At 63.9% G+C, this 46,379-nt stretch carries 42 protein-coding genes, 1 tRNA gene and 1 riboswitch; of the genes, 13 read left to right on the top strand and 30 right to left on the bottom strand.

The features are described 5' to 3' along the window. From G3N59_RS14160 to flhD, 11 genes are all read right to left on the bottom strand, one after another. A partial coding sequence (locus G3N59_RS14160; RefSeq protein ID WP_205983242.1) for a response regulator occupies positions 1 to 392 on the bottom strand: 392 nt, incomplete at its 3' end. Between the two features lie 5 nt (positions 393 to 397). Next, positions 398 to 1,198 (bottom strand): chemoreceptor glutamine deamidase CheD, encoded by an 801-nt coding sequence (cheD, locus tag G3N59_RS14155; RefSeq protein ID WP_205983241.1) that lies wholly within the window; start codon positions 1,196 to 1,198, stop codon positions 398 to 400. Then, on the bottom strand, positions 1,195 to 2,169 hold the full coding sequence (locus G3N59_RS14150; protein WP_205983240.1) for a CheR family methyltransferase: 975 nt from the start codon (positions 2,167 to 2,169) through the stop codon (positions 1,195 to 1,197). The genes cheD and G3N59_RS14150 overlap by 4 nt, the downstream gene beginning before the upstream one ends. A 241-nt stretch (positions 2,170 to 2,410) precedes the next feature. Then, a complete protein-coding gene (locus G3N59_RS14145) occupies positions 2,411 to 4,240 on the bottom strand; it encodes a methyl-accepting chemotaxis protein (RefSeq protein ID WP_205983239.1) in 1,830 nt (609 codons plus the stop codon). A 189-nt stretch (positions 4,241 to 4,429) separates the two neighbouring features. Then, on the bottom strand, positions 4,430 to 4,969 hold the full coding sequence (locus G3N59_RS14140; protein ID WP_027816042.1) for a chemotaxis protein CheW: 540 nt from the start codon (positions 4,967 to 4,969) through the stop codon (positions 4,430 to 4,432). A gap of 60 nt (positions 4,970 to 5,029) precedes the next feature. Next, entirely contained in the window at positions 5,030 to 7,372 is a 2,343-nt protein-coding gene (gene cheA, locus G3N59_RS14135; protein ID WP_205983238.1) for a chemotaxis protein CheA, read from the bottom strand. 123 nt (positions 7,373 to 7,495) lie between these two features. Continuing rightward, complete coding sequence (locus G3N59_RS14130; protein WP_205983237.1) at positions 7,496 to 7,870, bottom strand: response regulator; 375 nt, start codon at positions 7,868 to 7,870, stop codon at positions 7,496 to 7,498. An 89-nt stretch (positions 7,871 to 7,959) separates the two neighbouring features. Continuing rightward, positions 7,960 to 9,054 (bottom strand): flagellar motor protein MotB, encoded by a 1,095-nt coding sequence (motB, locus tag G3N59_RS14125; RefSeq protein ID WP_205983236.1) that lies wholly within the window; start codon positions 9,052 to 9,054, stop codon positions 7,960 to 7,962. Positions 9,055 to 9,064: 10 nt separating this feature from the next. Further along, positions 9,065 to 9,925, bottom strand: a complete 861-nt coding sequence (gene motA, locus G3N59_RS14120; protein ID WP_205983235.1) for a flagellar motor stator protein MotA — start codon at positions 9,923 to 9,925, stop codon at positions 9,065 to 9,067. A gap of 280 nt (positions 9,926 to 10,205) precedes the next feature. Then, positions 10,206 to 10,796 (bottom strand): flagellar transcriptional regulator FlhC, encoded by a 591-nt coding sequence (flhC, locus tag G3N59_RS14115; protein ID WP_205983234.1) that lies wholly within the window; start codon positions 10,794 to 10,796, stop codon positions 10,206 to 10,208. A gap of 109 nt (positions 10,797 to 10,905) precedes the next feature. Next, positions 10,906 to 11,223: a flagellar transcriptional regulator FlhD gene (flhD, locus tag G3N59_RS14110; protein WP_205983233.1), complete on the bottom strand. Its 318-nt coding sequence runs from the start codon at positions 11,221 to 11,223 to the stop codon at positions 10,906 to 10,908. A gap of 614 nt (positions 11,224 to 11,837) precedes the next feature. On the opposite strand from flhD, the gene G3N59_RS14105 reads away from it, so the two are divergent. Beyond that, complete coding sequence (locus G3N59_RS14105) at positions 11,838 to 12,905, top strand: glycosyltransferase family 4 protein (protein WP_205983232.1); 1,068 nt, start codon at positions 11,838 to 11,840, stop codon at positions 12,903 to 12,905. Positions 12,906 to 13,088: 183 nt separating this feature from the next. Here G3N59_RS14105 and G3N59_RS14100 read toward each other — a convergent pair whose 3' ends face one another. Beyond that, a complete protein-coding gene (locus G3N59_RS14100) occupies positions 13,089 to 13,385 on the bottom strand; it encodes an H-NS histone family protein (RefSeq protein WP_205983231.1) in 297 nt (98 codons plus the stop codon). Between the two features lie 289 nt (positions 13,386 to 13,674). Between G3N59_RS14100 and aqpZ the strand changes: the two genes are divergently transcribed. Both aqpZ and G3N59_RS14090 read left to right on the top strand, forming a co-directional pair. Then, positions 13,675 to 14,421: an aquaporin Z gene (gene aqpZ / locus G3N59_RS14095; RefSeq protein WP_205983230.1), complete on the top strand. Its 747-nt coding sequence runs from the start codon at positions 13,675 to 13,677 to the stop codon at positions 14,419 to 14,421. A gap of 144 nt (positions 14,422 to 14,565) precedes the next feature. Next, the gene (locus G3N59_RS14090) at positions 14,566 to 15,273 is read left to right on the top strand and encodes a histidine phosphatase family protein (RefSeq protein ID WP_241023425.1); all 708 of its coding nucleotides are present in this window, start codon (positions 14,566 to 14,568) and stop codon (positions 15,271 to 15,273) included. Between the two features lie 36 nt (positions 15,274 to 15,309). On the opposite strand, the gene G3N59_RS14085 is transcribed toward G3N59_RS14090, so the two are convergent. Beyond that, positions 15,310 to 16,134 carry a Cof-type HAD-IIB family hydrolase gene (locus G3N59_RS14085; RefSeq protein WP_205983229.1) on the bottom strand — a complete coding sequence of 275 codons (825 nt, stop codon included), beginning with the start codon at positions 16,132 to 16,134 and terminating at the stop codon, positions 15,310 to 15,312. Positions 16,135 to 16,219: 85 nt separating this feature from the next. After that, positions 16,220 to 17,104 carry a BadF/BadG/BcrA/BcrD ATPase family protein gene (locus G3N59_RS14080; RefSeq protein WP_205983228.1) on the bottom strand — a complete coding sequence of 295 codons (885 nt, stop codon included), beginning with the start codon at positions 17,102 to 17,104 and terminating at the stop codon, positions 16,220 to 16,222. Between the two features lie 149 nt (positions 17,105 to 17,253). On the opposite strand from G3N59_RS14080, the gene G3N59_RS14075 reads away from it, so the two are divergent. Both G3N59_RS14075 and G3N59_RS14070 read left to right on the top strand, forming a co-directional pair. Then, positions 17,254 to 17,877 (top strand): DNA-3-methyladenine glycosylase I, encoded by a 624-nt coding sequence (locus G3N59_RS14075; protein ID WP_205983227.1) that lies wholly within the window; start codon positions 17,254 to 17,256, stop codon positions 17,875 to 17,877. Positions 17,878 to 18,183: 306 nt separating this feature from the next. Beyond that, positions 18,184 to 18,633, top strand: a complete 450-nt coding sequence (locus G3N59_RS14070; RefSeq protein ID WP_205983226.1) for a hypothetical protein — start codon at positions 18,184 to 18,186, stop codon at positions 18,631 to 18,633. Between the two features lie 121 nt (positions 18,634 to 18,754). Here G3N59_RS14070 and rpsU read toward each other — a convergent pair whose 3' ends face one another. After that, a complete protein-coding gene (gene rpsU, locus G3N59_RS14065) occupies positions 18,755 to 18,967 on the bottom strand; it encodes a 30S ribosomal protein S21 (protein WP_006401410.1) in 213 nt (70 codons plus the stop codon). Between the two features lie 439 nt (positions 18,968 to 19,406). Next, positions 19,407 to 20,348: an aldo/keto reductase gene (locus tag G3N59_RS14060; RefSeq protein ID WP_205983225.1), complete on the bottom strand. Its 942-nt coding sequence runs from the start codon at positions 20,346 to 20,348 to the stop codon at positions 19,407 to 19,409. A 341-nt stretch (positions 20,349 to 20,689) separates the two neighbouring features. Here G3N59_RS14060 and G3N59_RS14055 point away from each other — a divergent pair, with 341 nt between their 5' ends. The 4 genes from G3N59_RS14055 to G3N59_RS14040 all read left to right on the top strand — a co-directional run bounded on the left by G3N59_RS14055 (position 20,690) and on the right by G3N59_RS14040 (position 27,284). Next, positions 20,690 to 21,853, top strand: coding sequence for a flagellin (locus tag G3N59_RS14055; protein WP_205983224.1), 1,164 nt, complete (start codon positions 20,690 to 20,692; stop codon positions 21,851 to 21,853). Positions 21,854 to 21,995: 142 nt separating this feature from the next. Then, a complete protein-coding gene (fliD, locus tag G3N59_RS14050; RefSeq protein WP_205983223.1) occupies positions 21,996 to 23,567 on the top strand; it encodes a flagellar filament capping protein FliD in 1,572 nt (523 codons plus the stop codon). A gap of 33 nt (positions 23,568 to 23,600) precedes the next feature. Then, the gene (locus G3N59_RS14045; protein ID WP_205983222.1) at positions 23,601 to 23,900 is read left to right on the top strand and encodes a flagellar protein FliT; all 300 of its coding nucleotides are present in this window, start codon (positions 23,601 to 23,603) and stop codon (positions 23,898 to 23,900) included. 249 nt (positions 23,901 to 24,149) lie between these two features. Continuing rightward, positions 24,150 to 27,284: a tetratricopeptide repeat protein gene (locus G3N59_RS14040; protein WP_205983221.1), complete on the top strand. Its 3,135-nt coding sequence runs from the start codon at positions 24,150 to 24,152 to the stop codon at positions 27,282 to 27,284. 152 nt (positions 27,285 to 27,436) lie between these two features. Here the strand turns inward: G3N59_RS14040 and G3N59_RS14035 are convergent, their stop codons facing one another. Further along, positions 27,437 to 28,720, bottom strand: a complete 1,284-nt coding sequence (locus G3N59_RS14035) for a hypothetical protein (RefSeq protein ID WP_205983220.1) — start codon at positions 28,718 to 28,720, stop codon at positions 27,437 to 27,439. A gap of 361 nt (positions 28,721 to 29,081) precedes the next feature. Here G3N59_RS14035 and G3N59_RS14030 point away from each other — a divergent pair, with 361 nt between their 5' ends. Continuing rightward, on the top strand, positions 29,082 to 30,233 hold the full coding sequence (locus G3N59_RS14030) for a DegT/DnrJ/EryC1/StrS family aminotransferase (RefSeq protein WP_205983219.1): 1,152 nt from the start codon (positions 29,082 to 29,084) through the stop codon (positions 30,231 to 30,233). An 81-nt stretch (positions 30,234 to 30,314) separates the two neighbouring features. On the opposite strand, the gene G3N59_RS14025 is transcribed toward G3N59_RS14030, so the two are convergent. The 12 genes from G3N59_RS14025 to G3N59_RS13970 all read right to left on the bottom strand — a co-directional run bounded on the left by G3N59_RS14025 (position 30,315) and on the right by G3N59_RS13970 (position 40,544). Then, the gene (locus G3N59_RS14025) at positions 30,315 to 31,292 is read right to left on the bottom strand and encodes a transketolase C-terminal domain-containing protein (RefSeq protein WP_205983218.1); all 978 of its coding nucleotides are present in this window, start codon (positions 31,290 to 31,292) and stop codon (positions 30,315 to 30,317) included. A 13-nt stretch (positions 31,293 to 31,305) separates the two neighbouring features. Continuing rightward, the gene (locus tag G3N59_RS14020; protein WP_241023424.1) at positions 31,306 to 32,130 is read right to left on the bottom strand and encodes a transketolase; all 825 of its coding nucleotides are present in this window, start codon (positions 32,128 to 32,130) and stop codon (positions 31,306 to 31,308) included. Between the two features lie 14 nt (positions 32,131 to 32,144). Further along, on the bottom strand, positions 32,145 to 32,891 hold the full coding sequence (locus tag G3N59_RS14015) for a glucose 1-dehydrogenase (RefSeq protein ID WP_205983217.1): 747 nt from the start codon (positions 32,889 to 32,891) through the stop codon (positions 32,145 to 32,147). Further along, the gene (locus G3N59_RS14010; protein ID WP_205983216.1) at positions 32,878 to 33,348 is read right to left on the bottom strand and encodes a hypothetical protein; all 471 of its coding nucleotides are present in this window, start codon (positions 33,346 to 33,348) and stop codon (positions 32,878 to 32,880) included. Before G3N59_RS14010 ends, G3N59_RS14015 begins: the two co-directional genes overlap by 14 nt. Continuing rightward, a complete protein-coding gene (locus G3N59_RS14005) occupies positions 33,345 to 34,958 on the bottom strand; it encodes a GMC family oxidoreductase (RefSeq protein WP_205983215.1) in 1,614 nt (537 codons plus the stop codon). Before G3N59_RS14005 ends, G3N59_RS14010 begins: the two co-directional genes overlap by 4 nt. Beyond that, positions 34,955 to 35,428 carry a 3-hydroxyacyl-ACP dehydratase FabZ gene (gene fabZ, locus G3N59_RS14000; RefSeq protein WP_205983214.1) on the bottom strand — a complete coding sequence of 158 codons (474 nt, stop codon included), beginning with the start codon at positions 35,426 to 35,428 and terminating at the stop codon, positions 34,955 to 34,957. Before fabZ ends, G3N59_RS14005 begins: the two co-directional genes overlap by 4 nt. A 23-nt stretch (positions 35,429 to 35,451) precedes the next feature. Further along, positions 35,452 to 36,678, bottom strand: a complete 1,227-nt coding sequence (locus G3N59_RS13995; RefSeq protein ID WP_205983213.1) for an acyl-CoA reductase — start codon at positions 36,676 to 36,678, stop codon at positions 35,452 to 35,454. Continuing rightward, positions 36,659 to 37,741, bottom strand: a complete 1,083-nt coding sequence (locus G3N59_RS13990; protein WP_205983212.1) for an acyl-protein synthetase — start codon at positions 37,739 to 37,741, stop codon at positions 36,659 to 36,661. Before G3N59_RS13990 ends, G3N59_RS13995 begins: the two co-directional genes overlap by 20 nt. Beyond that, positions 37,720 to 39,138, bottom strand: coding sequence for an AMP-binding protein (locus tag G3N59_RS13985; RefSeq protein ID WP_205983211.1), 1,419 nt, complete (start codon positions 39,136 to 39,138; stop codon positions 37,720 to 37,722). The genes G3N59_RS13990 and G3N59_RS13985 overlap by 22 nt, the downstream gene beginning before the upstream one ends. After that, a complete protein-coding gene (locus G3N59_RS13980) occupies positions 39,135 to 39,374 on the bottom strand; it encodes an acyl carrier protein (protein WP_167063794.1) in 240 nt (79 codons plus the stop codon). Before G3N59_RS13980 ends, G3N59_RS13985 begins: the two co-directional genes overlap by 4 nt. A 14-nt stretch (positions 39,375 to 39,388) precedes the next feature. Beyond that, positions 39,389 to 40,045, bottom strand: coding sequence for an acetyltransferase (locus G3N59_RS13975; RefSeq protein WP_346777881.1), 657 nt, complete (start codon positions 40,043 to 40,045; stop codon positions 39,389 to 39,391). A gap of 423 nt (positions 40,046 to 40,468) precedes the next feature. After that, a tRNA-Arg gene (locus G3N59_RS13970) sits at positions 40,469 to 40,544 on the bottom strand. 374 nt (positions 40,545 to 40,918) lie between these two features. Here G3N59_RS13970 and G3N59_RS13965 point away from each other — a divergent pair. Beyond that, positions 40,919 to 41,824 carry a c-type cytochrome gene (locus tag G3N59_RS13965; protein ID WP_205983210.1) on the top strand — a complete coding sequence of 302 codons (906 nt, stop codon included), beginning with the start codon at positions 40,919 to 40,921 and terminating at the stop codon, positions 41,822 to 41,824. 105 nt (positions 41,825 to 41,929) lie between these two features. Here G3N59_RS13965 and G3N59_RS13960 read toward each other — a convergent pair whose 3' ends face one another. After that, the gene (locus G3N59_RS13960) at positions 41,930 to 44,020 is read right to left on the bottom strand and encodes a UvrD-helicase domain-containing protein (protein ID WP_205983209.1); all 2,091 of its coding nucleotides are present in this window, start codon (positions 44,018 to 44,020) and stop codon (positions 41,930 to 41,932) included. A 389-nt stretch (positions 44,021 to 44,409) separates the two neighbouring features. Here G3N59_RS13960 and G3N59_RS13955 point away from each other — a divergent pair, with 389 nt between their 5' ends. Both G3N59_RS13955 and G3N59_RS13950 read left to right on the top strand, forming a co-directional pair. Next, a complete protein-coding gene (locus G3N59_RS13955; protein WP_205983208.1) occupies positions 44,410 to 45,459 on the top strand; it encodes an oxidoreductase in 1,050 nt (349 codons plus the stop codon). Positions 45,460 to 45,635: 176 nt separating this feature from the next. Then, positions 45,636 to 46,004 carry a hypothetical protein gene (locus G3N59_RS13950; RefSeq protein WP_205983207.1) on the top strand — a complete coding sequence of 123 codons (369 nt, stop codon included), beginning with the start codon at positions 45,636 to 45,638 and terminating at the stop codon, positions 46,002 to 46,004. 268 nt (positions 46,005 to 46,272) lie between these two features. Beyond that, positions 46,273 to 46,364, top strand: a riboswitch (glycine riboswitch). Positions 46,365 to 46,379 lie beyond the last annotated feature (15 nt).

Genomic DNA, 46,379 nt, shown 5'->3' with positions numbered 1-46,379 from the left:
GAAGCGGCGCGTACCTTATCGGCGAGCTTTTCGGCGTAGTCGAGCATGCCGTCGCGAATGCCGACCTTCGGCTTGGTCACGAAATCGACCGCGCCCAGTTCCAGCGCGCGCAGCGTGATTTCATTGCCGCGCTCGGTCAGCGACGACACCATCACGACCGGCATCGGGCGCAGGCGCATGAGCTTCTCGAGGAAATCGAGACCGTCCATGCGCGGCATTTCCACGTCGAGCGTAAGCACGTCGGGGTTGTGCTGCTTGATCAGCTCGCGCGCCACGAGCGGGTCGGGCGCGGTGGCGACGACGGTCATATCCGGCTGGCTGTTGATGATCTCCGTCATCAGGCTGCGGATCAGAGCCGAATCATCGACGCAGAGAACCTTGATTTTTTGCACAGCGTTCACGCCTCCTCTACTGTCCTGGCGTTGTCATGACCGAAACCAGGACCATGACTGGATGGCCGCGTGGCAGACGCACTCGCGCCGAACAACTCGATGCGCGGGCGCGCCGGCTGCGGCGCGGATGTTGGAAAGGGATTGCCGCCTGCGGTGCCGCCGGCACGCGAGCCGTTCAGGCCGAACAGCTCGACGCGGGCACGGGCGCGCGCAAGGCGCTCGGCACGCGCTTCGGCGCCTTGCTGCGCGAGTTGCTGCTCACGCTCGGCCACGCTCGTTTCCTGCGACAGACGCAGTTTCTTGACCATCACCTGGCCCGTGCGCGGCAGGAACGCCACCTTGCGCGGATGCGAGCCCTGCAGGTCTTCAGCGGTGATACGGATGCTTTCGGTCGCCAGATAACGGCGCACGAAGGCGGAATTGCGATCGCCGATATTCATCGTCGTCATGCCCGCCAGCACGGCCGCGCCGCCGAACACCTTGGCTTCGAAGCGCTCGCGGCGCCCGCCGGCCTTGATCAGTTCGTTGATCAGCATTTCCATCGCGTAGGCGCCGTAGCGCATCGCGTCGGAGGCGCCGTGCGGGGCGTGGGCGGCGTCGGCGCCGTCGTCGGGCAGCATGAAGTGGTTCATGCCGCCGATGCCGGCGGTGCGATCCTGGATGCAGGCGGCCACGCACGAACCGAGCACGGTGACGAGCACCATGTCTTCGTTCGTGGTGAAGAATTCGTTCGGCAGCAGCTTCACGCCGGGGCGTTTGAAGTGCGCGTCGAAGTAGCGGTTGGTCGCGATCGGCAAGCGGCTCATACGGTCGCTCCCAGCGGTTCGGTCTTCGCGCCCGGCTTCACCGCCGTGGCGGTGGACGTCGCGGCGGCGGCGCGGCCGCGCGTCAGCTCGTAGACGGTCTGACCGCGCAGACGGAAGGCCTGCGTCACATAGGTGAAGTTTTCCGAATGGCCCGCGAACAGCAGACCGTCCGGCTTCATCAGCGGTTCGAAGCGCGTGAGCACCTGCGCCTGGGTCGGCTTGTCGAAGTAGATCATCACGTTGCGGCAGAAGATCGCGTCGAAGGTCTGACGCAGGCCGTAATCGGCGTCGGTCAGGTTCAACTGCTCGAACTTGATCATCTGGCGCAGTTCCGGGCGCACCTTCACGAGGCCCGCGTGCGAGCCCGTGCCCTTCAGGAAGAAGCGCTTCAGACGCTCGGGCGAGAGATGCTTGACCTGGTCGTAGGCGTAGACGCCCGCATCGGCCTTGGCGAGCACCTGGGTGTCGAGGTCGGTGGCGAGCACGCGCGACTCGCGCGCGGCACGCTCGCCGAGCGATTCGATCAGCGTCATCGCGATCGAGTACGGCTCTTCGCCCGTCGATGCCGCCGAGCACCACACCGAAACCGGCTGCGTGCGGCGTTTGACGAAGTCGGCGAGGATCGGAAAGTGATGCGCTTCGCGAAAGAACGCCGTGAGGTTGGTGGTCAGCGCGTTGGTGAACGCTTCCCACTCGTTCGCGTCGTTGCGCTTTTCGAGTTCGTCGAGATAGTCGCGGAAGGTGTCGAGGCCGAGCGCGCGCAGACGCCGCGCAAGACGGCTGTACGCCATGTCGCGCTTGTGGTCCGAGAGCGAAATCCCGGCGCGGCGGTGGATCAGCGCGCGGATGCGCTCGAAGTCCGCCGAGGTGAACTCGAAGTCGCGCGCGGCGCCTTCGCCGCCGGCGCGCGGCACATCGGCGTGACGATCGCTGCGATCGCCACGATCGGGACGGGAACGCAGCGCGTTCATGATGCCGCTCCAGCGCGTCGGGCGCGCAAGCCTGCTGCGTTCATCGAATCTTCCTGGGCCGTTGCTGCGTGGCCGCCCGCCTGCAATGCGTGCGGCGCATGCGCGGCGCGTGTCGCGTCCGCCGCCTTGCGGGCAGCGGCGCGGTGCATCTCCGGCCGTCCTTGTGCGCTCATGTGCATTGCTGTGCTCGTCGCGATTTCAGTGGTTCAAGGGTTCCGCTCGACGCGGAGGATCAAAACGATCAAAACGTTTCCCAGTCGGAGTCGTCCGAAGCGGACGCTGCCGTGCTGGCAATCTGCGGTTCAACACGTGCAGCGGGCTTGGGCATCGGCTTCGCTGCGGCCGGTGCGCTGGCGTGCGCTGCGGGCTTTGCAGCCGGTGCCGGCGCGCGCTTCGCGGCGATGGCTTTCACGGCGGGCGCCGCTGCCTTCGCTGCGGGAGCTGCCGATACAGCGGATGCCGAAGCCGTTGCGCGCACTGCACGGCTTTCGCCGCCGTGGTTGCCACCGTGGTTTGCACCATCCGTGCGCCACGTCGCCAGCACGCTCTGCAAGTTGCGCGTCTGCTCTTCGAGCGACGCCGCCGCCGCCGCCGCCTCTTCCACCAGCGCCGCGTTCTGCTGCGTGACGGTGTCCATCTGCGTGACGGCGCGGTTGACCTGCTCGATGCCGCCCGACTGTTCTTCCGATGCCGCGCTGATCTCACCCATGATGTCGGTCACGCGACGCACGGCCTGAAGGATGTCGTCCATCGTCGTGCCCGCGCGGCCCACCAGTTGCGATCCGCTTTGCACCTTCTCGGCGGAATCGTTGATGAGTTCCTTGATTTCTCTTGCCGCACTCGCGCTGCGCTGCGCGAGGCTGCGCACTTCGCCCGCGACCACCGCGAAACCGCGGCCCTGCTCGCCCGCCCGCGCCGCTTCCACGGCCGCGTTGAGCGCCAGAATATTGGTCTGGAACGCGATCCCTTCGATCACGCTGATGATGTCCACGACCTTCGCCGAGCTGGTGGCGATGGCCTGCATCGTCGACACCACTTCGCCCACCACCGCGCCGCCGCGCGTGGCGATATCCGAGGCGTTCACGGCAAGCTGGCTTGCCTGGCGCGCGTTCTCGGCGTTCTGGCGCACGGTGCCGGTGAGCTGTTCCATGCTCGAGGCCGTTTCCTGCAGCGACGCCGCCTGCTGTTCGGTGCGCTGCGAGAGATCGGTGTTGCCCATGGCGATTTCGCGCGCGCCCACGTCGATCGAACCCGCGCCGTTATGCACGGCCGACACGAGCGACACGAGGCTTTCCTGCATGCGCTTGACGCCCGCAAAGAGACGGCCGATTTCGTTCTTGCTGTAGACGTCGATACGCTCGGTCAGATCGCCCTGCGCAATGCGCTCGAACGACTTCACCGCATCTTCGAGCGGCTGCACGATCAGGCCGCGCATCGCGAAACGGATCGCCACCACCAGCACCAGCGCCACCGCGATCACCACGCCGATCAGCGTGCGCATCAGCGAAATCTGCGAGCGCGCGCTTTCTTCGCGTGCCTGCGCGCCGTCCTGAAGCTGCTGCGCAACCGGTGCAGCCGAGTTGTCGTAATCGACGAACATCGGGCTGATCTTCGTATCGGCGATGGCGTGATAGGCCGCCTGGTCGTTCGCACGCAGCGCGGCGAATTCCGGCTGCACGCCGTCCTGCAGCAGCGCCGCGCGCTTCGTGTTGAGCGCGTCGAGCGTGGCCGCGTCGATCCCGGTTTTCGGGGCGGCGACGAACGCCTTCCAGGCATCGTTCGACTTGCCGAGCAGGAAGTCGGCGCGGTCGATGACTTTCTTCGCTTCGTCGTTCTGGCCGGCCACGTAAAGCGCATTCACCCGGTCGAGCGAGACGCGCGAGCGCAGCAGATACGACGAGGCGTCGTTGAGCGAATGCATCGCGACGAGATCGCCGCGCGCAATGGTGGCGAGCGAATCGCTCGCGTTGCCGAGCGCGATAAGCCCGAGCGCGCCGACCAGACCGGTCAGCGCCAGGAGAATGACCCCAACGCCCGTGAGCGTCGTGCGGATCGACCACTTGTGCAGCATCTCGTTTGCTCCTGTCCTGTGCGGCGTCGGGTATCGCGGGTTGATCGCGCAAGGTCGAGGCAGACCGGTATGGCATGGCGGTTGGGCCGCTCTTGCGCGGCGGCTTTCCGCTCTTCCTCTAGCGCGGGCCTTGCGGCCTCACCCCCGTAGCAACCTCGCCCCTTCCCTGATATCGGTATGCCTTGTCTCTCACACGCCCAGCGCTTCGATCAGGGCCATCTCGCGGCTCGTCATGAGCTTTTCGATGTCCATCAGGATCAGCATGCGGCCGTCCACGGTGCCGAGGCCCGTGAGGTATTCGGTCGTGAGCGTCGCGCCGAATTCCGGCGCGGGCATGATCTGGTCCATCTGCAGCGTCAGCACGTCGGACACGCCGTCCACCACCATGCCCACCACGCGATGCGCGACGTTCAGGATGATCACCACGGTCTGGTGGTCGTACTCCACGCGGCCGAGGTGGAACTTGATGCGCATGTCCACGATCGGCACGATGATGCCGCGCAGATTGATCACGCCCTTGATGAAATCGGGTGCATTGGCGATGCGCGTCACGCTTTCGTAGCCGCGGATTTCCTGCACCTTGAGAATGTCGATGCCGTACTCTTCCGCGCCCAGCGTAAAGACGAGGAATTCCTGACCGCCTGCGTCGGCCTGTTGCGCGTCGCGGCGGTGCGCGCCGGCGACTGCGCCCTGTGCGCCGCCGCCCTGGATGGAATGGACTTCTGCCACGTTAGCCCCTGAACGGTTGGGAAATGGTTGGTTGATGCGTGCTCATGCTGATGCGCCTGCTCAGGCGAATTCGGCGAACGAGCCGGAATTCGCGCCGCCGTGCGAGCCGACGGCAACACCGTGCGACGCGCGCGTTTCGCGGTTGAGCGCGGCCACGTCGACAATCAGCGCGACGCTGCCGTCGCCCAGGATCGTCGCCGCCGAAATGCCGTGCACCTTGCGGTAATTCGTTTCGAGGTTCTTCACCACGACCTGCTGCTGGCCCACCAGCTCGTCGATCAGCATGGCGAAGCGACGGCCTTCGGTTTCCATGATGGTGACGATGCCCTGGGTCGGGTCGGTGCGCGCGCCTTCGACATTGAAGACGTGATGCAGCGCGACGAGCGGCAGATATTCGCCGCGCACGCGCACCACGCGGTCGCCGTTGGTGACCGTGTAGATGTCTTCGTGGCGCGGCTGCAGCGACTCCATCACGAAGTTCAGCGGCAGGATGAAGATTTCGTTGCCGACCTTCACGGACATGCCGTCGAGAATCGCCAGCGTGAGCGGCAGCACGATGCGCGTGGTGCTGCCCTTGCCCGCGTGCGAGGTGATCTCGACGTGGCCGCCCATCGACTGGATGTTTCGCTTCACCACGTCCATGCCGACACCGCGGCCCGACACGTCGGTGACCTGCTCCGCCGTCGAGAAGCCCGGCAGGAAGATCAGGTTCCAGACTTCGTCGTCGGTCATCGTGTCGCTGACCTGCATGCCCTGCTTGGCCGCCTTGGCGAGAATCTTGTCGCGGCGCAGGCCTGCGCCGTCGTCGCTCACTTCGATCACGATGTTGCCGCCGTGATGCGCCGCGGAAAGCACGAGCTGGCCCGTGCCGTCCTTGCCGGCGGCGCGGCGCGCTTCCACGGTTTCGATGCCGTGGTCGAGCGAGTTGCGCACGAGGTGGGTCAGCGGGTCGATGATGCGCTCGATCAGGCTCTTGTCGAGTTCGGTCGCCTGACCGAACGTGACCAGTTCCACTTCCTTGCCGAGCTTCGAAGCCAGGTCGCGCACCAGACGCGGGAAGCGGCTGAACACGTAATCCATCGGCATCATGCGGATCGACATCACCGCTTCCTGCAGATCGCGCGCGTTGCGTTCGAGCTGCGCCATGCCGTTGAAGAGGCGGTCGTGCAGCGCCGGATCGAAGGTGCTGGTGGTTTCCGCCAGCATCGCCTGCGTGATGACGAGTTCGCCCACGAGGTTGATCAGCTGGTCGACCTTTTCCACGCCGACGCGAATCGAGCTGCCTTCCGCCGATGCGGCTGCAGCCGCGCGCGGCTTGCGTTCGTGGTCGGCGGCCGCCGACGCTGCGGGCGCGGCGACCGGCGCCGGTGCCGGCGCGGCGGCACCCGGCGGCGCGGGCGCAGCCACGGGCGCCGCAGCGGGTGCGGCGGAAACCGCCATCGCAGCGGGCGCGCCAACCGGTGCCGGCGCGGCCGGGATCGGCGGAATCGTCAGCGCGGGCAGCACTTCGTCCGCGAGTGCGGGCGCGGCGTCGCCTTGCGGCGCGGCGCCACGGCCGATCGAAATCTGGCTTTCGTCGATCACGAAGCAGCACACGGCGACGATGTCGTCCGAGGGCACATCGGTTTCGAGCCACAGCGTCAGGTCGTCGCCGGTCTTCACCTGGCCGAGGATGCGGCCCAGATTGCCGAGTTCTTCGGCGAGCAGTTCCTGGTCCTTGGCGTCCACGCGGCGCAGCGTGATGCGCAGATGCGGGCCTTCGGCGGCCGGTGCGGCAGCGGGTGCCGCCGCGCCTGCCACCGAAGTGGCCGCGATCGCTTCGTCGACCACATGCTCGGGCACGTGCGCCGCCACGGCTGCGCCTGCCGCCATCGCGGACGGACGGTTCGCTTCGAAGGCCGCTTCGAGGTCTTCTTCCGAATCCATCGCAGGCGCGGGTGCAGCCGCCATCACCGGCGCGGCCACGACGGGCGCCGGTGCCGGTGCTGCTGCGACCGGAGCGGGCACGCCCTGGCTTTCCGCGTTCAGGCGTTCGAGCTTGGCGCGCATGGCGGCCGCCGTCGCCGCGTCGGGCTCGGCGCTCGCGCGGTAGGCCGCGAGCTGGTCGGACAGCACGTCCTTGGTTTCGAGAAACACGTCGACCATGTCCGTGCGCAACACGATTTCATTGTTGCGCGCGCGGTCGAGCAGCGATTCGAGCACGTGGGTCGTTTCGGTGAGCGCCGTGAAGCCGAAGGTCGCCGCGCCGCCCTTGATCGAGTGGGCCGCGCGGAAAATCGCCGCCAGATCTTCGGGATCGGGCTGGCCGACGTTCAGGTTCAGAAGAAGCTGCTCCATCTGCGCGAGCAGCTCGTCCGCCTCGTCGAAAAACGTCTGGTAGAACTGAGTGATGTCGAGAGTCATTGCTCTTTCACCGCGATTAATGCGTGGGGGGCGTGCCGCCGGTCCGGTTCCGGGTCCTGGTCGCTGCACTGACGTCAGTGCAGAGGCAGGATCTGCGTGCGGACTACTGCAGCGCGCCTGATGTCATGGTTGCGTTTCGCCGAGCGCGCTCGCCAGATCGACGAGCAGTTCGGGGTCCACCGGTTTTTCGATCCAGCCAGTCGCGCCCGCTTCCCGCACGGCTGCCTTGAAGCCTTCGTCCGATTCCGTGGTCAGCACGAGGATGGGCGTGTCCTGGTAAGACGGGTTCGCGCGCAGGCGCTTGATCAGGTCGAGCCCGCTCATGCGCGGCATGTACAGATCGGTGAGCACGAGATCGAAGCGCTGCGCGAGCGCATGCTCGAGCCCGTCTTCGCCGTCGTTGGCCACCGTCACTTCGTAACCCGCCGAGCCGAGCGCCGCACACAGGATCTCCCGCATGGACGCCGAATCGTCGATCGCCAGAATATTTCTGATCATCCGTTCCTCGTTCGCGCTGCTGTTCCGTCGATTGTTTCGCCGCTCGTTGCGTTCACCGCTTGTGCTGCTTTCACCTGGACGCCCCCGCCTTACGGCGCGGGCTTGCCAGGCATCGCGGGCGCCACGTTCGCCGCCACCGGCGCGAGCGACACGCCCGCGGGAGCGACCGGCGCCACACCCGGCGGCGCCTTCGTCACGTCCGGCGCCGGTGCCGCACCGCCGCTGATCGCCGGCAGCAACGAGCCCTTGCCCGAGCCCGCTGCGTCGTCCGACAGCGTCGTCGCGGTGCTGTCGTCGTGCTCGAGTGCCTCTTCCGACTTCTTGTTGAGCACGATGATGCTGATGCGGCGGTTTTCCGGGTCGAGCGGATCAGCCTTGTTCAGGTTCTGCGTGGAAGCCAGGCCCAGCACACGCAGCACCTTCGATTCGTCCATGCCGCCTGCGACCAGCTCGCGGCGCGAGGCGTTCGCGCGGTCGGCGGACAGTTCCCAGTTGCTGTAGCCGCTCTCGCCGCCGGCATACGGCACGGCGTCGGTGTGGCCTTGCACGACGATGCGGTTGGGCACGTCGTTGAGCGTCTTGCCGATCGCCTGCAGGATGTCGTGCATGTACGGCTCGACCACATCGCGCGCCGTCGCGAACATCGGGCGCTTCTGCGAATCGACGATTTCGATGCGCAGACCCTGCAAGGTCGAATCGACGCGAATCTGCTGCTTGAACTGGCGCAGCACCGGGTTCGCTTCGATCGCGGCCATCAGCTTGACCTGCAGGTCGTGCAGGCGCACCTGTTCCTTGCGCTCGAGCGAGCCTTGCTGCTGCTTCGATGCTTCGTCGTCGTTGTGCTTGACCGTGCTGCGGTCCGTGCGCTCGGTCTGGCCGTCGCTGCGACGCGTGATGCCGTCTTCCTGCGAGGAGATATCGCGCCCGCCGCCCTTCACGATCGACGAATCTTCCGCGCTGCGGTCGCCGCCCCAGAGCGTGACCTTGAGCGGCTGGTTGAAGTAATCGGCGATGCCCTTCAACTGCACCGTGGACGCCGAACTGAGCAGCCACATCAGCAGGAAGAACGCCATCATCGCGGTCATGAAGTCCGCGTAGGCGAGCTTCCATGCGCCGCCGTGGTGGCCGCCCTTTTTCGGGGCGGCACGCTTGACGACGATCGCGCGGTCCTTGTTGTTGCTCATCGCGCGGTCCTTACTTCGCCTTCACGCGGCGCACGTGTTCTTCGAGTTCCGAGAACGACGGGCGCTCGGTCGAGAACAGCACCTTGCGGCCGAATTCGACGGCAATGGCCGGCGCGTAGCCGTTCAGGCTCGCGAGAATGGTCACCTTGATGCACTGGAACATCTTGGTCGATTCGGTCACGCGCTGCTCGGCGAGCGAGGCCAGCGGGCCGATCAGGCCGTACGACAGCAGAATGCCGAGGAACGTGCCCACCAGTGCCTGGGCGATCATCTCGCCGAGCACGGCAGGCGGCTTGTCGGCCGATGCCATCGTGTGCACCACGCCCATCACCGCGGCGACGATACCGAATGCCGGCATCGCGTCACCCACCTTCGACAGCGCATGCGCGGGCGCTTCGCCTTCGGCGTGATGGGTTTCGATTTCCTCGTCCATGAGGCTTTCGATTTCGAACGCGTTCATGTTGCCGCCCACCATCAGACGCAGGTAGTCGGTGAGGAATTCGACGATGTGATGGTCGGCCAGGATCTTCGGGTATTGCGTGAAGATCGGGCTTTTCTGCGGGTCGTCGATATCGGCTTCGAGCGTCAGCGTGCCTTCCTTGCGCGCTTTCGCCAGCAGGACGTAGAGCAGCGCGAGCAGCTCCATGTACACGTCCTTGCTGTACTTCGAGCCCTTGAACAAGGCGGGCAGCACGCGCAGCGTCGCCTTGATCGTCTTCATGCCGTTGCCGAGGATGAACGCGCCGAGTCCCGCCCCGGCGATCATCAGCACTTCGACCGGCTGCATAAGAGCGCCAAGGTGGCCACCCTCCATGGCATAGCCGCCGAAGACGCAAACGAGCGTCACGAGAGTTCCAACGATAATCAGCACAGACGGGTCCTCACTGGAGAAGATTGCGCTGCGAGCCGCCATTGGCCCGCGCCCTTAGAAGGGTTTACGGCACGGACGCGGAAAACTTTGAGCCTGGATGGGTGCTGGCCTGCTGTGGCGCGACGAATCGGCGCCGGCCCGCGAAGCCGCGCCGCGCGGACGCGCTCACGCGGCGGCGGGCGATGTTTCATCGATGAATTCGTCGGCGGAATGAAGTGGCAATCTGTCGCCAATTTGCGGCTGCATTTCATTGCCTTACCTGCTGGAAACGGCGCCGCGCTCACGCGCCGCCTGTGCCCGGCAGCATGGGCGCCGGGTGGGCGCTGGCCGAAACGCTGGCAGCAACGCCGGCCGGCGCGCGCCGCGTGCGTCCCGCGCGCGATGGCGGCTGGCACAGCCCGCACACGTAGTAGCGCTGCGGTTCGTGCGCATGCGCGACAAAACGCCCGCCACAGCGCGTGCAGCGCGTCATCTGCAGCAGCCCTGAGGCGAAGTAACGCACCAGTGTCCAGGCGCGCGTGAGACTCAAGGCGGGTTCGTCTTCCTGGATGCGCACGTGTTCGAGATAGAGCCGGTAGCTCTTGACGATCGCGCGCACCGGATCACAACGGCCGTGGCCGTTCATGAACAGATAGGTGTTGTAGAACAGCGAGGAATGCACGTTGGGCTGCCACGTCATGAACCAGTCGGTCGAGAACGGCAGCATGCCCTTGGGCGGCGATTCGCCCTTCACTTCCTTGTAAAGGCGGATCAGGCGATCGCGCGACAGCGAGGTTTCCGCTTCGAGCAGTTGCAGCCGCGCGCCCAGTTCGATCAGCTCGATCGCCAGTGCGATCTCCTTGACCTCGAGTACCACACTTTTTGTCGCCATTCGGCTCCCGCATCGACCCGCAAACCGGCGGTCCGCATGCGGACCCCGCGCTTTTCTGCGCCTGCGCCGCGCCGGGCTCCGTCAGAGCCGTGCAGCGAAGCCGGTCGACTCAGCCGACCTGTTCGACGCTCTGGCCGGCCATCAGGATGGCGGAATGGGTCTGTGCGGATTTGCCCTTGTCGGCGAGCGCGCCCAGGATGGCGTGATCGTCGAAACGGAAACGGCAAAGCAGCTGGTTGGACGATGCGAGGCGCGCAGTCTGCGCGAACGTCAGATTGGCGAGCACCTCGGCAAGCTGCGCCGAAATGCCCATACGGAACATCCCCGTCGGACGGTCCTCGCGCAGCAGGCGCTGGGCGAGCAACAGATACGACAGATTGACTTCCTTGATCTCGCTGAGCATGTCGCTTGGCGTCGTCGCGCTCATGGATTCCCCCGAATTCGAAACGTAGCGGCTGGTCAGGCCTGATACGGAAACGTTTGCCCGTGAAATGCAGTGCGCAATGGCGCACGACAAAGCAAACGGCCCGTTTAGTGGTCGTCCTCGCATTGTGGCGACGCCACACGCAAAAGAAAATCGGAAGGATGCCGCGACGCGTTGCGAGAAAAACTTCCCTTTTTATGTAGGAATTTTTCTGACAATCGGTAGAAAAGTAAGATGGGAGGCTGTGTGACTCATGCCGAAGGCATATCAGCCTAATCCTCTGGAGATTATAAAAGGCTTTTCATAGCCACGTAACAATCCTCAGGGTACCCAATTCGAATTATTAACGGGGGTCGAAACCATTGTCTGTGCGCAGGCACACCAATTGCGTATTGGCCCCGCCGGCATCGCCGTGCAGACCGGCGTCACGTCTTGCAACCGCCGCTTACAGCCCATGTATCCCGCTGTAACAACATTAAGCGTTTGCAAAACAACTCGTAACGTGAATTCAAATGCCCATAATCGGAATCAGGGATAACCCGATACCGCAGTGCCCCCGTTAATTTTCGATGGGTCGTCGTCGTAGACATGCGGTTTTTGCCAAGGAGATCAAGCCAATGCGAATCGCACAAATTGCGCCACTTTACGAAGCCGTCCCGCCGAAGCTTTACGGCGGCACCGAGCGCGTCGTGTCCTATCTGACCGAAGCGCTGGTCGAACAAGGCCACGAGGTGACGCTGTTCGCCAGCGGCGATTCGGTCACCTCGGCAAAGCTCCAAGCGGCCTGGCCGCGCGCCCTGCGCCTCGACCAGACCGTGCGCGACGCGCTGGCGCCGCACATCGTCCTGCTTGAACGCGTTCGCCGCATGGCGCACGAATTCGACGTGCTGCATTTCCACCTCGATTACCTGCCGTTCCCGCTGTTCTCGACGCTCGACACGCCGTTCGTCACCACGCTGCACGGCCGTCTCGATCTGCCGGAACTGCAGCCGGTGTTCGATTCGTTCCCGCAGGCGCCGGTGATTTCGATTTCGGATTCGCAGCGCCAGCCGCTGCATCAGGCCAACTGGCTCAACACGATCTATCACGGCCTGCCGAAGAATCTGCTCACGCCGCAGACGAGCAAGAAGCCCGAATATCTCGCGTTTCTTGGCCGCATCTGCCCGGAAAAGCGTGTGGATACGGCCATCAAGATCGCCGCGCTTTCGGGTCTGCCGCTGAAGATCGCCGCCAAGGTGGACAAGGTCGACCAGGATTACTTCAAGAACGAGATCGAGCCGCTGCTGTCGCAGGCGCACGTGGAATTTGTCGGCGAGATCAACGAAGCCCAGAAGCCGGAATTCCTCTCGGGCGCCAAGGCGCTGCTGTTCCCGATCGACTGGTCCGAGCCGTTCGGCCTCGTGATGATCGAGTCGATGGCGTGCGGCACGCCGGTGATCGCGTTCAACCGCGGTTCGGTGCCTGAAGTGATCGATCCGGGCGTGACCGGTTTCATCTGCGAAGACGTTCAGGGCGCCGTGGCGGCGCTGCAGAATATCGACTCGCTTTCGCGCGATGCGATTCGTGCGCAATTCGAGCGTCGTTTCACTTCGCACACGATGGCGAGTAATTATGTCGAAAGCTATTCGACGCTGATCGAAGCCGCCCAGCGTCCGGTGCTGCGTCGAGTTGCAGCGGGCGCTTGAGTTTGATCGGGCGTTTCGCTATTTCGCAGAAAACGCTATCGATGCGATAAAAGCACCACAAATGGGCAATGTGAATCGTTTGCGTACGCCGAATTAGCGTAATTCCCGATCACATATAAAAAGAGCCGCATGTTTCATGCGGCTCTTTTTTATTGCGTGCCGGATTGCGCTTAAGCGGGCCGGTCAGGCGATCAGATAGCGTTCGCGGTTCTTGCCGGCGATCCATTTGGGCGGCTTGCCGCGCCCGCTCCAGGTCGCGCCGGACTTGGGGTCCTGATAGCGCGCCGGCAGCGGCGCCTTCTTGGGCGGGCGTCCGCGCCGGGCGGCGACGGCGAAACCGAGGTCCTGCGCCGACAATCCATACTCCGCGATTTTCTCCCGGATCATGTTGATGACATCCGCGATTTCGGTGCGCCGGGCTTCGTCAGCCTGGGCCTGAAGCCGGGCGATCTGCGCCTTCAGTTCTGAGTATTGCGACATTTTTTCCTCTCCCCCTTCATTGTCAATCTAAGTGACTCGATCGGAGATTAGACGTAAATAAGAGAATAAGCAATCGCTGCTAATACTGTTTTATCGCTTAATTTCTTCAATTAAGAACGTTATGCAGTTGGCGGAATTCGGAACGCATCCAGCGCAATAATGAGAACAATTACATCGGAATTGACAATCCTTGACACCCGTGCTTTTCGCGACTCCCTAGAATCTGGCATTTCCCGGTGCCGGTGCTTTATTCGGCTCCCCGTCAAATGACTTTTCGAGGCGTCTAACAATGCACTTATCCAAACGACTTCTGGCCGAAATGTTCGGCACTTTCTGGCTGGTTCTCGGCGGCTGCGGCAGCGCCGTTCTCGCCGCCAATTTCGCCGGGCCGGTTCACGGTCTCGGCATCGGTTTCGTGGGCGTGTCGCTCGCCTTCGGCCTGACCGTGCTGACCATGGCGTTCGCCATCGGCCATATTTCGGGCTGCCATCTGAATCCGGCGGTGAGCGTCGGCCTGACCGTCGCGGGCCGCTTCCCGGCGCGCGACCTGCTGCCGTACATCGTCGCGCAGGTGATTGGCGCGGTGATCGGCGCGGCCGTGCTGGCCTGCATCGCCACCGGCAAGCCGGGCTTCGACCTCGTCGCCAGCGGTTTCGCCACCAACGGTTACGGCGATCAATCGCCGGGCCACTACACGCTCGCCGCCGCCTTCGTCTGCGAAGTCGTGATGACGGCGTTCTTCCTGTTCGTGATTCTCGGCGCGACCGATGTGCGCGCGCCGGCCGGTTTCGCCCCGATCGCCATCGGCCTGTGTCTCACGCTGATCCATCTGATCTCGATTCCGGTCACCAATACCTCGGTGAATCCGGCGCGCTCGACCGGCCCGGCGCTGTTCGTCGGCGGCGAAGCGATCTCGCAACTGTGGCTGTTCTGGGTCGCGCCGATCATCGGTGCGGTGATTGCGGGCGTGGTGTATCCGCTGATCGCGGGCCGCCGCGAAGCCGTGGCAGAACTGGCCGCGCGCGTGAAGGCGTAAAGTCGCGCAAATATCGTAGCTGTGTGAAAACGGGCGCTGCGGCGCCCGTTTTTTATGCGCGTGAGCCTGCGAGGCTCGCGCCGGGTGCGTTGGCGCCACTGCTAGAATCGGCGCACCCTCCAACTTCCAGGCAAGGCGCGCGGCATGAAGCATTCACGATATTCGCTGGGGCGTCTCGCTGGATCGATGGCGCTGCAATGGTTCGCCGCGACTGGCGGTCTGCTCGCCAGCGCGGGCATGGCCTACGCCGCCAGCACGCCCGATGCGGCCAACACCACGACGCTGATCTTCGTGCGCCACGGCGAAAAGCCCGCAGAAGGGCTCGGCCAGCTCAACTGCAAAGGCCTGAACCGCGCGCTGGCGTTGCCTGCTGTGATCGCCGCGAAATACGGCAAACCGGACGCGGTCTACGCGCCGGACCCGGGCGAGCAGAAAGACGATCGCGGCCACGCTTATTACTATGTGCGCCCGCTTGCGACGGTCGAGCCCACCGCAATTCAGTTCGGACTGCCGATCCAGACGCCCTACGGCCATTCGCACACGCATGCGCTGGAGAAAACCCTGCTCGATCCATCGATGCGCAATCGCACGGTGCTGATCGGCTGGGAACATCGCGAGATCGAAACGCTGGTGCGCAAGATGGTCGCCGAACACGGCGGTTCGGCGTCCGACGTGCCTAAATGGAAGAGCGCGGATTTCGACAGTATCTATGTCGTGCGCGTGGACTGGACGAATGGCTCGCCGCGCCTGCGCTTCAGCCACGATCGCGAGGATCTGGATGGTGTCGCCGACGATTGCCCGTGCGCAGGCTTGCCCGCGCCGCAGCCGGCATCGCAGACGCCCGCGCAATAAAACGCGGGCTTTTAACGAAGCGCTTTAACTCGGGATCTAGCCCGCGATTTCGTCGTCGATCGCGAACAGCTTGCGCAGATGATGCGCAACGCCCGCCTCGAAGTTGTTGCCGATGCGCGGCACCTTCGGCAGACGCTCCATCAGCAGCGGATTCGCGTTATTCATCATGAACGGATGGCCTGCCGTTTCGAGCAGGTCGATATCGTTCATGTTGTCGCCGAACGCGACGCAGCGCGCGGCATCCACATTGAGTTGTTCCAGCACGACACGCAGCGCGCGTCCCTTCGACACGCCCGCAACCATCACTTCGAGGCAATCGGGCAGCGAATAGGTGATATAGAGCGCGTCGCCGAATTCGCGCGTGAGGCTGGCTTCCACATGCGCGAGATCGGCCGGCTCGCCGATATACAGCGCCTTGGCAATACCCGCGCCGCCGAGCGTGGCCAGATCTTCGGTCACGCGGTACGTGAAGCCGGAATCCTGATGGAACGCGAGCAGTTCGGGCGCGTCGCGGTCGATGAACCACTCCGTATCCGTGTAGAGGCTCACGATGACGCGGCCATGCGCGCCCACCGTATCCGGCGCGACGAGGCGGCGCACCATCGGCTCGGGCAGATTGCTCGCGTGCAGCAGCGCGTTGTCGGGGCCATGCACGCGCGCGCCATTCGACGTGATCAGATACGCCGGAATCCCGAGGATGTCGCGAATACCGGCCACATCGCTGTAATGACGGCCCGTGGCGATGATGAACGTCAGCCCCTGTGCGTCGAGCTTGTTCAGCGTGGCGACCGTGAACGGGTCCAGTTGATGGTCGGCGTTGAGCAGCGTTCCGTCGAGATCGGTGGCGATAACCTTGTACATGGCAATTCAGGCGGCTAGCGGGAAACCGTCAATGCTAGCACCCGAACACGACGGGCGCGTTTTTGGGACAGACCCGCGCAGCGCTTCACGCTGCACTCATGCGCCCGGTTTCGCGCAACGCCAGCCGCAAGGCCCCGCTGGCCGAATCCGCGAGCGGCGCGCGCAGACGCTCGCGCATGGCTTGCGGCACCCACTCGCTCAGCGGCGCACCCAGACCGCCCGCCAGCGCCACGGGCAGCGCGGCCGCCGGGTCCAGCGCCGTGATCATGCGCGCGACGGCCTCGCCGGCTTCGGCCAGCAGCTTCGCCACAAACGGATGGCCGCGATGGGCGAGCACCACGGGCGCAAGGCTCGCATAGGCGGTCTGATTCGCGGCGCAGAGCCAGACGATCAGGCTGTCGCGATCGGCCGCGCCGGTGTGCGCGAGCAGGGCCTGCGAGAGCGCATCAGGCGCGACCCGGCCGTCGAGCGACTGCTGCGCCCACGTGATGGCGCGCAGGCCGAACCACGCGCCGCTCGCCTCGTCGCCGGACGGAAAGCCGAAACCGCCCGCAATGCGGCAAGCGCCCGACGCATCGAGCGCCGCCGCGATGCTGCCGGTGCCCAGCGCCACGACCACGCCCGCTTCTCCGCCGTGCGCGCCGAGCAGCGTGGTGTAGGCATCGCTTTCCACGGCGAGGCCCGCAACCGGCGGTGCGGCGGTGCGAAACGCTGCAAGCCAGTCAGGATTGTTCACGCCCGCCAGCCCGCAACCGAGCACGCATTGCGACCAGTCGAACGCGATCTGCGCCTGCGCGAACGCGGCGCGCGCGCCTTCCTCGATCGACTGCCAGGCGCGCCCGATGCCGAGCCCCAGCCCCGAGGGCCCCGCGCTCGCACGGGCGAGTTCCTTGCCATGCGCGTCGCCCAGGACGACCCGCGTGCCCGTACCGCCACCATCGACGCCGATCAACCAGGAAGATGTCTGCATGATTTGAAGGACTCCAGGAATCATTGAGTAACTAACGTGCCGCAGAGACTAACGGCTTGGCGTGATTCGCACAATTGGCCGGATGGCCAGGTGGCGGCGCGCAGGCGATCCGCTATTCTTGCGAAGCGCCACCGCCAGGAGAAACGACCGTGACACACCGCTGTAGCTGGGCCTCGAGCGAAGCCCTCGCGCAATACCACGACGAAGAGTGGGGCGTGCCCTCGCGCGACGACCGGCATCTCTATGAAATGCTCATCCTCGAAGGCGCGCAGGCCGGACTGTCGTGGTCGACGATACTCAACAAGCGCGAAGGATATCGGCGCGTTTTCGCGAATTTCGACGCCGCCAAAGTCGCGCGCTTCACGCCGAAACACGTCGAAGCCCTGATGGCTGATGCCTCGATCGTGCGTAACCGCGCCAAGATCGAATCGACCATTCTCAACGCGCGCGCGGTGCTGCAGATCCAGGCGGAGCACGGCTCGCTGGCCGCGTTTATCTGGTCCTTCGTCAACGACACGCCGTTGCAGAACGATCTGGCTTCCTATCGCGACGCGCCCACCTCCACGGAAGTCTCGGATGCGCTCAGCAAGGCGCTGAAGAAGTACGGCTGCAAGTTCGTCGGCACGACGATCTGCTACGCGTTCATGCAGGCGGTGGGCATGGTCAACGACCACGAGAAAACCTGCATGTGCCGCAAGACGTGCGCGGCGCTCGGCGGCGTAAAGGCGAAGAACAAAAGCCGGAGTAAGCCCGCCGCAACGCAAGACGCCTGACGGCGCGGGAAAGTCCCAGGTCAGCCCGCGCGTGGACCGCGCGCCCTTGTGTATCAAGGCAGCGCGCACTGCCGCCGGGCACGCGGAGGCGCAAAAACACGCCGATTTTTAACCGTCAGGGTACGCCGCCCAACGGTTTTTCTGTGGCGCGCCGTTATAAGTGGAATCGGATGCGTCCGGGGCACTTCGTCTTGACGGGGCCAGTACACGATTCGAATCGGGACACAAGACGAAGAAAGCGCGCCGAAGGGCGTGCGCAGACGCATCCGGCAGACCTAACCGCTGTGCGACGCGCAGGGGGCCGACATGAAAAACCTGCACTTCCTGACTCATCAGGACATCTTCGACCGCGCCGTGGCGCATCTCTACGGCCAGGGCAGCGCAGCCTTGCTGCCGTGCGGCGGCGGCGCTTATCGCGGCGGCTATAGCGGCGGCGGTTTGCATAACTACGGCGGCTGCCCGGTCGGCAGTTTTATTCGGCCGCGCGACTATATGAGCGCGATGGAAGGCATCCCCGTGCGCTTCATCTCGCGCGAGGCGAGCGAAGTGCCCGCCTATATGGATGTGGGCGTGGCCGCGCTCAAGAAAGCGCTCCTGCACGCGCACATCAACATCTACGATCCCAACACCGTCAGCCTGCTGAGTTGCCTGCAGAACGTGCACGATGTCTTCGGGGTGTGGGAATGGCGCGAGCGTCTGCTTTCGATTGCCGCGCAGTTCAGGCTCTCGCCGCAACGGCTGCTGGACGCCGCCTGAACGCGGCCTTTCCACGACATCGGCCGAATAAGCCGACCGAAAAATCCGACGCACAAATGCAAACGGCGGCGCAGCTTCTTTCGAAGCATGCGCCGCCGTCTGGCGGAAGCTGAATCGGCTCTTAGTGGAGCTTCTTCGGCAGCATCTGGCTACGCAGACGCTTGTGCAGACGCTTGACTGCAGCTGCCTTCTTACGCTTACGAACAGCCGTCGGCTTTTCGTACGATTGGCGCTCACGCAGTTCTGCGATCAGGCCGTTCTTTTCGATTGCGCGGCGGAAGCGGCGGATTGCCACTTCGAACGGCTCGTTTTCCTTCAGAAGAATCGTCGTCATGTATGTCCTAACTCAATCACTTGATACGGTACAAAGGCGCGAACACAAATGCATTCACGCACCGGCCCTCCGGTCGTTCACCAACGTGGGGGTGTAACGAGAGGCAAGGCGGCCACGGAGGCCGGAAAAGAGAAGTAGGGGGTTCACAGCGGAACGCGGCCAGGCTGACCTTGCTGCAACACGCCTGACCGCCGGTTTGCGGCCGCCAACAGTAACGAACACGGCAACAAAACAGGCAGAGATCTCAATTCACTCTCAATGATATCAGGAAAAAATCTGGCCGACCAGGGGTTTCTTGTGTCTCTTCAGTCACTTGCGACGCCGGCGCGGGCCGCGAGACGCACCGCGCACCGTCAGGAGTCCTGGGTTAGCCGACGTCCGAACGCCGGCAACCTTTTCCAGATAATCACCCGATAATCAGTTCCTTATCTGTCCCCGATCAGGCGCTCGCCTCGTTGAGCGCCTGAATATCGGCGGGATCGAGTTTCAGGCGCACGGCGGCCGCAAGACTGTCGAGTTGCTCGAGCGAGGTTGCGCTCGCGATCGGCGCCGTGATGCTCGGGCGCGCGATCAGCCAGGCGAGCGCCACCGCCGCCAGCGTGCTGCCGTGGCGCTGCGCCACGAAATCGAGCGCCGCGAGGATGCGGATGCCGCGGTGATCCAGATACTTCTCCACGCGCGAGCCGCGCGCGCTCTTCGCCAGATCTTCGCGCGAGCGATATTTGCCCGACAGGAACCCGCTCGCGAGGCTGTAATAGGGCACGACCGCAATCTGCTGCGCGAGCGCGACGGGCTCGATATCGGCTTCGTAACCGGCGCGATCGTAGAGGTTGTACTCAGGCTGCACGATCTGGTACGCGGGCAGCCCGGTCTTGTGCGCGAGCGCCAGCGCTTCTTCGGTGCGCGCGCCCGTGTAGTTCGACGCGCCCGCGACGCGCACCTTGCCCGCCTCGATCAGCTTCTGGTACGCGCCCAGCGTTTCTTCGAGCGGCACCTTCTGGTCGTCTTCGTGCGAGAAGTAGACGTCGATGTAATCGGTCTGCAGGCGGCGCAGCGAATCTTCCACCGCCGCCGCGATATTGGCCGCCGACAACCCCGGCCGATGCGCGCTCTTGGCGACCTTGGTGGCGATCACCAGCTTGTCGCGCTTGCCGCTCTTCGCCAGCCACTTGCCGATGATGGTTTCCGATTCGCCGCCCTGGTTGCCCGGCACCCAGGCGGAATAGACGTCGGCGGTATCGACGAAATTCAGGCCTGCGTCCACGAACGCGTCGAGGATCGAGAACGAGGTGGCTTCGTCGGCGGTCCAGCCGAACACGTTGCCGCCGAACATGAGCGGTGCGACCTGCAGCGAGGAATTGCCGATCCTGCGTAGTTCCATGATGTCTCCAAAGTAGGGCGAGAGCGGAACCAGTGAGGATACGCCCGCTCGGGCATCGCTGCAGCGCGCTGCGGAAATTGCACTAAATCGTTTGCAAGTGCTGCCGTAAACAAACTTGCACGCGGGAGAAAGCGCATGGCGACCGATAGTACGCAGGAAGCCGGCGACGAGCAAAGGCTGTTATGCGTGCTGCAAATCAGGTCTCGAATGTTTGCGCTTCTCCCTCAAGTTTTCTGCACCCACGCCGTCAACCTTTACTGAGGCGGCCAGCAATGAACCCAGGCTTCCGCCGAAGTCATTGTGGCTTGTAACGGGCTAATTGCCCGACTAGGAGAATTTCCATGCTCGGAATTAACAGCAACATCAACTCGCTGGTTGCACAACAAAACCTGACCAGCTCGGGCAGCGCACTGTCGCAAGCTATTACCCGTCTGTCGTCGGGTAAGCGCATCAACAGCGCAGCTGACGATGCAGCAGGTCTCGCGATCTCGAACATCATGCAGACCCAGATCAACGGTCTGAATCAAGGTGTGTCGAACTCGAACGACGGCGTGTCGATGGTGCAAACCGCATCGAGCGGCCTGTCGTCGCTGACCAGCAGCCTGCAACGTATCCGCCAGCTGGCTACGCAAGCGACCAACGGCTCGATGACCGACGACGACCGCGCAGCACTGCAGCAGGAAGTGACGCAGCAGGTTTCGGAAATTAACCGTATTGCTTCGCAAACGACGTACAACGGCATGAACGTCCTGAACGGCACGCTGGGTTCGGTGTCGTTCCAGGTTGGCGCGAACGTCGGTCAGACGATCACGCTGAACCTGTCGCAAAACATGTCGGCAGCATCGGTTGGCAGCGGCGTTCCGCAAGCTGGCCAGACGCTCGGCACGTTCACGGGCCTGAGCCTGGACGCAAGCGGCGGCGCAGTTTCGAGCGGCTCGGCAGCGATCACGTCGATCAACGTGGTTTCGGACGGCAGCGGCGGCTTCTCGTTCACCGACCAGAACAACAGCGCACTGTCGTCGACGGCAGTCTCGGCTCTGTTCACGGGCGGCACGGTCAGCGGCAACAGCATCGTCGGTTCGGGTACGGCTCTGACGCTGGGCGACTCGGCAATGAGCGGTCTGGGTACCGCCGGCGGTTCGGCTACCGACGCAGCAGTGGTTTCGCAAGTCAACTCGTACAACCAGCCGACCACGGTTGCTAACGTCGACATCAGCTCGCAAAGCGGCGCTTCGATGGCGATGGAATCGGTCGACAACGCACTGAACGTCCTGAACAACCTGCAGGCAACGCTCGGCGCGGCACAGAACCGCTTCACGGCAATCGGCACCACGCAGCAAGCTCAGTCGACCGACCTCTCGACGGCACAATCGTCGATCCAGGACGCTGACTTCGCTCAAGAAACGGCTAACCTGTCGAAGGCTCAAGTTCTGCAGCAAGCTGGTATCTCGGTTCTGGCGCAAGCGAACTCGCAGCCGCAACAGATCCTGAAGCTCCTCCAGTAAGCGCTTCTCGCAGCAAGCCTCGCACGCACCCGCGCCTTATCCGGTGCGTGCGGCGCAAACCGGTCGGGAGGCTCGCCTCCCGATTGGCATTTCCCCGATCTGAATCGAATCAAACGACATCGCCCAAGCAGGGAGCCTGTCCATGTCCACCGTAAATTCGGCCGCCAGCACGATCGCGAGCACCGTCGCCGCTACCACGGCGTCTTCGAATGCCGCACTGCAGGAAGCCGCACAGTCGATCATCAGCGGTTCGACCGGCAACTCGTCGATGGATGTGAGCTCGCTCGTTTCGGCGCTCGTCAATGCAAAGATCGCCGGCCAGGCCGCGACCATCGCGACCTCGCAGTCGACCGACAACACCCAGATTTCCGCCTACGGCACGCTTTCGGCGGCGCTTTCGGCGCTCCAGGCAAGCCTCGGCTCGCTTTCCGACGGCACCACCGTCAATGCTTTCTCGGCGACCACCAGCGGTACGGGCATCACGGCGACGGCTGCCACCGGCGCAGTCGCAGGCACGTATTCGCTCGACGTTGCACAGATCGCCAAGGCCCAGGTGCTGACCTCGAAGGGCTACGGCGCGACGACCGCGCTGGCCAGCGGGTCGGCGACCATGACGCTCTCCGTCAATGGCCAGAGCACCACGATCTCGCTGAATGGCACGAACAGCACGATTTCCGGCATCGCATCGGCGATCAATAGCGCGAGCAACAACCCCGGCGTGACCGCCTCGGTGGTGAATGGCGCCGACGGCGCCCACCTCGTGCTGCACGCGACCACCACCGGTTCGACGAACGGCATCAGCGTCGCGATCAGCGACTCGGCAACCGGTGACGCGCTGAATAATCTCGCCGTCAACACGACCTCGGGCACGTCGCTGACGGGCAACGCCAGCGCGACCTCGGCGAACCTCACGGCCAACCAGTCGAGCATCGATAACACGAGCTACTGGACCCAGTCGACGGCAGCGCAAGATGCCTATTTCACGATCGACGGCACCGGCGTCACCAGCTCCAGCAACACTAATACGTCCGCGCTGTCGGGCGTCACGCTGAGCCTGTCGGCGGCCTCGGTCGACACCACCGGCTCCTCGCCCCAGACGCTCACGATTGCGCAGAACACCAGCGCCCAGTCGAGCGCGATCAACAACTTCGTCACGCTGTACAACACGCTCGTCACGACGATGGGCACGCTGACGTCGTTCAGCTCGACTTCGAGCTCGCAAGGCGTGCTGCTCGGCGACTCGACGCTGAACATGATCCAGAACCAGCTCGCGACGATCGTGGCAACCGGTGTGAAGAACGGCAGCACGACGACCAGCCTGGCGTCGATCGGCGTCACGCTGGGCGCGGATGGCACGCTCTCGATCGACAACGACACGCTCAACACCGCGTTGCAGAACAATCAGTCGACCATCGCCACGCTGTTCAGCTCGACCAACGGCGTGGCCGAGCAGTTGAACACGAACATTGCGAGCTACCTGTCGAGCACAGGCGTAATCGCAACGCGCACCAACGCGCTCAATGCCGATCTGACGAGTCTGACGACAAAACAGAGCAATCTGACTGATTATCAGACGCAGCTCACGAGCATGTACACTTCGCAGTTCACGGCGCTGAACACGTTGATGGCGACGATGAACAACAACCAGCAGTACCTGACGCAGCTCTTCGGCGGCACCAACAGCGCAGGTGCGCTGGCCACCAACAAGAGCTAACGCGAGCTAACCTAAGGACCAAGGGGCGCAAGCATGGACGCACAGACCGGCATCGAACGCATCTGGCAATTCACGAAGGCAATCGAGCAGGCGGCGGCTGTAGGCGAGTGGGAGCAGGCGGCCATGCTTGTGGATGCCCGCTCGCCCCTTCTCATGGCGCTGGGCGCTCAGCAATCGCCCGCCGTTCTCGCGCAGCTGCGTGAAATTCACGCGATCAACGCCCGCGTTGCCGAAGCTGCACAAGTCGCGCAACGTGCGCTCGGCACCGAATATCAGGCGAACATGCGGGCAACCCGCAACGTCAGTCAATATCAACGGATCGCGCAGTTCTGAGCGCGCACGCCGTCCCCGGATAGCACGCGCTTGACGCCCTTCGTGGTGCAAAGCCCGACCCAAAGCCCGCTTCGCGCGGGCTTTTTGTTTTTGCGCCCTGTTTACCGTGCTCGCGCGGCTGCGTCGTGACCGGAAATTTACGCTTCAAAATAGCGGTCGTTTTGACTCCATCTCGGCGCATCGGCCGACAGGCGCTCCCCGCATAATTTCCACACTTCCCGCTCCTGGACGCGTTCGCGCGCCATCGTCATGACCGCTTTCCCCACTTTGACCAATTCAACTTCGCTCCTTCCCGAAGCGCAACGGGAACAGGATATCGATCTCGTGATGCAGGCCGCGATCGAACATCACCGCAAGCAGGAATACGCCGATGCCGCCGCGCTCTATGCCGCGGTGCTCGACGCGGACAGCGATCATGTGGACGCGAATTACCACATGGGCGTGCTGCGCATGCAGACGGGACTGCCCGCTGAAGCCGTGCAGCATTTCGAACTGGTGCTCGGCCATACGCCGAATTTCGCGCAGCTCTGGGTCTACTATTTCAACGCTCTTACCGGCAGCGGCCAGTTCGAAGCGGCGCGCGTCTCGCTGGACCTTGCGCTCCAGTGCGGCTTGCCGCAGGATGCCGTCGCCACTTTGCGCGCGCGCCTTGCCGAAGAAAGCAGCCAGGGGAAATCGACCTCGTCGACCGCCGCGCAGCCGGAGCAGCAGGCAGAGCAAAAGGCCACACTGCAAAGCCCGGCTCAGACACCACCTGCGAGCGACGCCGACCCGCGCCGCGCCACGGTGGCGGAAATGCAGGAATACGCCGACCTCTTCAACGCAGGCAAAATCGATGCTGCGCTAGACGTCGCGCGCCGCCTGAGCGAGTCGTATCCGGGACAAGGCGAATGTTGGCTTGCGCTCACGCACGCGCTACAACGCAACGGCCGCTTCGCGGAATCTGTGCATGCGGCCGAAGCAGCCGCGCGCCTGCTTCCCGGCCAGGTCATTGCACAAACGATGCTGGCCGATGCGCTATACATCGTGCGTCAGTTCGTGCGAGCCGAACAGCACTGCCGTCAGGCTCTCGAACGCCATCCCGACTGCGCCGCCCTGTACCGCACTCTCGGCTCGACCCTTCAGGTGACCGGCCGCAGCGCGGAAGGCATCGCCAATATTCGCCGAGCGGTCGAACTGGCCCCGCACGACGCGCTCGAACTCGACGCGCTGGGTAACGCGCTCGCACAGCACGGCGAGTATGACGAAGCCGAAGTCACCTTCCGTCGCGCGCTCGAAATGGCGCCGGGTCAGGCGCCGACGAACAGCAATCTGCTGTTCGGCTTGATGCACAAGCACGATCTCGACGCGCCCCGGGCGTTTGCGGAATTCCGCGCCTTTGCCGATCGCTACGAAGCGCCCCTGCGCGCGAAATGGCCGCAGCACACCAACGAGCGCGATCCGGCGAAACGTCTGAAGATCGGCTTCGTATCGGGCGATCTGTTCGATCATCCGGTCGCCTATTTCCTGCTTTCGGTGGTCGAGCATCTGGCGCTCGACCCGAACCTGTCGCTGCACTTCTATTCGAACTACGCCGCAAGCGACGGCTTCACTGAAAAAATCCGCGCGCACGCGGCAAGCTGGCGCGAAATCTTCGGCATGAGCGATGAAGTGGTTGCGCAAACGATCCGCAACGACGGCATCGACATCCTGATCGATCTCTCGGGTCACACCGGCCGCAACCGGCTGGTGGCGTTCGCGCACAAACCCGCACCGGTGCAGGTGAGCTGGATCGGCAATCCGTCGACGACGGGCCTCACGGCAATCGACTATTACCTGTCGGACCGTTTCGTCACGCCGCTCGAACAGTTCGCGAGCCAGTTCTCGGAGAAGCTCGTCTTTCTGCCCGCGCTCGCGCCGTTCAAGCCGCATCCGGAAGCGCCGGACGTCAACGAATTGCCTGCGCTGAAGAACGGTCATTTGACCTTCGGCAGCTTTAGCCGCATCGTGAAAATCGGGCCGGAAGTGGTTGCGCTGTGGGCGCGCGTGCTGCGCGAAGTACCCAATTCGCGCATGCTGGTCGGCGCGATCGCGTCGACGGAGCAAATGAGCAAGATTGCCGGCATGTTCGCGAACGAGCACATCGACGCGAGCCGCATCAGCTTCATGCAACGCAAGAGCGTGACCAACTACCTGCAGCAGCATCACATGGTGGATGTCTGCCTCGACGCGTTCCCGTTCGCCGGTTCGACCACGACCATGCATGCGCTGTGGATGGGCGTGCCGACCATGACGCTGCCAAGCTACTCGATGGCGAGCCGCGGCAGCACAGGCTGGCTCTCGCATCTCGGTCTGCAGGACGCGTTCGTGGCAACCGGCAAGGACGACTTCGTGCGCAAGTGCGCTGCGCTCGCAGCCGACCCGGAAGCGCTCGCGACCGTCCGGCGCGAGCTGCGCGGACACTGCATGCAGTCGCCGATCGTCAGCGCAAGCACGATTGCCAACGCCGCGTCGCGCGCGCTGCGCACCATGTGGCAACGCTGGTGCAATGGCCTCGCGCCCGAGCATTTCGAAGTGCAGGCCCAGGACACCTCCGTCGCGCAGATTGAAACGCAGGCGCGCGATCTGCAATCGCATCAGGCCAGCGATGCTGCATCGGTGCGCGCAACGGCTTCGGCGCCCATCACGTCGATCGGGTTGACAACGCCGATGCCTTCGGCGCGCAAGCCGATTCGACTCGTGTGCGGCACCCGTAGCAGCCGCGAGCGCTTCTCGAGCGACACCGCGCTGGGCCGTTCGCTAAAGCTCTACGCGCAATTGCCGGGCATCGAACTGCAACTGTTCGACAGCAACACCCGCGGATTGCCAAGCATCTACAACGCAGCAATCGAAGACGCAAAGCAAAACCCGGCCATCCTGGTTTTCGTCCACGACGATATCTGGCTGCAGGATCTCTTCTGGAACGAGCGCATCCGCGAATCGCTGGCCCGTTTCGACGTGGTGGGACTCGCCGGCAACCTGCGTCGCGTTGCGCGTCAGCCGTCGTGGGCTTTCACACCGGAGCTCAAGTGGGACGAGCGCCGCTACCTGAGCGGGACTGTCGGCCACGGCAAGGGCTTTCCATGCGACATCGCGTCGAACTTCGGCCCCTCGGGACAGGAATGCAAGCTCCTCGACGGCCTAATGCTGATCGCGGACAGCGACACGCTTTCACGTAGCGATCTGCGCTTCGATGAACAGTTCAAGTTCCACTTCTACGATCTGGACTTTTGTCGCGGCGCCGAACTCAAGGGCCTGAGAATGGGCACATGGCCGATCTCGGTCGTGCATGAGAGCGGCGGCGCATTCGGCACGCCAAGCTGGCGCGAAGGATACGCGCAGTATTTGAGCAAATACGGCGAATAATCAGGTCTTCAAACGGGCCTGCCCCGTTATGCAGGAAACCTCAGGCCGGGTCTCGTGGAATCACGAGGCCCGGCTTTCTCTCATGGAGCGGGCAAAAAGCGAAAGGCGCGCCGAAGCGCGCCTTTTCGTTCATCGCGGCTGCCAGAAAAAGCTCACGCCTGTATGACGCTCTGACTTTCAAAAAAACCGGCGAGCGACGTCCCGGCTTCGGCGATGGTCAGCCAATTGATCTCGGCGTGCGCTGAAACCGCCTCCACCACAGCCGGATATTCTCGCGTGGTCGCCTTCAGATAACGCAAACGTGGCGTCCACGCAGGAACCTCGGCATTCAACGTAGTCAGTACGACGACCAGCAGATCTTTCGCGCAATCGGCATCGATACTCTGCAAGGTTTGCTGGATTTTTTGCCCGTCGCCGGCGGGATCGAGAATCAGCACGCCGGCCGTAAGCGCGGTCTTTCCAGACGACGGCTTCGTGGTTGCGGCGTGGCCAGCTTCCCCGTCGCCGGCTTGCGGGCCGCTGCCCGGCGTCACCACGGCCGCCTGGGTGCGCGACTGCACCTTGCGCGACGCCTCCTGGGTGCTTTCGACGAACCAGGGGAGTTGCGCCGCAAACACGCCCATCTGGCTCAGAACAATGGGATGAACGACGCTCACCGTTGCAGCTGCGCGCTGCAAGCCATTTCTTTCGCTCGCCATAGCCGAGCCATTGGTGCCGAACATGAAACTATCCGGCGTCGCGCGCAAACCGCCCTCTTGCATGAAGATGACGGGACAACCGCACATCATGGCCTCGACGCAGACGGCCGACAGTTCATAGCTGTAAAGGACTTTGCCCGTTTGAAGCTTCGCCGCCAGTTCGGCCAGCGAGACGGGGTTTGCCATCGACAGGAGTTCAGTGCCGGGCGGGAATCGCGAAAAATCGATTTTCTCCAGCGGGTAGCGGTATTGAAAGACAAAACTCCTGTCCTTGACCTTTGCCGGATCAGGCTTGAACAGATTCGTATCGAGAACCGGCAAGTACAGGTAGTCGACCTCGTCTTTCTGCTTGTCCCCAATGAAATTCTCGGAGTAATAGAAGATCAGATCTTCCTCTCCTTCGTTCAAAGGTTGCCCCGTCAGACGACCCACGGTGTTCAGAATGTAACGGACACAGACCTGCGCGCCTAGCGGATTGCCGGACACGACCTCGGGGTACACGACGATCGGAACCCGTCCACGCTGTCGATGACTGTCAGCATGTTCAGCCGACAAAACGGGGGTCCGCAACGCAGGATTCACCACGGAAGTGCCGACGATATACGCTTCGTGACCGCGACTGTTCAGCTCATGGCAAAGCGTGTGCAGGACGACGATGCCGGCGGAGGTTTCCCGATACGCGGGCGCGTAGATGTAATAGGGATGCGGTGATGAATGTTGCGAAGCGCTAGTCGACATAATTCGCGAAATACGGTTTAGGGGCGGCGGCAAGTCGGGGCGGCGGGCCGGCGCCAGCGGATCGATTCACGGGCGCACGAAATAACGGCTTTTGCAGCTGCCTTCGTAGTTAACGGACTCCAGCACGCCGTTCTGAAGTGCTGGCTGCCCTCGCCCGCCACCACAGCGAGGTTCGCGCGAAAGCGCCGCAGTCAATGCGCTGAAATGGCATGGATTTGGGCCCTAACTCGGCCCTTGGTGCGACGGCAAGCAACGCGATAATCATTCAAATATCGCCCTGGTGCGCTGGCGTCGGCCTCCGGCCCGCGCAGGTGGCCAGCGAGCCCCAGCGCACAAGACCGCAAGATCCAGACCGCGAACCATGAATGCCAGCCTCCCCGCCGAGTCCCTTCCCGATCTCGCGCTTGAACGCATCTATGTTACCCAGCCGCATCTCGCGCCGCTGAGTGAGTTCATCCCGTATCTGGAGGAAATCTGGCAGAGCCGGGTACTCACCAATGGCGGGCCGTTTCATCAGGCATTCGAAGCGGCCCTGAGCGAATATCTCGGGGTCGAACATCTCGCGCTGTTCTCCAACGGCACGCTGGGTCTCGTGACCGCCTTGCAGGCGCTTCGCATTACCGGCGAAGTCATCACGACGCCCTATTCCTTCGTGGCGACGGCACATTCGCTGCTGTGGAACGGCGTCAAGCCGGTGTTCGTCGATGTCGATCCTGCCACGCTGAACATGGACCCGGCGAAGATCGAGGCGGCCATCACGCCGCAGACCACGGCCATCATGCCCGTGCATTGCTATGGTTATCCGTGCGACATCGAGGCGATCCAGCAGATTGCGGACAACTACAACCTCAAGGTCATCTACGACGCCGCGCATGCGTTCGGCGTGCGCAACGAAACGGGCAGCATCCTGCGTGCGGGCGATCTCTCGGTGTTGAGCTTTCACGCGACGAAGGTGTTCAACACCTTCGAAGGCGGCGCGATCATCTGCCCGGATGCGAAAACGAAGCAGCGTATCGACCATCTGAAAAACTTCGGCTTCGTCGATGAAACCACGGTCGTGGCGCCTGGCATCAACGGCAAGATGAGCGAGATCAACGCTGCGTTCGGACTGCTGCAACTCAAGCATATCGACGACGCGCTCGCGCGCCGCGCCGAAATCGCTCGCCGCTACTGCGAGCAGCTTGCTGACATGCCGGGGATTCGCTGCCTGCCGGCGTGCGAGCGCGGCATCGCGAATCACGCGTATTTCCCGATTCTCGTGGAAGACGACTATCCGCTCGATCGCGACGCACTGTACGAAGCATTCCGCCGGCAGGACGTGATCGTGCGCCGCTACTTCTACCCGCTGATCTCCGACTTCCCGATGTATCGCGGCCTGCCTTCCGCGCAGCGCGCGAACCTGCCGGTCGCCGCGCAAGCCGCGCGCAAGGTTTTGTGCCTGCCGATTTTCCCCGCCCTTACCGCCGCGCAGCAGGATCGCATCGTCGATATCATCGCAAGCCACGTGCGCTAGCCACCGCGCGCCGGTCCGCACGCGAACAAAGAAAAAGCCCGCATTGAACGATGCGGGCTTTTTCCTTTCGAGCGCGAAGTCTCAGTCGCTTTCCACCATCGCCGCGCGGATGCGCTCTGCGATCTTTGCCGCCACGAGACCGTGCTTCTCCAGCAGATAGCGGTATTCGCCCGCCTTGTCGAAGCGGTCCGGCAGGCCGATCAACAGCTGCGGGGGTGCGTTGCGTTTGGCCGCCTTGTACTCGGCAACCGCGCTGCCCAGCCCGCCAATGACCGAGTGCTCCTCGACTGTCACCAGCAGCTTCGAACGCGCCATTGCCGCGTCGATGGCGGCCGTATCGATCGGTTTGAGCGTATGCATGTTGACCACGCCCACGGAAAGCCCTTCGGCCTCCAGCAGCTTCGCTGCGGCGAGCGATTCGTAGACCATCGTGCCGTTCGCGACGATGGTCACGTCCGAGCCCTCGCTCAGCGTATGCGCGCGGCCAATCTGGAAATCGTAGTCTGCGGTGTAGACGGGAGGATTGTTGACCGCGCCGGTGAGGCGGATATACATCGGCCCTTCGAACGCCGCTGCGGCTTCGACCGTCTTGAAGATCTCGGCGCAATCCGCCGGGCACACCACCGTCATATTCGGAATGGCTCGCATGACCGCCGCGTCTTCGATGCCGTAGTGCGAGTTGCCGAGGAACGCCATCGACACGCCGCTGCCGATCGCCACGGCCTTCACGTTCATCTCCATGTAGCCGAGATTCATGCGGATCTGCTCGGCCGCCCGCATCGAGATGAATGGCGCAAACGAAGTCGCGAAAACGTTGTAGCCTTCTTTCGCGAGACCGGCGGCCACGCCGATCATGTTCTGCTCGGCAATACCGACGTTCAGGAAGCGCTCCGGAAAGGCCTTTTTGAAGCGATCGAGCCCCGACGAATTGCCGAGATCGGCCGACATCACCATCATGTCCGGATACTGATCGGCAACCGACAACACAGCCTGGCCGAACACGCCGCGCGAACCGAGCCGCGACCATTGGCGCGCATTGCTCGCGTTGATTTCCACCATCTTCAGATCTCCCTTACTCCACCAGCGCGCCGAGTTCGGCGAGCGCGAGATCGTAGTTCGCGCGCGTGAGCCGGTTATGGTGCCATTCGTTGTTGTTTTCCATGAAGGAAATGCCCTTGCCCTTGACCGTATGTGCGACGACTGCGAGCGGTCTGCCCTCTGCGGGCGCCGTCTCGAAGGCCGGCACGATCTGGTCGACGTCATGGCCGTCCACCTCGCGCACATCCCAGCCAAAGGCGCGCAGGCGCGCCGCGAGATCGCCGAAATCGATGATCTGCGTCGAGTCGCCATCGCTTTGCAGCTTGTTGTAGTCGATCACGACAGCAAGGTTGTCGAGCCGCAGCTGCGCCGCCGCCATGAAGGCCTCCCACACCGAACCTTCGTTGCATTCGCCATCGCCGAGCAGCACGAACGCGCGGTACGACTCGCGCTTTTTCTTCGCCGCGAGCGCAATGCCGACCGCCATCGAAAGACCCTGCCCGAGACTGCCGTTCGACGACTCGATGCCAAGATCGAGATTCATCACCGGGTGGGCGATCAGGTCGCTCTCGTTGGTCTTGAACGTGTTGAAGGTCGCCTCGTCGATGAGGCCGGCCGCCAGCAGCGCCGGGAAGTAACCGAGCACGCCGTGGCCCTTGCTCAGGATGAAGCGGTCGCGCTGCGCCCAGCGCGGGTCGTTGCGGTCGTAGCGCAGCACGCGCGCGTAGAGCGTCGCCATGATTTCGACCATCGACAGACCGCCGCCCAGGTGAGCGCTCTGGTTGCAATGATGGCTGATATCGAGAATCTTCTGGCGCATGACGCGCGCCATACGGTCGATTTCGGGGTAGGCACTCATGAGAAGTCCTTGAATCAAACGATGCCGCCGTCCACGCGCAGAGTCTGCCCGGTGACGAACGAAGAGAGGTCGGACGCGAGGAACAGCGCCACGTTGGCCACGTCCTGCGCTTCGCCCGCACGCTTGAGCGCGGAAGCGGCGACGAGTTGTTCACGCGCGGCCTCGGCCATCTGCTCGAACATTTCCGTGCGCGTGGGCCCCGGCGCGATCGCATTCACGCGGATGCCGCTTGCACCCAGTTCGGTCGCCATGCTCTGCGTGGCGCGCGCGAATGCGGCCTTGCTCGCGCCATAGGCGAGCGTACCAGGGTCAGCAATCATCGCGGCCGTGGAAGCGAGGTTGATGATCGAGCCCGACTTGTTGCGCGCCATGAGCCTTGCGAGCCCCTGGCTCAACTGGATCTGGCCGAAGAAGTTGATTTCGAAGACACGGCGCAATTCGGCCATCGCGGTCATCTGCATGATCGAGCCACTCGCCACGCCGGCATTGTTCACAAGCACGTCGATGCGTGGCGACGCCACCATGATCGACTTGATCGCGGCCTTGATCGAGGTTTCATCGGCGAGGTCGAGCGCGATGGTCTGCACGCGTGCGCCGTGCTCCGCTTCGAGTGCAGCGAGCCATTGCGTCACCGCCGCCGCGGCGGGGTCGCGCACGCACGCGAGCACGCGCGCGCCGTTGGCGAGAAAGGTTCGCGTGATCGCGTCGCCGATCCCGCGATTCGCGCCGGTGACGACTGCCACCTTGTCATTGAGCAACATCGGAGTGTCCTGTGGTTTCATTTGCGGCACCCGCGTCGATCCCGGCGGCCGCACGCCAGATCGGACCGCGCTCGTACACTGGCTCGAGAATCGTCCAGTCGTCGGCGGGCAGTTCGGCGCCGGCAGGAAACGGTGGCACCGGGCCGGCTGAAATGGCGTTCAGCACGATGCGATCCGTGTAATACGCGCGCATGGCGTGCGTGACGAATGCGGAAAACACGCGTACGTCAGCGAGCTTGCAGGCGTTGATCGCGGCCAGACGCGACGTGGCGTCGAGTGTTTCGAACCCTCGCCCGAAGCGCTCGTGCGCCACCCGTGTGAGCACGCCCAGAAACGCGTCGACCTGTTGCGTTATGCGATGGCGCAGCTGATAGCCCTCGAAGTCGATGGCCGAGGCATTCGGCACGCCGAGTGCGGCGTCGCCCGGCAGCATCGTGTCCAGCACGAGTTCGATCATTGCGGCGTCTCCATCAGCGTGTTCAGGTTGCGCTGCAGGTAATCGCATGCCATCAGCGTCAGCGCCTGCGCCGTCGCGACGGGGTTCACCGCGCCGGCGGTCACGAAAATGCTGCTGTCGACGACGAAAAGATTCTTTACTGCATGTGCCTGGCCGTAGCGATTCACGACGGAAGTCGCAGGATCGTCGCCCATGCGCGTGGTGCCCATCAAATGCCAGCCGGTGTGGCGCACCGGCGCAAACGACGACACGACTTTTGCGCCTGCCGCGGCGAACACAGCCTTGCTCGCGTCGATACCGTGCTTGAGCATGCGCTTCGTGTTCTCGCCGAGGCGGTAGGTGATTTTCACGCCGGGCATGCCGCTCGAATCGCAGTTCGCGTAGTCGAGTTCAACCCGATTTTCCGGCTCCGGCAGATCCTCGGTGATAACCGCGATGCCGACCGTGCGGTTGTAAAGTTGGGCGAAACGCTTGTGATGATCGGGCCCGAGCGGCACCTGGCGCATGAAGTAACCGGACACGGCCGTTTCCGCCGGCGGCGCGCCGCGCAGTACCTGCATGGTGTAGCCGCGCACGAAATCGTGCTCAGACGACGTTTCGTAAAACTGCTGGCTGAGCATGCACGCGCCATGCGGCCCGAAGCTCGACTGCAGATCGTCTTCGAACACGCCTTCGGTATACGCGAGCGGATGCAGCATGAGATTGCGGCCCACGAGCCCGTTGTCGTTGAGCAGACCGTCCGGAAACGCGCTCGACTTCGAGTTGAGCAGCAGGCGCGGCGTGCCGACGCCGCTGCACGCCACGACCACCACGCGCGCTTCGAGTCGCTGCTCGCAGCCGGCCTCATCGGTGTAGAGCACGCCATCGGCGAGCCCGCGCGCGTCGAGCGTGATCTCGCGCACGCGGCATTGCGTGCGCACCTCGACGCCCTGACGCTGCGCCTGCGGCCAGTACGTGACATCGACGCTCGCTTTCGCACCTTGCGCGCAGCCGGTGTTGCACGGACCCAGATTGATGCAGGCACCGCGATTGCCGTGACGATGCGTGTTGATCGCCGCATACGAAGGCCACCAGTGCCAGCCGAGTGCATTGAACGCGCCGGCCATCGCACGACCTGCCGGCCCGAGCGGAAGCGGCGGGAGCAACGATTCGTACTCCGGATTAGCGGGGTCGCCGACCAGCCCCGCCACGCCCATCATGCGTTCGTTTTCGGCGAAGAAGGGCTGAAGGGCTTCGTAGTCGAGCGGCCAGTCGTCGCCGACGCCGTCGAGGCTGCGCGTGCGGAAATCCGACGGATGAAAGCGCGGGAAATGCGCGGAATACAGGATCGTGCTGCCGCCGAAGCCGTTGAAGTTCGCAATCGAGATCGGTGAGGCCGAATCGTCGACCGGATAATCGGCGGCGTTCTGGCGCACCGACGGATTCGAGCTGTACGCACCGGCGCGCTCGAGCTCCCAGTCGATTTTCGTCGACGGGTACCCGGAGGGCGTCGTGCGTGCGCCCTGTTCGAGGCAAACAATGCGCAGGCCAGGCGAGCGCGAGAGCGCCCACGCGGCGGCCGCGCCGCTTGCACCCGAGCCGACGATCACGATGTCCGCGACATCTTTCATGCCGATACGGCCTTCGGCGGAAGGAACTGTTCGAGGATCTCGGGAATCGTGATCAGCATGTCGGCTTCGCAAGCGACTTCGCCATCCACGCGTGCAATGCCACGCCCCTTGCAGATGCCGCGGCGCCACGACAGCACTTCGGTCTCGATCTCGAACTTCTTGCCGGGCAGCACTTCCTTGCGATAGCGCACCGTGTGCTGGAGCGCGTGCGTGACCTTGCCCTTGAGGCCCGGCAGCGTGGTGATCGCGACGGTCAGCATCTGCGCCAGCGCTTCCAGTTGCAGCGCGCCCGGCATATTGGGGCCGCCCGGGAAATGCACAGGGAAGTACCACTCGTTCATGGTCAGGTTCTTGTAGCCGCGCGCGTACTTGCCTGGAAGAACCTCGTCGACGTGGTCGATCATCAGGAAGGGATAGCGGTTCGGCTGGTAGGCCTGAAGTTCGATGCAATTGAGGCTGAAGCTTTCCATCTGTTTCTCCGGTGCAGCGCGGGTCATTGAATGTCGACCACGCGCGAGAGACTGGCGACGATGTCGTAGCCGTCCCACACGATATTCATATCCAGTGCCCGGCCAACCGGCACCACGCGATCCACGCCGCGCAGGCGCTGGGCCACGACGAAGTCGCGCAACGCGGTGCGCTCGAGGCCGAAATAAGTCAGGGTCTGATAGCGCTCGTTGACGAACGGCGCGAGTGCGTCGAGCGATGCGAGCGTCACCTCGTGGATCGTGCCGAAATACCCGCGACGGCTGTCCTGGTCCTGCGCGAGCTCCGACAACCCGATCCGGTAGAGCACGTTGCCGTGCTGCTCGACCGCGAGTACACGCTCGTTGCTCACGGCATGGCGGCAGGCATCGACGTATTTGTCCATCATCTGAACCGCGCTGGCCGCATAGCGCGAGCGCGCGTATTGCGCGAGCGCCGGCCACAGGCGCGCCTGTGCGGCGACGACATCGTGCGCTGCGCCAATCCACGCGACGAGCTGCGGCGACGAGCACGCCGCCTGGTCCATCAGATACAGATCGTTGTAAAGACGCCCGCAGAGCGCCAGCATCTCCGCGTGATCGAGTGCGAGCACCGCGTGCGGCTCCAGCACGCAAAACGAGTAGCGGTCGGGGAACGCCACTTCGCGCGAGCGCGGCCGGCACGGCAGGCTGCGCATGTGCTCGACGGTGGCGTCGCCGCCCCACACCACGCGCGCATCGGCAGCGGTGAGCCAGAATCGGTTCACGTCGTCGTCGCGCTCGAAACGCAGAACGAGCAGCCCTTCGGCCACTTCCGCATACTTCTGTTCGCCGAGCAGTTGCGTGAGCGCGGCCACGATGCGCTCCGTCGCTGGCGCGGGCTTCGACGACAGCCGCAACACGCAGGCATTGCCCGAAAGCAGACCGAACGCGAGCGAGAACGCGAAGTTCACGGGCACGTTCGAAGGGCAGATGTGAAACGAAAGACCGAGGCCGAGACGCACCGCGTCTTGCGCGTCGCCCGCGCGATACCTGTTCGCGAGCTGCGCGAGATTCGCGCGGCGGCACCAGTAGGCGAACGTCACGACGTCCGGCAACTCGCGCGCCTGCGGGTATGCGAGTAGCACGCGCGAGAGGTCGGCGAGAAAATCGATCCGCAGCGGATCGAACACCGGCGCGGGCGTGCAGGAAACCTGCTGCGGATCGCCGATCACGACCTCGAGCTTCGCGCGAATCTCAGCGGGAATACGTATCACTGCAGCCCCTTGTTTCGGCATTCTGGATGCGACCATGCACCTTGAAATACGTGCCTTTGCGTCCGCACGGACAATCGTCCACGCCAACGATCTCGCCCTCGTCCTCGCTCAGCAGCGAATGGCCCGGATAGCTGTGCGGGATCACGGAAAGCAGCTGGATCAGCCCACGTTCTCCAGGCGGCAGCACCCCGAAATCGACCGGGTCGCGCACGATCACGTCCGACCACGACGAGGCGTGTTGATGACCGTGCTCGCACTCGACGAAAATCGAACCGGTCTGCTCGACCATGCCGTAGTAGTTGTGCACGCGCGAGAGCCCGGAGACTTTGCCGATGCGCTGGCGAAAAACATCGGCACTCACCGCCTGCGACTGCAGTTGCTTCCAGCCGCCGCCGTGGATCAGGATGCCGTGCTCGAGCGGCAGGGTTTCGCCACTGGCTTCGAGCGCCAGCACGAGATGCAGCCACACCACGAAGGTGAAGCCGAACATCAGGATGGGCTGGTCGGGATATTTCGCAAGGAAGGCGCGCACGCGCTCGACATTGAGCGACATGTCGTCGTCGAGAGCGAATTCGACATCCCGGCCGAACATCGAGAAACCCTGAATGCCCGCCGTGCGCGCAGAAAAGCGATAGCGGTTTGCCACCGTCGCGCGGCAGTCGATCACGAGCATCGGCAGGCGCTTCGGACCGATCAGGTCAGCGACGATGCGCGCCAGCACTTTCACCTGCAGCGCGGCGGTCTGACGGTCGAGAAAGATCTGTGAAACGCTCTGGCCACTCGTGCCGGACGAAGTCATGGTCTTGACGACCTCGGCCTGCGGCACGCTCAGCAGCGTTTCGTGCTTGAAGAGACGCACCGGCAGGAAAGGCAGCGTAGCAAGCGAGCCTGCGGCGCGCGCAAGCCCGAACTTGTCGAGGATCGCGCGATACCCCGTGCATCCTTCGTAGTGCAGACCGGTCAGGCGATGCAGTTCGCGCAGCAGGCTCGCATCCTTCTCCGACTTCGCCATGCCATACACGGGCCACTGGAGAACGTCGTTCAGGACAACTGGCTCAGACATGGATAGTCCACCTTTCCTGTGGGCAAGCGCGGCAGTTCGGTCAAGGCGTTGACGGCAATCGCCGATGGATGCACGCCGATACGCTGCGCGAGATCGGCACGCAAAGCCGGCGCATTCCATTGCGGCGTCTGCTCGGCGTGAATCACGAGCTTGTCGTCCGCACCGTGCGCCGCGCACACCACGCCCAGGTCGGCGGCGATACGCTCCACGGCGTCGAGCGAGACGCGAATGCCAAAAATCTTCAGAAAACGCCGGCGTCGCCCTTCGATGTAGAAGCAGCCTTCCTCGTCGATGCGCGCAAGGTCGCCCGTACGCAGCACGCCGCGATTCACGTCGCCGAGCGCGAGATCATCGGCGCACCCGGCGTAGCCCATCGAGACATTCGCGCCGGCGTAGATCAGTTCGCCGACTTCGCCCGCGGCATCGAGCACGCGACCGTCATCGCTTTCCAGCCAAAGACGACCGCCCGGAATCGCGCGACCGATGCTACCGGCCTTGTGCGCGATTTCCTCGGGCTCGAGATACGCGATGCGCGCTGTCGCCTCCGTCTGCCCGTACATCGGAAAGAAGCGGATGCCCTTCGCGCGACAGATTTCGGCGACTTGCGCGAGCTTCGCCGGGTCGAGGCGTCCACCCGCCTGTGTGAGCGTGCGCACCGAAGGCAACTCCATGCGCGCGAGCCGCAGCTTGAGCAGCATGTCGTAGCTGAACGGCACGCCCGCAAAGCTCGTGACGCGCTGCTCGTTGACCTGACGCCAGAATCCGCCGTCCATCAGCGAACCGTTGGACAGCACGATCGACGCGCCCACCCGCAGATGGCTATTGATGACCGAAAGGCCGTACGAATAGTTCATCGGCAACGAGGTGATCGCGCGCTCGTCGCAGGTGATGCCGAGGTACTGCGCAATCGAGTCCGCGTTCGCCTCGAGATTGGCCATCGTCAGGCGCACGAGCCTGGGCGAACCCGTCGAGCCCGAGGTCGCGAGCAGCAACGCAAGATCCGCGTGCAGCGCGGGGCGGGACGCAGCCGCGAGCGGCAGGCGATAAAGCCCGTAGCCGCCGGCCTCGCGCACGAGCGTGGCGCCGTCCGGCAAGGTCGCCGTGACCGGCATGAAAACGAGCGACGGCCGATAGACACCCATCAGGCGCGCGAACTGTGCTTCGTGAATATTGCGGGCGAGCAGTAGTGCCACCGCGCCACCGCGTTGTGCACCGAGGTAGCAGAGCGCGGTCGGCAGATCGTTGTCCCCGAGCACGAACACCAGCTCTCCGGCCGCCAGGTCTGCCGCCCAATCATCGATTGCCTCGTGCAGCCCGGCATAGCTCAGCGCGCGCCCATCCTGTTCGATGAAGGCGGGACGCTGTGGATGCTCGCGGCTGATGAGGCTCACTCTCATACTTCGACGCCGTATTTCTTGAGCTTGTCGATACCGATGGTGTACGAGCCGAATTCGATGATGTCCTCGGTTTCCATCATGATGCCGAACGCGTCTTCGAGGGCCGCGATCATGCCCATGTGGCCAACCGAATCCCACGCCGGTACGCACTGATAGACGAATTGATCGTTCAGCGCGTCCTGCGGGACTGCGAAGCAGTCCATGAACACCTTGTCGTACGTTGCCTTGTTAGTCATGTTCGATACCAATTTCACTTGAAGACCTTACGGTCGGTATTGGGACGCGCCACGCGCGCCGGATTGCCGAGCGCGATCACGTCGTCTGGAATGTCGCCGTACACGACCGAGCCCATGCCGATGATCGTATTCGAGCCGATGCGCACGCCCTCCTTGATCAGCGCACCCATGCCGATATAGCTGCCGCTGCCGATAACGCTCGCGCCTCCCAGATTCACCATCGACGAGATCACCGTGTGGTCGCCGACCTGCACGTCGTGGCCGACGATCGCCATCGTGTTCACACACGCGTGGGCGCCGAGTACGGCATCGCTGGAAATCGAGCAAAAAGGCGTGACGATCACGCCGTCGCCCACGCGCGCACTCGCGGCAACAATCGAGCTGGTGTCGATCACGCGCCCGAGGCGGGCGCCCTCTGCACGCAGTTTCGCTGCGAGCTTTTCGCGCCCGGCCGGTTCGCCAACCGCAATCACGAACTCGCACTGATCCAGCTCTTCACGGATCTCGTCGAAGCGCAGTACGTTCGCACCGTGACGCACGCGTTCGTCGCAGATGTCATCGACGAAACAGATGTCGGCCCATGCCTTCGTGGCTGCGTTCTGGCGCCGGGCGACGTCCATGACTTCCTTGCCGAAGCCGCCAGCGCCGTAAATGAAAAGTTTGCGTGTCACGTTAGAAACCTGCGAAAAGGCAAGACACGCGTAACGTGCCTGGCGCCGTGAAGGGCTGCTGCGGCACGTCGGCCGGCGGCCCAGATGTCGCGAGAATTCCGTGGGAGGAGTATGCAGGCAGACGCCCTGGATCGAATCGCAGAGATGGCACGAAAAAACCCTCCAATTTACGGCTTGTGGACGGGCTGGACGGGCGCAAACCGGGCGCCAGGCGGACGTCTGGAGTCGGTTAGGTCTGCAAGGGCTGCGGGTATTGCGGGAAGCGAGGTCGGATCGACGGGCGCAATGAACCGCTTTATCGTCCACCGTGGGCGGAGGTCATGGGCGGTCTATGGATTGATCCGGGAATGCCAAAGCTGCGCGAGTGCGCGTCGAGTCTCGAAAACTGCGGTGGGATTACGGATGGAGAAGCGATGCAATTCTTGGCGCGCCCGGCTGGGATCGAACCAGCAACCCCTGCCTTCGGAGGGCAGTACTCTATCCATTGAGCTACGGGCGCGTTGCCATTTATTGCCATTCGAGCGCTGCGATCAGCCCGATGAACACGGGGGAGATAGCAACGTCAAAGAGACCGAGAGAATACCCGGTTTCCATGACGGCGTCCACCTGGCGGCCTTTTGAAGCCTTGAGCGGCGCGGCTCGCGGCACAATGCGGCAAGAAGCGCGACAATCCCGGCCGATGATCCGTCACGAATTGCAAAACCACCCGCCGGCAGCCGCACCGGCTTCGGGTAAACGCCCGCTGAACACCCCTCGCGCGCGGCCACCGGCGGCGAAACCTTGCGTCTATAATCGTCCCTGTTTGCTCAATCGCAAGGCTAATGCCGTCCTGCTGTACCGCTCACCAAAAAACCAACGGGAGACGAGACAAGCATGAGCGAAGCACCCCACGGAGCCCCGATCAAAACGCCCGGCCAGCTGATTGCCGCTGTCATTGCCGGGTTTGCCGTCCCCATCGTCATCATCATTCTGCTTGCGTACTACGTCGATAACACGACGCGCACCGGCGCAGGCACCGACGAGCTTTCTGTCCAGCAGGTCACCAGCCGTATTGCGCCCATCGCGCAGGTGTCGGTTCGCGACGCCAATGCGCCGCGCGTCTACAAGACCGGCGAGCAGGTCTATCAGGCGGTCTGCTCGGCGTGTCATGCGAGCGGCGCGGCTGGCGCACCCAAGTTCGGCAACTCGGGCGACTGGGCGCCGCGCATCGCGCAGGGCTACGACACGCTCTGGCACACGGCGCTCGCCGGCAAGGGCGCGATGCCCGCGCGCGGCGGCACGAACCCGGACGATTATTCCGATTACGAGATCGGCCTCGCCGTCGCCTATATGGCGAACCACGGCGGCGCGAACTTCCAGGACCCGCCCAAGCCCGCGCCAGGCGCAGCCAACGCCGCGTCGGGTGCGGCGGCCGCAGCGCCGGCCTCCGGTGTGATGGACGCCAACGCCGCGCAAGCCTCGGCGGCGGCCGCAGCGATCGCCGCGATTCCCCAGACCGGTTCGGCACCGGCAGGCGGCGCGACGCAAAGCGCCGACGCCTCGCAGGCCGGCAAGGCGCTTTACACGCAGGTCTGTCAGGCCTGCCACGCGGCGGGCGTGCTCGGCGCGCCGAAGTTCGGCAACAAGGCCGACTGGGCGCCGCGTCTGAAAGATCCGATCGACACGGTCTACAACTACGCGCTGCACGGCAAAGGCCAGATGCCCCCGAAAGGCGGCTCCAACGCCTCCGACGCCGACGTCAAAGCCGCCGTCGATTACATGGTGAGCGCCGCGAAGTAAGCCTGCCGCGCATCGCTGAAAGCGCTGAATGCGTAGAAGGCGCAGAAAAACAAAGGGCCGCATCGTCGATCGATGCGGCCCTTCACGTTTTCAGCGTCGTAAAACTCAGCCCTTCTGCAGCAACGCCTTCAAGCTCGCCAGCCGGTCCTTCGGCGACATCGGCGCTTCCTCGGCGGTCGGCGGCGGCGCGTCGTCCAGTTCCATCTCGGGGATGAAGCGCGACGCTTCGCACACCACCGTCTCGCGCGCCCGCTTGCGCTTCTTGCACCAGTTCAGATGCAGGCTGCGCTGCGCACGCGTGATCGCCACGTACATCAGACGGCGCTCTTCCTCGATGCGCGAATCGTCGATGATGTCGTCTTCCGAGCCGCCACGGTGCGGCATGATGCCTTCCTCGACGCCCACCAGGAACACGTGCGGATACTCCAGCCCCTTTGACGCATGCACCGTCGAAAGGCGCACCGCGTCCGGGTCTTCTTCCTTGCCTTCGAGCATCGACATCAGCGCGACGGTCTGGATCAGGCCCATCAGGTTCTTGCCGGTATCGGCGAGACCGTCGGTGTTGTCGTAGCCGGTGGCTTCACTGTCTTCGCCGATCTCCTGCTCGGGCTTGGTGCCCTTGCGCTTGAGCCACTCGAGGAATTCCAGCACGTTCTGCCACTTCGACTGCGCCTGGCGCTCGTCGAAGGCGTCGTACAGATAGGCCTCGTAGTGGATCGCGTCCATCAAATCGTCGAGCACGACGGTCGCCGGTTCCTTGAGCGCGCGCTCGGCCAGACGCTGCATGAAGTCGCAGAACACGCGCATCGGTTCGACCTGGCGCGCGGACAGCCGCGCCTCGATGCCGCCCATGTACACCGCCTCGAACAGCGACACCTTCGCCTGCCCCGCAAACGAGCCGAGCGCTTCGAGCGTGGTGTTGCCCACGCCCCGGCGCGGCGTCGTGATCGCGCGGATGAAGGCGGGATCGTCGTCGTGGTTGGCGATCAGGCGCAGATACGCGCAGATGTCCTTGATTTCGGCTTTATCGAAGAACGACTGGCCGCCCGAGAGCACGTACGGAATGCGTTCGCGGCGCAGCACCTGTTCGAAGATGCGCGCCTGGAAGTTGCCGCGATACAGGATCGCGTAGTCGCGAAACTGCGCGCGGCGCTCGAACTTGTGCGCGGAAAGCCGGAACACCACCGACTCCGCTTCGTGCTCTTCGTCGTTGCAGGGTGTGACGGTGATCGTGTCGCCCATGCCGTGCTCGGACCAGAGCTTCTTCTCGAACAGCTTCGGATTGTTCGCGATGACGTTGTTCGCCGCCGTCAGAATGCGCACCGTCGAGCGGTAGTTCTGTTCGAGCTTGATGACGTGCAGCTTCGGATAATCCTTGCCGAGCTGCGCCAGATTTTCGATCGTCGCGCCGCGCCAGCCGTAGATGGCCTGGTCGTCGTCGCCCACGGCCGTGAACGCCGCGCGCGGGCCCGCCAGCAGCTTGAGCAGCTCGTACTGGCAGGTGTTGGTGTCCTGGTATTCGTCGACCAGCAGGTAGCGCAGCTTGTTCTGCCAGCGCTCGCGCACCTGCTCGTTCTTCGCGAACAGTTCGGCGGGCAGGCGGATCAGATCGTCGAAGTCCACCGCCTGATAGGCGTGCAGCGTCGCCATGTAGTTGCGGTAGACGATGGCGGCCTGGTGTTCGTCTTCGTTCGAAGCCGTCGCAAGCGCTTCCTCGGGCATCACGAGGCCGTTCTTCCAGAGCGAAATGATCGACTGGATCTTGCGGATAAAGCCTTTATCGGTCGAGCCGACCTGCTCCTGGATCATGGAGAAACAGTCGTCCGAATCCATGATCGAGAACTGGGGCTTGAGGCCGAGATGCTCGGCTTCCTGACGCAAAATCTGCACGCCCAGCGAGTGGAAGGTACAGACCGTGAGCTGGTGAGCGGGCACCTTGCGGCCTTCCTTGCCGGGCGTCGTGAGCGTCTTGCCTTCGAGCAGCTTGCCCACGCGCTCGCGCATTTCGGCGGCGGCCTTGTTGGTGAAGGTGACGGCCGCGATATGGCGCGGTTCGAAGCCTTTCGCTTCGATCAGGTGCGCGATCTTCTGCGTGATGACGCGCGTCTTGCCGCTGCCCGCGCCGGCGAGCACGAGACAGGGACCGTCGAGATAGCGCACCGCTTCGTTTTGGGCGGGGTTCAGACCTGCGGACATCGTTGCCTGGAAGTGAAAAACGGGTGGTTACGGCTGGGAGGCGCGGGCTTCGTTCGCGCTGTCTGCGACGCTGGACGGCGCAGACGCGGCGAGCCGCGCGGGCGAGAGGCGAAACAACCAGGGCGCGGCTGGTTCAGCGCACCGGGCCTCTCGCGCGAGAGGTGCGATGTTAACACGCCCGGCCGCCCTGCCGATGTCACCCCGCTAATGGCCGATCCAGGCCCGCTCGCCACGGCTCATCTGTCCCTTGCGGGCCGCCACGCGCGGCGTCGTGCGTGCCAAAATAGCCCCTTGCCTCCGCCTGCGGCCACGCTACCCGCGCTGCCGCCGGGCATGCTGCATCACCGCTGCATCACCTTCTGCAAACCGCTGGAAAGAGGACGCGCTTCATGACTGCACCGCTGCAAATCGGCCTGATGGGCTACGGCTTCGCCGGCCAGACCTTCCACGCTCCCGTGATCGCCCATAGCGGCGCTGCCACGCTTGCCGCCATCGCCACGAGCCAGGCCGAGCGCGCGCAGGCCGATTACCCGGACGCCGCGATCGTGCCCGATATCGACGCGCTGCTCGCACTCGACGCCATCGAATGCGTCGTCATCGCCACGCCCAACGACACGCATTACGAGCTCGCGCGCCGCACGCTGGAGCGCGGCAAGCATGTGCTGGTCGACAAACCCGTCACGCTCACCGCCGAAGAGGCGCGCACGCTCGCGGCCATCGCGAAGCAGCGCGGTCTGGTGTTCGCGCCCTTCCACAACCGCCGCTGGGATGGCGATTTCCTCACCGTCAAACAACTGATCGCGAACGGCGAGCTTGGCCGCGTCACGCATTACGAATCGCACTTCGACCGCTTCCGCCCGCTGGTGCGTCAGCGCTGGCGCGAGGACGCCACGCGCGGCGGCGGCCTGCTCTACGATCTCGGCCCGCATCTGATCGACCAGACGCTGGCCCTGTTCGGCGCGCCGCAAGCGGTGACGGCCTTCGTCCACACGCGCCGCGACAACGCCAGCGCACCCGATTACGCGCATATCGTGCTGCGTTACGACGGTCTCGACGCCGTGCTGCACGCAAGCGCGCTGGCCGCCTACGCGCCGCGTTTCGCGATCCACGGCACGCGCGGCAGCTACCTGAAGAACGGCCTCGATACCCAGGAAGACCAGTTGAAGGCGGGCCTGCGCCCCGGCCAGTCCGGTTTCGGCGCCGGCAACGAGGCCGGCCGCCTGCACACCATGGCCGACGACGGCCAGGAGTCGGAGTGCGAAGTGCCCAACGCAGCCGGCAATTACGCCGATCTGTACCGCGCGCTGGCGGCCGCGATCCGCGACGGCCAGCCGTTCCCGGTGAGCCCGCAGGACGCCATCGACGTGATGACGATCGTCGAACTGGCCATGCAAAGCGCAGCCGAAGGCCGCACGATCGCGTTTTCGCGTGCTGCCTGAGCCTTGAGGCTTGTGGCTTGAGCGTCGCTACCTTGCAGTCCGCCGACGCGGCTGAAAGGTCCATACAAACGGTTACATCTGCCGCAAGCCGCGCGGTCATCGCACCGCGCGCGCGGGACGTTTGCCGACGTACAACGCCAAAAAGAGCAGCAATGACCACAAGGAGAGTCGAAGCAATGACCCGTATCAACCGTGCCTTCCGCCGTACCGTTCAATTCGCCGCCGCGAGCGCGCTCGTTTCGACGCTCGCCGCGTGCGTCGTCAACCAGCCCGCTGTGCGCAGCGGCCCGAATCCGCATGAAGTGGCCGTGGACCGTCTGCATCAGATCGATGCGCGCATCGACAACCTGAGCCATCGCATCGACAACCGCGTGAATCAGGGCTACTACCCGCCGCCCCAGGGTGGCGCGCTGCATCACCGTCTCGACACCATTCGCGGCGAAGCGCACGACATGGCCGCCCAGCATGGCGGCGGCATTTCGGGCGACGAACAGCACGTGCTGAATCAGGAACTCGATACGGCGGCGCGCGCGATCGGCGAATAAATCCGCCGCAGCGCATCGCTTGACGCAACGGGCCGCCTTCGCGCGGCCCGTTTTCTTTTGCGCGCGCGCTGGAACCGAACGAACCAAACGAACCAAACGGGCCAGATCGCAAGCCAAAAATCGCCTGTCTGCGAGAGCACGGCGAGCACAAACGCCCTCGCGCAATCCCTTGCCAGGCGGCCATCACAGCCTTTCGCGCGTCGCTACCCGCCGCCCCGAAACCCATTTTTTCCGGATTGACATAGCCCCGCGGCGTCCAGCACAATCGCTGCGCGCGTCGGGAGAGCGCGCCGTCGAAGTCGGATGGCGCCGCCGAAGGGGCAACCCACAAACTCTCAGGCAAAAGGACCGTGCGCGCCGGACCGCTGGATCGCC

Source organism: Paraburkholderia sp. Ac-20340 (assembly GCF_017104965.1).
Taxonomy (GTDB): Bacteria; Pseudomonadota; Gammaproteobacteria; order Burkholderiales; family Burkholderiaceae; genus Paraburkholderia.
This window is presented reverse-complemented; position numbering and strand designations above follow the sequence as displayed.

What these genes read in the sequence shown, in the direction of transcription:
- cheD (WP_205983241.1), bottom strand. Translation starts at nt 1,198, where the DNA reads ATGAGCCGCTTGCCGATCGCGACCAACCGCTACTTCGACGCGCACTTC.
- G3N59_RS14150 (WP_205983240.1), bottom strand. Translation starts at nt 2,169, where the DNA reads ATGAACGCGCTGCGTTCCCGTCCCGATCGTGGCGATCGCAGCGATCGT.
- G3N59_RS14145 (WP_205983239.1), bottom strand. Translation starts at nt 4,240, where the DNA reads ATGCTGCACAAGTGGTCGATCCGCACGACGCTCACGGGCGTTGGGGTC.
- cheA (WP_205983238.1), bottom strand. Translation starts at nt 7,372, where the DNA reads ATGACTCTCGACATCACTCAGTTCTACCAGACGTTTTTCGACGAGGCG.
- G3N59_RS14130 (WP_205983237.1), bottom strand. Translation starts at nt 7,870, where the DNA reads ATGATCAGAAATATTCTGGCGATCGACGATTCGGCGTCCATGCGGGAG.
- motB (WP_205983236.1), bottom strand. Translation starts at nt 9,054, where the DNA reads ATGAGCAACAACAAGGACCGCGCGATCGTCGTCAAGCGTGCCGCCCCG.
- flhC (WP_205983234.1), bottom strand. Translation starts at nt 10,796, where the DNA reads ATGGCGACAAAAAGTGTGGTACTCGAGGTCAAGGAGATCGCACTGGCG.
- flhD (WP_205983233.1), bottom strand. Translation starts at nt 11,223, where the DNA reads ATGAGCGCGACGACGCCAAGCGACATGCTCAGCGAGATCAAGGAAGTC.
- G3N59_RS14105 (WP_205983232.1), top strand. Translation starts at nt 11,838, where the DNA reads ATGCGAATCGCACAAATTGCGCCACTTTACGAAGCCGTCCCGCCGAAG.
- G3N59_RS14100 (WP_205983231.1), bottom strand. Translation starts at nt 13,385, where the DNA reads ATGTCGCAATACTCAGAACTGAAGGCGCAGATCGCCCGGCTTCAGGCC.
- aqpZ (WP_205983230.1), top strand. Translation starts at nt 13,675, where the DNA reads ATGCACTTATCCAAACGACTTCTGGCCGAAATGTTCGGCACTTTCTGG.
- G3N59_RS14090 (WP_241023425.1), top strand. Translation starts at nt 14,566, where the DNA reads ATGAAGCATTCACGATATTCGCTGGGGCGTCTCGCTGGATCGATGGCG.
- G3N59_RS14085 (WP_205983229.1), bottom strand. Translation starts at nt 16,134, where the DNA reads ATGTACAAGGTTATCGCCACCGATCTCGACGGAACGCTGCTCAACGCC.
- G3N59_RS14080 (WP_205983228.1), bottom strand. Translation starts at nt 17,104, where the DNA reads ATGCAGACATCTTCCTGGTTGATCGGCGTCGATGGTGGCGGTACGGGC.
- G3N59_RS14070 (WP_205983226.1), top strand. Translation starts at nt 18,184, where the DNA reads ATGAAAAACCTGCACTTCCTGACTCATCAGGACATCTTCGACCGCGCC.
- rpsU (WP_006401410.1), bottom strand. Translation starts at nt 18,967, where the DNA reads ATGACGACGATTCTTCTGAAGGAAAACGAGCCGTTCGAAGTGGCAATC.
- G3N59_RS14060 (WP_205983225.1), bottom strand. Translation starts at nt 20,348, where the DNA reads ATGGAACTACGCAGGATCGGCAATTCCTCGCTGCAGGTCGCACCGCTC.
- G3N59_RS14055 (WP_205983224.1), top strand. Translation starts at nt 20,690, where the DNA reads ATGCTCGGAATTAACAGCAACATCAACTCGCTGGTTGCACAACAAAAC.
- fliD (WP_205983223.1), top strand. Translation starts at nt 21,996, where the DNA reads ATGTCCACCGTAAATTCGGCCGCCAGCACGATCGCGAGCACCGTCGCC.
- G3N59_RS14045 (WP_205983222.1), top strand. Translation starts at nt 23,601, where the DNA reads ATGGACGCACAGACCGGCATCGAACGCATCTGGCAATTCACGAAGGCA.
- G3N59_RS14040 (WP_205983221.1), top strand. Translation starts at nt 24,150, where the DNA reads ATGACCGCTTTCCCCACTTTGACCAATTCAACTTCGCTCCTTCCCGAA.
- G3N59_RS14035 (WP_205983220.1), bottom strand. Translation starts at nt 28,720, where the DNA reads ATGTCGACTAGCGCTTCGCAACATTCATCACCGCATCCCTATTACATC.
- G3N59_RS14030 (WP_205983219.1), top strand. Translation starts at nt 29,082, where the DNA reads ATGAATGCCAGCCTCCCCGCCGAGTCCCTTCCCGATCTCGCGCTTGAA.
- G3N59_RS14025 (WP_205983218.1), bottom strand. Translation starts at nt 31,292, where the DNA reads ATGGTGGAAATCAACGCGAGCAATGCGCGCCAATGGTCGCGGCTCGGT.
- G3N59_RS14020 (WP_241023424.1), bottom strand. Translation starts at nt 32,130, where the DNA reads ATGAGTGCCTACCCCGAAATCGACCGTATGGCGCGCGTCATGCGCCAG.
- G3N59_RS14015 (WP_205983217.1), bottom strand. Translation starts at nt 32,891, where the DNA reads ATGTTGCTCAATGACAAGGTGGCAGTCGTCACCGGCGCGAATCGCGGG.
- G3N59_RS14010 (WP_205983216.1), bottom strand. Translation starts at nt 33,348, where the DNA reads ATGATCGAACTCGTGCTGGACACGATGCTGCCGGGCGACGCCGCACTC.
- G3N59_RS14005 (WP_205983215.1), bottom strand. Translation starts at nt 34,958, where the DNA reads ATGAAAGATGTCGCGGACATCGTGATCGTCGGCTCGGGTGCAAGCGGC.
- fabZ (WP_205983214.1), bottom strand. Translation starts at nt 35,428, where the DNA reads ATGGAAAGCTTCAGCCTCAATTGCATCGAACTTCAGGCCTACCAGCCG.
- G3N59_RS13990 (WP_205983212.1), bottom strand. Translation starts at nt 37,741, where the DNA reads ATGTCTGAGCCAGTTGTCCTGAACGACGTTCTCCAGTGGCCCGTGTAT.
- G3N59_RS13985 (WP_205983211.1), bottom strand. Translation starts at nt 39,138, where the DNA reads ATGAGAGTGAGCCTCATCAGCCGCGAGCATCCACAGCGTCCCGCCTTC.
- G3N59_RS13980 (WP_167063794.1), bottom strand. Translation starts at nt 39,374, where the DNA reads ATGACTAACAAGGCAACGTACGACAAGGTGTTCATGGACTGCTTCGCA.
- G3N59_RS13965 (WP_205983210.1), top strand. Translation starts at nt 40,919, where the DNA reads ATGAGCGAAGCACCCCACGGAGCCCCGATCAAAACGCCCGGCCAGCTG.
- G3N59_RS13960 (WP_205983209.1), bottom strand. Translation starts at nt 44,020, where the DNA reads ATGTCCGCAGGTCTGAACCCCGCCCAAAACGAAGCGGTGCGCTATCTC.
- G3N59_RS13955 (WP_205983208.1), top strand. Translation starts at nt 44,410, where the DNA reads ATGACTGCACCGCTGCAAATCGGCCTGATGGGCTACGGCTTCGCCGGC.
- G3N59_RS13950 (WP_205983207.1), top strand. Translation starts at nt 45,636, where the DNA reads ATGACCCGTATCAACCGTGCCTTCCGCCGTACCGTTCAATTCGCCGCC.